This window comes from Sphingobacterium sp. InxBP1 (assembly GCF_026191775.1).
Classification (GTDB): domain Bacteria; phylum Bacteroidota; class Bacteroidia; order Sphingobacteriales; family Sphingobacteriaceae; genus Sphingobacterium; species Sphingobacterium thalpophilum.
In genome coordinates this window covers 807,400-859,146 of the sequence record NZ_JAINDX010000049.1, presented here as the reverse complement: position 1 = coordinate 859,146, position 51,747 = coordinate 807,400, and the positions used below count along the sequence as shown (strand labels likewise).

Genomic DNA, 51,747 nt, shown 5'->3' with positions numbered 1-51,747 from the left:
ATTAACATTTTGGTGTAGGTTCTCCCGAATATCCTTCAAAATTTCACGAGCCTGATCCGTTTTCCGCTTAGTGAACGAAACTATACTATCGGCTCTAAATGTCATCGAACCATCAGGATCGATTTTTAGATCTGTTCCTGGTGTTGGATAGACCTTCACTTTATCCTCTCCTTCTGAGGTCGTGTTTGTCGTTTCCTTAGTCTTGTCCACCTTACCGGCAGATGTTTCCGTAGACACCTTAACATCACTGGACACAGACACAGCATCCAATTGCTTGTTGATCTTAGTCGTCTTTCGGAATAGTCCGCACCCTGAGAAGAGGATGCAGACAGTAGTTATTAAAAATAATCTCATATTTATTGCATTTTGTTTGATAGATCCGTTAGTTTCCCGGCTAAGCTATCTAGTTTCGGCACAAGTTCTTCAAGAGGTTTAGCGATGTTCGCCTTTACCTCAACCCTTGGCCTAGCATCTGAATAGGTAGCGCTAATCATTAGTATTAAAATGAACCATTTCATTTGACACCTCCTTTTTTATCTTTTTGCTGCTGGGCCACGCTGTCAACCTTAACTGCAGCACTATCCACCTTAGTTGCTGCTTGGTTTACTTTTTCAACAGCTGGCTCTACTCTATTTTTGACTTCCTCAAGCATTTGTTTGTATAACCGATCCTGTATTTCGATCATTTTGTCATTCTGCTTTTGATCCCTTTCTCTGGAATCTTTATTGACATCAATAATTAAGTAAAATACGGCCCAAAATACTGATACCACAATAAACAAAGCATACGTCACCGGATGCCGTACTATCTGCATAAATGTAGGCTGTTGCTGCTCTTTCTTTTCCTCTGCCATTATTTTAAATATTGATTAGATACCCATCCTTTTAACCCTCCTATCTCTACATTTGACCATGATCCGGAAACCGACAATACATTTGCACTGGTGCCTCTCGGCAAAACTTTCAATACGCCAAATTTGGTACCTGGACCTGACCTCAAATTCAGATCACTTGTAGTACTTTTCGTCACTATACCGAAAACTTCACGCCGAACTCGATCCATTGGAAATTTTGGCCCCGGATCATCTTTGCGCCCCGCAGGCGTTGCTACCTCCGAATGTGCAAGTATTTCCGTGATTGATGGATATGCAGCAACAAGAGCTTTACATACCTCAATGCATCGCTGGATCTGCAGTTCCGTCCACTCGCTTTGCGCATCCCTATTTTGCTGTTCGATACCGATGGCATACTTATTAAGTCCTGTAAGATCCCCCCAGCGGCTCGCGCCAACGTGCCAAGTGATCTGATTGAATTTAGCCATCTGAGTAACCTTTCCGGATTTGGAGATATGAAGATCACAGCTGACTCCTGAGCCTTTCTGAGTCAGCCAGTTTACTGCAGATGTCTCATTGGTTGCCCCGTCGTAATGCAGGACAATAAAACGGATATCTTTTTTACCTGCGCTCAAATTTTCTGTTGGACGGAACTCAACTTGAATCCCATCATTACTGTATAGTTGATTGTTTTTGACTAGCATGTTATTTTAAGAAATATATAGACTTTAAAAAGGCAGTTTCGTTATTAGCTTCTCTAATTGCTCCTAACGCATTCAAATGTGTTGAATCTTCATAGTACAATTCATGATTATATTTACTAAAACCCGAATTTCTATACCTATCTAAGCATGGTATATGATTCAATGCCGATGTTTCCTTAATAGCATCCACAACTTGGTATAATTTCAATCCAATAGCATTAGTGTAATCATCTACATCGATAGGCTCTTCTATTCCGGTTGTAGGATTTTTAAAATTAACATACCTAAAAAATGGAGTATTTGTATTAATATCGATTTGCGGAAACGCCGACGATATTTTATCGATGCTATAATTCAGAGCACCTACAATCGTATTATAGTTCATATTACTACGACTAATCTCACCGATAGGAATATTGGCCGTAAAATCATTTGTACCATAGGCCAATGTTAACTTTGTCAATTTTGAAAAGTCAGTATTGATATAATTATCTCTTGTTCTTTCTAGTTGTCTTTGTTTAGGTGCTGTAACAGTAGGTATGATAGCATTAATAGCATTTACCTGAGCCGTGAAATCACCTGAATGAATCGCATCAGCAATCCTATACAATGACAATTCGTTATACCTTGCATCTTCATGCACCGACATTCTTGACCCGCCAACACCGCAATTAAGAAACGGGATTCCAAGGTTTTTGCCGATCATTTCAGGAATATTAGTAAACTGATAAATAGAATCCCCTGCTCCTAATCCAATTTCCCCTGACGACGAAGCCGTTGTTAATTGTGAATACAGATATACAGTATCTAGCTCAACACCATTCAACAAGTCTTTTGTCGTATCTATACCTGGTCGAAGCTTAGTTGTGTCAATGACTATTTTAAATGACAATCCCGAACCTGAAAATTCTTTCGTTGTAACAATTAAAATTCCATTTTCGTCAGCGCCTATTGTTCCATTATAACTTGATACACTGATATTCCCATTACCTACACTACCTGATGCTGTGTTATATTTTGCCACCTGAACGATGGTAGTGGATACACTATCCAAATTGATGACTCTTATATAAGTAATAAAGAGACGTAACCATTTCCCACTTTCCTTTAGTTGAGCTTCTGTTGGGTTGCCGACTAACTGAACACTTTTAATGGCCCTTTGATCGAAACCTGCTTTGTTTATAGCTTTTAAGAATGGTTTGGTTTCTATTTTGGTGGCAGCTGCTGAAGCAATAACATCGACCTCCTTTAAAGTTTTTACAGCTTCACCTGTTGTATATCCGTGGTTAGCTTTTTTATATAAATCGTTTATGACCTTATTAAGGTCGACGTTTTTAAAGCCGTTGTAATATCCGCCTAAACTGGAAATTATAGCATCCATATCGGTGCTAGATGGTTCGTTTCCGGCTCCAAAAACGACAGTTAAATCTATTGCCATCACATTCTTGATAGCTATCTTCATGTCTAATTCAGCGCCAATACGAAGGCGAGAAGGTGCCGCTGCAAAATTCGCTGAAAATGACTGAAACAGATTTGTCGTATCAAAAGTCCGATATCCTCCGGAAGTTCCTCTACCCAAAAGTAACTTTGCACCGACGTCAGATTTTGCTTCCACTCGGATATAAACTATACCTGTACTGGGTAGTGATACAAGCTGCGATATTCTATTTCCGGAAACATCAATATTTCCTTTACCCGTAAATGTTAGAATGCCTGAGTTGACCGCTGCGTCTGTAATATTTGTGTCAACTGTCCAATTAGTAAGACCATTTGCAAAATCGCTATTAACTAGTAAATTAGTTAGGTCTTTATTCGTGCTTTTATAAACTAAATCGCCCGCCACTGCTCGATAATCGCCTTTTGCCACAAGACCTTCAGCTGGGTTAGATGGCAACGGCACACTACTCCCCAGACTCCAGGTGCCAGCTGTCCCATCCCACCAGTTAGTATTTTTAAAGCCAGCAGGCGCTTCCCAAGGTGTCCCAGTAGCGACAAGTGGATTACCTGTACCATTCACAAACCAGCCAGTAACATCTTCCATTTTCCTATTTTGCCCAGCAGGTCCGGGGGCTAAAATAGTCGGGGTTGCTGAGGACGCGCCGCCGGCAACTGCTTTGACTCCTTCGCCATTGATTACGATGACCTCATTAAGTTTCTCCTTAGGAATTTTCATGATGGGCTGTCCATCTTTCCCGACCATAAGGAAATCGAAGTCATCAGCCACATTTGCCCCTCCGGGCCACTCGATCGCTTTGTTTTCTTCTGCCATCTCTCTCTATTTTTAGTTGCTCATTGTTTTTATATTGCTGGACTGTACCCTCCAAATTCAATCCATTGAGACCCGCTATACCTGAATTTCCTTGAGTTATATCTAGGTATGTTAGTTTCAGCTACAGCTGTATTAAGTAGTGTATAAATTTGGCTGCCATTACCATTTACGGTTATCTCAAAAGCACTGTTATTTGTGTTACGGATTTCTACTACTCGACCAATCTCCAAATTCTCAACAGGCAAATAAATCTTCCCGGAGCCAGTCTTTGTTATTGCAAAATCATTTCCAGACATATAGTAATCACCTGTATCATTTACGACTTTAATAGGCTCGTATTTAGCTCCTAATAGTTTAATGGAACTAAACATTGCCCCATATCTACCCCAAGCACCTAAAAGCTGATCTAGCACATCCTGCGTAAGTTCTTGCCTTCGGATACCGAAAACACCAGCACGGACATCAGCCATGAATATTGGGCCTGTTGGTAAGTCTTCTGATGTTTCTCCAACTAAACTCGCTGAAAAATCAAGCCCGGTGGTAGCAGGAAGGAATGACATGCCGCTGTTCCTCGATAATACTCCCCAATCACTAAGTATTATTCCACTGGATTTACCAACTGGGGTTCCTCCGTCATTAATCACCTTTGATCGAAAACTTGTAGGTGTCAATTCAAATCCGCCGATTTCTCCGCTGATCGCCCGAACTGAGCCATCATTTAGCACATTGAATGGAGCCTTATGTTTATTGGTCTCATTATCTCCTGCCCAAAATCTAACAGACCGGTTAGGATCGTCTCCAATTACATTCCAGTTGTCATCATAAATTTTACCATCAGCCAATCCACTTATTCCGGCATTATTGTAACCGTCTACACCTACTGTCACCACCTGAGCAAACAGTCGATTAACATTGATCAGATAAGCAGTAATCACGTCTGTTTCAATCTGGCCCCCGCTGATAAGTGTGAATCCCTTTGTTGGATGAAACGACCGAGTGCCCTCGATTACCGTCGATAGGTAACCAAAATTGAAATGCCAATAGCCCGGCACGCCGTCGGTCGGGATCTGATCAGTGGATAACACCCACTCCCCAGTCAAAGCAGTCTTGCTACATTTGGCAGCCAAGTAATAGCCCTGTGTTGGAATAAGGCCCGATTGCGAGAATGCAGTCAAACTCCAAATATTACCCAAGCCTTCGATCTTGTACACCTTATGGATCAACCGTCCGGCTGTCATTTCGAAGCTGTTAGGATCACCCCCTGCATTTACCGTCATGGCCACATCGTCCAAATCATAATACATAGATTCAGTCCCGAACCAACCTGCTATTGCTTGCTGCATGGCGTTCTCCAAGTTGCCATCAGGATCAAATACCTTTGAACGGAATTCGGTCAATGCTTGGACATTCCGACGATCACGTTCCCACGACTGGCGGTTATATTGCGTAACAACCTCTTTTTGTTCCTTGATGTCGTTTTGCATCTTCTCAAGAAAGGTGTAGGTTACTTCATTACCGATTACAGCATCAAAGGACATCCCATTTTCGATAACATCGGGATAAACAGCGTCGTAGGAAATCTCAGTGATCCTTATTTCAGCATCTATTCCCTTATCAGAATCCACAAGACGTACAATATCACCAGCGTTCAGCTCAGTATTCCAGCGTCTCAATTGGATATAATCCACTTCAAGCTCATACACCACTCGCGGCACGCTATTGCTGTCCAAATACTCCTGACGTTTGGCAGTCAATTCAGCAGCGGCTGCGTCGATATATGACTGCGGCATACGAATACCTATCAGGGTATAAGTGTCGCCGACTTCCGCATGTACGCTTTCTGTGGGGAAAAGCATACCGTTGCCTTCATCGTTAGCCTTAAATCGGATGGTTTTCGTACCTGCATTGTATGAGGTTATCTCGAATTGATTACCTTCCAACAATCCTGACTTGAAAACTATGTATGCTGTTTCCCCGTCAATACGCTGGCCATTCAGGTCAAAGTCTATCGAGCTATCGGTAACCGTGAACAATTGTTTGTCGATCTGTGCAACGGCCGTTACGGTGCCGGTGCGATTTGGGTAGATTTCCTCGTCGATAAACTCACCCTCTCGAATGCCGTACAATGCTGTATTTTTTTCCACGTATCCAGGAATAGTGAAGTATCCAAATACACCCTCAGGGAGGTTCTTATCACCACCGCGAGCATATGCCCGGGTAACAATCTTTTTATCCTGCAAACTTTTCCGAGTTAGGCTGTACAGCCCTTTGCCTTTGCCGTACTCGAATGTTAACGAACGAGGGGTACCTACTGTTTTCTTCAACGAAATCACCTTGCCTTTTATCCCCCATTCGGCTTTCATTGCCTGAGCGACCATGGTAAGGCCGTCTAAGATGTACGTACTATCAAACTCTACGGTAACACGGCCAAGATCTTCAAATTCGCCTACGGACCAGCCGCTCGATTTGGAATTGGCACAATCAACAAATAAGTGCAGCCATTCTTCAGCGGTACCGGAAAAGGAGAACTTCCTTGAACCAAGATGATCCAAGAACAAATATGCCAATATATGCCGCGACCCCTCGAATACGAAATCGTAGGAAGAAACGAATCGACTCATCTTCTTGAAGTCTTCGACTTGGTTCAGTGTATACTCCTCGCCTTTGTATGTCAGAGTGTCACCAACCCTCAAGCCCAAAGCCGAAACATTCCCAATACTAAAAGAAAGCCCATGCTCCGCCATTACCTTATCGCTGAATTTTGCAGCATTCAAAGGCAGTTGCACTGTGTTTACTCCGTTTCTCTTTACTTGTACCAGCATTAGAATAGTTGTTTTTGTTGTTCGAACTGGATTGGTTGATCTGGATACGACAAGATCAAACCGTTGACATCGGCGAGGTAAAAGTCTACGCCCACTGGGGCGAAGTTGTTTTCCAAAACCAAAGTGAAATCGGTATACATATAGCCGCTTTTCTTTCGAGGATTGATCACATTCAAGTCCGGCGAACTGATGTATCTTAAGGAGAAGGACCTGCCCAGTGCGTCCACTCTGAGGTTGAATCCTTCCGGTTTAGCTAATATCTCAAGCAAAGCATCGCGTTGATTCTGAAGATCAGTGAGGCTGGTTGATTTCAAATAACAGCCAATGTTGTATTGGATGGACTGAAAGTAAGTTGGCGATGTTGTGTCATAGTCCTTCCCATGCTCGTCGGCCCAATCATGAAAAGCACGCTCTTTTGGAGTAGGCAGCTTAAGCAACTCACTCCAAGTTCCCCTTTGGAAGAATAACCCAAAGGCAGTACTAGCGACTTGATCTTCTAACTCGAAACTCATTTTTTAAACTCCCTCACTTTTGCGTTACCAAAAACTTCCTTAATCAACTGCCCTTCCTTAGTTTCCACTGTTACGAAGGCATTTTCAAGAGCAGTCAATTTTACTACACCACGTTTAGCATAGATCTGGCTAACGTCATATCCATTTACCTCCACATTTACCTGACCGCCCAGCACCAATACAAATCGTGGATTGATCACAGTGTGAACCCCATCAAAGTATATACCTTCGGATTCCAGCTCTTTCCGGTATTTCTGCAGCACTTTCAAAGTGAGGAAATCGGTGTCCATTGCGAACTCCACACCTTTTGGTGATTTAAGCGTACGTATCAGATCCGCCACTGATTGTGCTTCGGTCACCCTTTCCAATCCCCATCCACATCCCTTGTGCTTTTTAACCAGGTTATATATCTCTTCACTGTACATTAAAATCGTCCTCCTAAATTTTTATTGATAGATTGAAGTTCGCTGACTGCTGTATCCAATCGCTTGACAGTTTCGGCTGTATTCACCTGAATTGCATTCAATGCTGTCAGCTGGTCCATGGCCACCAAAAGCTGCTTGCTTATGGTGATCCCCTGTGATTTGCTTTCATCGAAGGCTTTCTTCTGCAACTCAAATGAAGCCCGATAAAGCCCTGTCAACTCACTTGCGGTAGATTCGGTTAGCTCCCTTTGAATCGATCCTTTCAGTCCGCCGCCGGAGGAGGTGCCGTCCTTACTCAATCCCAACTGTTTGTACGCCTCCTCCAATGTCTTGGTAAATTCTGTTCCAGCTCCGTCAATCTTATCTTTCCAAACGGAAAAGTTGAAACCGGTTAATGAGTTGTTGTTGGACTTCATGTAGTCGGCCAACTGATTCACCATATCATTCACAATTGGCTCGATCATTTTCAATTTCAGGGAGTTCACCAAAGCATTTTTGATGAACTTATCGAAGGTTTCATCCAATGAATCAACCGCACTTTCACCTGCTTCGAAGGCGGTAACCAAGGCGTCAGCCAGAGAAGCGGATAAATCTTTGAAAGTGGTTTGTACAAGGCTCTCAGTGATTGCTTTCTGAATATCCTCGATCTGTTTATTAATTGAATCGATTTCGTCATAATACCCCTTAACCTTTTCTTTGTCAGTCTTTTTCTTATCCTCTTCCGCACGAGCCATCTCCGCGAGGATGCGTTGCTGCTCCCTGAGGTTAGCGATTGCCTTATCACTGTCACTGTAATAGTTTTCACCAACACTATTGGAAATACGGCGCTGCAAAGTATCGTATGCTTTTCCTAGACCATCCAGCTGGTCACGGTAAGCATCAATCTGCTTTTGCAGCTTTTTGTCTTTGGTGTTGAAAAGGTCCAGAGCTGACGTAAGCGTTTTGATGGAACCGCTGATGATAGATATAGGATTCCCACTTGCTATACCAGCAGCCAGCTCGCCCATACCTCCAACAAGGTTGCCGATCTGATTTACTGTATTCTGTAGGCCGTCACCACCTATACCAAGCTGGGACAAGGAATCTCCGATCAATCCAACTATGTGCTGCGCCTTGGCAAGATCATCAGCCAAAGCTGTGAACATTTCGGATTGAGCCTGCTTCGCTTCAATGCTATCTTTGCCATATTTTTTTACAGTATCACGATAACGATCTAATGCACCGGTGGAAGCAACCCAAGATTTTGCTAGGTTGTTATTGGTTTTGGCGGTGCCAATTTCCCGCGACATCTCATCGTATTCCTGTTTGGTCAGCTTTCCAGCTTTATACTCGGCATCTACACGCTTCTGAATATCATCCAAAACGCTATCAGTAGCTTTTTTGCTCATGAACTGAAGAGTAGAGAAAGTTTTATCCCATTCGACTTTTTGGCGGAGACTAGCTGATACAATAGCGCTGGTTTCTTCCAACAGTCCCTTCTTCAATTGCGCTTTCCGTTCTTCGGTCGCATCATTCCCCAGGGCGATTAGGGCCTGTTGGTATTTTTTCTGAACTTCGATCAATTGTGCGTCGTAATCACTTGCTAATTTCAAAGCCTCAACAAACCGATTGTTCTCCCGTTCCCGCTCCTCTTTGTCCAGAGCATCCAGCAACTGGCGTAAAAATTTAGCACGTTCCTCTTGGGCCTGAGTTAATTTTACTGATGATCCAGTGAAACCTCCGAGGGCACTCGTTTTTTCAAGAGTAATCAAATCCATATACTCCTTTTGCAAGCGCTCCTTGTATCCCTTGAATGAAGTCAATTGCGCAGCATAACGCTTATCCGCCTCCTCCTTTGAGGTTCTTTCCGCATACGCATTATATTCGTCAAGAAGTTGCTTTTGAACTGTGAGAGACTCCGCAAGTTGCTTGGTTTCCTGTCTTGTTGTCGCTTCACTGACTTCGAAGTTTTCCGACCGTTGCAATCCACTCATATCCACGCGCAGGCCTTTATTTTTAGGATCAGCATAGAACTTGCGAACCTCCTCCCTGATTTTAGCATATTTATCCTTGACAGACGCTACCTCGGATTCATCTCGTGAAAGTTGGTTACGTGATGCCGCTTCATTGATCTTGTCGATTTCGAGTTGTAGAGCGCGTTGACGTTCGGTGGCTTGGCGGGATTTTTCGGCCACCCGTCCCGCAGATTTAGATGCTGCATTGTCTTTGCTAAGAGAATATTTATCGACGTTCTTTTGAGCATCAGCCAGCTTTTTAGAAAGGGAATTCCAAATATCAGAACCTTTTTGAGAGACTTCTAATGCATCTATTGCTTCCTGAGTATCACTAACGATCTTCTCCCAATATTCTTTGTTTTTCTTTACAACTTCTTCCTGGTTATTATTACCTGTTGTTTTTGAAGCCTCGCTAACAGTGAATTTTGCAAGGAATGCGGCATCTTCAGCCAATAAATTTCCACCTAAATCTTTGGTGCGCTGCATATTCGTCTTTAATTTATCAGTCAGAATAGCTATACGCTGAGTTCTATCTTCAATACCTTTTAATCGATCTGCTTCGGTTTGACCTAATCCAAATATTTTTGATATAAATGATGTGCCTTTTTGATTATTTAAACTGTTATTTTGAATACTAATTAATTGATCTCTTTGTCGCTTCAATTCTTGTCTTTCTTTACCTAAAGCATTCCTGGTAGATATATTCATATCTTTGACAAGCTGCTTTTGAGCATCATTGAACTGAGTTATTTTTGTTTTATTGATATCGATTATTTCTCCATATTTATTGAACTCTGTAATAGCAGAAGGAATAAGAGTCGCCACTTTTTGAATAATATCACGAAGTTCTGTATGCTCTTCTTTATTGAGATTAGTTTTAGATTTTAACTCGTCATATCTCTTTAATAATGGTCTTACAGCGTCCTCAGTATATTTTGTCTGATTCTCCAATTTCAAATAACTATCCACTAGTTTATCTGATGCCAATGAATTGGTTGACATTCCATCTATTACATCAGCAATAAAACCAATTACAGCAACACTGGCTTTTCCGATACGTCCTTGTCCATTTTCAATTCCTAAAACTAAGTTATCCCAGGCTATTCCAATACGTTGGGTTTGATTCACCAGCTTTTCCGCTGCGGTTCCAAATTCTGCATCCATTGAACCAGTAGCATCTTTAACCTGATCCATAGCATCAGCTAACACAGCATACCCTTTGGAAGCTAATGACCCAATCACATCTCTATCTCTTTGTGCTGTGATACCAACCGCTGAAAGATTTTTATTGAAATCCTCAGCTGCAGTTCCGGTTCTATTCAAACCAGATATGAAATCCATTAATACACCTGATGCATCCTGTCTGAATCTAGCAGATAATTCTGCTTGAGTTCCACCTACAAGTTTTAATACAGTTGACAATCCTTTTCCAGTCCTTATAGCACCCTCTAGGGTTCCAAGAGTTCTACCTAAAGATGAACCAACTAACTCAGCCTCTACACCGACAGATTTGGTAGCTGTCGCATAGGCAAGTATTTCTTGGCGACCGAGCTTATAGATACCAGTCGATTGAGCAATCCTAGTTGCATTGGCTAGAATTTCAGACTCTGTAGCAGGAAAGTTATTGCCTAACTTTACTATCTCATCACCAAAATCTTTAATATTCTGAACACCACCATCAGTAAGTTGAAGAAGCCTTGCAATTTGAGATGCCCCTTCTTCGCCTGAAATATCAGATGCAGTTTCAAGTTTGGCCAAAGCTTCAGTAAATGCAAGGATATTTCCAGTTCCCTTAACGCCAAGTTGGCCGGCAACAGATGCGTATTCAAGCAACTTGTCAGTGGAGACCGTTTTAAGAGATCGAGAAAGCTGAATAATGGCATCGGAAAAAGACTGTAAAGCAGCGCCTGTAAGTCCGGTAGTTTTACTTACATTGAGTAAACCATCATTGAAATCTATAACAGTTTGTTTGTTCTTTTGGAAGAGAAGAAAAAATCCCGTTAAAATAGAAATGGCTATTCCAATTGGGGAAATAAGAAACTTGCCTATAGCAGTCCCAAACTCGATTAGGGTTCCTCCAAGTTCAGCAAAAGCACTACCCCCTCCCTCAGCAAGCTCTTTAATTGAAGTACCAAGTAAATTTAAAGACGCATCAATGCTTGCGTAAATTGGAGATATATTACTGAATGCTTGACCATAATCACCAACATTACGTTGATGCAACCCCAATGTGGCATCGATTTTCTTTATCCCTCTATCAAGGATTTGGGTTTCTTTTACTAAATCTTTCGATTTATTCTCTAATGTTTCATATGCCGCACTTGTTTCTAGACCTTGTCGTTCGAGCTTAAACATTTCAGCTAAAACATCTTTAGCCTCTTTACGTACAGCGTTTAGAGCCTTATTTAATTGATAGTATTCACTATTCTCCTTTTCAAGTTCTTTACGCCTTTTTTCAGCAGCTTTCCGTTGTTTTTCAGCTTCACGTTCGGCGTCCTTACGGGCTTTCTCGGCTTCCTTTACCGCTTTTGTTGCTTCTCGTTCCGCTGCAGTTGCTTTACGGCGTTCCTCTGCTTGTTCCTTTAACTCCTTGTTATACGCTTGAAGTTCGATCTGCCCTTGCTTATATTGTATATTAAGCTCCTTCTCAGTCTGTGTAAGTGATTCAGTTGCCGCCTTCTTTTCTGCCAAAACAGTCTTCGCATCTTGCTCTAACTGCTTCAATATATTCAGTTCAGAAATTTCTTTGGAACGCTCCTCCCTAAGGCGACGCAATGACTCAATATTTTCAAGCTGGGCCTGCTTGAGTTTCTTTTGCTCATCGGTCAATTGGCGAACAGCAGTAGTTGATTTTTTAACGTCAGCCGATCCGTCTAGCCCACTGGCAGATACACCACTCCCCTTCAACAATTCGCTTATTTTGCGCTTTGCTTCATCGTCATCAACTACTACTTTGTATCTTAAGTCCGCCATTAAGCAAACTTAACAAAAACGTTATGTAGTGTTAAGCTACAACCCTTACCGTTGATAGCAACAGTAAGGTGATATTAGTCAGAATTCAGTCCGTTGAAAAGGTCGAACATATCAACAGGCTCGCCCTCAGCGGGACCGGTACCAATATTATCATCGCCAACTGGCGGCAACACAAGGCTGTAGAGCAGCAAATTTTGGTAACTGACTTTGTTCTTTAACTCTTCCTCAGTCATCCAGCCTTTGAATGCGATTGCTGTATTAGCGACTATTGACCAAGGGGTTCCCTGTCCTGGGTAAGATTTAGAACCAGGCTTCTTGCTAAAGTTAAAGATCCGAAAAAAGGCTCAAGGTCTAACCTCCCGTAGACCAACTTTAGCATTTCGTGAATCTGTCCGTTTGTAAATTGGTAAAGGATTGCTTTAGAAAGCTCCTCATATGGCTTGGTAGTATCATTTTGAATTCCCATAGCTATTGCATCGGTCAAAGCCTTGGTATTGTTTCCTAGTAGGGTTAGAATTTGATCAGATGACGGCAATCCTTCTATATCCTTCGCTCCCATCATTTCCATGAGCCTTAAAGCAATATCTCGGGAAACACCGGAGGAAATACCACGTAGCTGTAGCTTGATAGTACGTTTGCGACGGAATAGTTTACCTAGGAAATCGGTTCTAGGAAGTGCAACTTCTCCCAATTCGTCTGGGTGATCGTTAAATGTTTTCACAATAAGGCGTTGAACCTCAAGTGGAGTCAATTCTTGTTCTTGCATTTTGGAAAGGTAAATGGCAAAACGCCGTTAAAAAAATAACCCCTACTCGCCAACCTTTTCCACAAGAGTGGTTTTCGGGGTAAAGATCGTGTACTGTAGTTACGCAACTGCTACTTTTTCGTAGTACCATGGCGCCAAAGCATCACCATCTGCATCAGTTACAGCCTGTGCTTCAGCGGTAAAACCTAGTGCCAAGAAATCTGCTCCATCTTTCGTTAGAGCATTCTCCATACGAGCAATCACTGATCCATTTAAGATCACGAAAACCATCTTAAACCCAAGACGTGGCTTGCTTGTCAATCTAACTGCGAGATTGACTTCTGCAGTAGCATCAATAGGTGCCTCGAACTTAGTTGTTGCCGACGATGCGGCATCACCTTTGAACAAAAGGTCTGCGATCTTGGGATCCAGGCTAAGAGATTTACCTGTTAGGCTGGCTCCGTCTCCTTCTTCACCGATTACCGCCCAAATACCAGATTTGTCCTCAACCTTTACTTTTGTCAATGTTTTTTCAGGAATAGTGATGGATACCGAACCCATTTCGATATCGGTAAACTTTACCCATCCTGTTGTAGGTAACGTTCCGTCCGCACTCACCGGCGCAAACTCAATGCTTTCAACTCCTTTTACTGGAAACATAATTATTCTTTGTTAGAGATCAACGAGAAGCATTTTGCCCTACTGCTCGCCGATAGTTAATATTCTATTTTTTACTAGCTCGTGATATCTGTCCTAAGGAAATTGTAATATACCTGGATATTGTAAAGCCAATCTGTTCCGAACCCTTCCAGCTCCCCCGGATTACGCAGGTATAGAGAAAAGTCGTAGCCATGGTAATCATCAACTGCCGCGACAATAGCATCTCCGATAGTCCGCATCCGACTGACATCGGGTTGAGTATTGTCTTTAGCGGTAGGATTTTCAGCAGTTTGATTTTTCAGGTTAGGTACGTGAACATTGATGTTGAAAATACCGCCTTGCTTTTGTTCAGCATCGTATATCAACGAGTTGGTGACGATGTCCTCTTTGGTTGATCCTAAACGGCGCTGAGCTGTCCGAAGTTCACCTGTAATCATCGAGGGAATACCAGCGGCAATAAGAACGCCTTGAATATCATTCATTGCATCGAACACACTCTTTATCGTCTTCCTCATACACTAATCCGATTAAATGCTTCTTCCAATGATTTCTCAACCTCCGTAGCCGCCATTGTAAGTACTGTCAAACCTTTTGCTTCAACCCAACTCGCGTACTCCATGCCTGCAACAATTGTGATGCCCCAACCTCTTGATTCCCGGAGCTCAGCAAACGCCTTCTCTCGTCCTTCTTTCAAACCCGGTGCTTTGTCAGTTCCGTATGGACTAAGTTCAAAGTCCTCATACAACACTTTACCATCACGATAAATAATGCCCCCAGTTGATGAGCGCAATTGCCCAGTTTGATCGTCATACCCCCCATCCATTCGCATCTTGGCACGTTGGATTTTCAGAGCTTCAGCAAGAACCATCTTAAACTGCTCGAGCGTCTGCCTGTCGAGTTCCTCGTACATCTCCTTTTGGACTTGTGCGATTTCCGCAGGGGTCATATCTAAAACCAACTTAAACATATTACCAAGAGTTATACATACGCTACACAATGAAGCTGGCCCCTATGGAAGATCGCAACCGTCTCCTGCCAACAAATAACCTCACCATTTCGGTCATACCCAGTAACCACCTCGTCAACCAATAACATCGGAGAATCAACTGGAAGAGCTATAGTAAACTTTACATCTACTTCCACACCATCTTTCACTTTCTTCAAACCTGCGCTACGGTTGTTGGGATAGAACCGGCAAGATAACTCGCTTCCGTCTTCCCTTACCAACTTATCTGGATACTGCTCGATCATACTTAGTGAGTATTTGAAAGATCAACGAATCCTGAATCACTAGGCTGATCATCAATACCCCATTTCCACAACAACCTGCGGCGTAATGCTTCCAAAGCTGTAGCATCCTGCTGGGTAAGCTGATAATCCAATTCCTTGACAGATTTTGGCTGTGTTAAAAGGAAGTCAATCAACCCAACGCGGGAAAGGTCCAATGCTTTAGTCTGATCTTGATTTTGTGGCGCTCGTTCCGCTACAGGATCCAACCCATTTTCCACCAACACCATATCAACCGTTGCATCAGGGAACTTGTACCCCATCGACGACACTAAGACTTCCTTTACACTTGCCATAATACTATACCTTCTTTACCAATCCACGTTCAACGCACAAATCCAACCGATCCTGAGAGAAATGCGATACATCATCGCCTTCTTCCCATTTTTTGCTGAAATTATCTTTATCAGCAAATGGAGAAATGACGGTGTACTTTTTCTTTCCTGATTTGGCAGCATCCTTCTCTGCCTTAGCTTTTGCGGCTGCAGCATCCTTCTGCGCACGCTCGTCTGCTTTGGCTTTTGCATCTTCTGGAATCTCTACCTCATCACCAACTTTTACCCCCCGTTTCTCAAGGTCAGGATTGTGTTTGATATCAGATTCAGTGACGATATGCTTTACTAACTTCGGTCCACCTTGTGGGGAAGTTGAAGGAGCACCTGATTGTGCTCCTGTTTTATTTTCTTGATCTGCCATTATGCTTGTACAGTTTTAGTGTCCAACAAATAGATTTCGTCAATTGCCGTAATTACCGGAACAACACGGGCTTGAGCACGTGTTACCTCTTTCAATGAAGGAGTGGTTACACGGAATTTACTTACGAGAATGTACTCATTAGCCTTTTGGTACTCAACCCCTGCTTGTTTGTGGTTTTCTTCGGCTAGTTTTGCATAGACTAATTCGCCTACTTTTGTACTTGTCAGAAACACTAATGCGCCTTCTGCGTACGGTTTAATGGATGACCGTTTACCATCTCGTTCAACCTTTATACTTCGGTCTACTTTTAGAAAGGTAAATCCAAAACGCTTTTTCATAAGCGCATTGACCTGATCTTCGTCAAGCGGCGGAACTAACGATAAATCAGTAACGATTGTATTGTTTCCGGCCATGAAGAATGAACGAGCCTGATCACTATCTGCAATTTGGTTAAGAGTTTCGCTATCAATCATTACTGTAGTGATTGTATTTCCATCTTTTTTTGCCTTATCAATGACTCTTTTGATGTCAGTCAAAGGTTTTGCAGTAGCTGGATTATCCCATAAAACTGTAACTCCAAATTTGTGGTCGGTCTTGTATTTGTAATCACAACGCACCCCTACACCAACATTTTCAGGGTCATCTACCACTGTTAAACCAGTAGATATTCCTTGTAAGAAAATTGCTTCGTTACGTTCGTAAATACCGCCAATTGCCCTTGGAGTATCTGCAAATAATTTAGCGATCACCTGACCGTTTGTTGCACCATTGGCAATTAGCGTATCCAACTGCGTAAGCTCTGTTTCATTTAGAGCTAGTTCAATACCCTGCTTAGGAATATCACCTGAGGCTTGCGCCATTGAGTCCCTAGTTTTAAGTGGCAAACTTGAATCCATAGCCACAACATCGGCCGCCACTAGGCTAAAAGAAGCGCTTAAATTTTCCCATTTACCAGTGACAGAAAATACTGGTTTTAGCATCGACGTATGAAGATAGACCAAAGGGTTCTTTGTATCGTTCAACGTTTCGACAGTACGTACAATAATCCCAGGGAAGAATTTTTGTACCCATTGAATAAATAGTGATTTTTCCATTAGTCTGCTCTAAAATCAATTAAAGGCTTTAATGCTTCCTTTGCTTCCGTAGTTGGCTCAATGTAGCATGCCTTATGGTTTACCGTTCCCCTCACTAATAATCCAGCAGCGGGTTTTGCTGTTAAGATCGAATTGATCAAAATATGCGCATACTCATAACCTGCCGGCAACGCCTCATAGGCGGTTGCATCAGCATTCACAGGCATGGGCTTATAAATATTTCCTGTCGCTGTATCTTTGATGATAACATGCCCAGCATAAATGACCTTAGGCGCATAACCTGTCACATCTAGGGCACGTCCACCACGAACAGATTGGAAATTGTCAACGATAATCACGGTGTCCCGCGAGGTATCGATGATTTGTTCGTCGTTGTTTAAATTTACTGTTGTTCCCATTTGATTATCCTATAATCCAATTTCATTCATTACCGAGTCTAACTCTTCCTTAGTTGCCTCGGCTACCTTCCCATCCTTACCGATCCCTTTAAACGGCGCATCATTACCCAATTTACTTTCAGCAGTAGTTTGCACATGAGATGCGTAATCAGCTTCAACATCAGCAAGGTATTCCTCGAAGGCTGCGTCATCAGCAAATGACATACGACCGAAATCCCTTACAACCTTTGCACTATATGCCTCGTCTGCATCTTTGAGCTTGGCCTGAATGAGTGACTTCCGGTCGTTGACTACTTTTTGCCCTTCAAGAGCAGCAAGTTTTTCTGTCACCGCTCTGTTTCCTTCAATAATAGCTTTAGCCCATGCCGGCACATCCTCAGTCCCCGAACCTGCTCCTGCTCCGGCCGCTTCACCAGCACCACCTTCTACTTTCTCTTCAGATTTGCCAGCGCCTTTTTTAAGCTTCTCAAGTTCAGAATTAAGGCTTCGTTGCCTATCATCTTCTTTTGCTATGTCAGAGAATGGAAGTAGGTCATTGAGTACGGAAAGCTTTTCCTTCACCTGATCCTCATTTTCAACTTTTCCATCCAAACGTTTTGCCAACTCATCTACACGAGCTGCTGAAAGTTGCACGCCTCCAAAATCTGATTGAAGTAGTGCTCTAATTGCTTTTTTGATATCCATTTGTTCTTGTTTTTACCAGTGTCTACCCGCCTTGAATGGCCGTTCTAAACAGTTAGAACCCGATATAACAAAGTTACCCCGCAGGGTTGGTGGAGGGAAATAGTTGTCCTTACCGTTGGGGGCAACAGTAAGGTCGTAAATCAATATTTTTGCTATCTTTGGTTTGTATGAAGAAGTATTTGTTATTGCTGATCAGTTTATTGGTATATGGTGCATTGTCTGCTCAACGGTTGGACAGCGCTCAGGTCGTTGAAAAGGCCAAAGTTTATTTCAAAGACGTGTTCGTTGAAAAGCACTTCAAAGATCCTTATAGTTACGAGTTGCTTAAAGTGATCGCCGAGCCATATACTGCAAAGGATAAAGCAAAACTGGAGCTATCTGCCGCCGAGGCGCTTGATTTAGGAGGTGATCCTATTGGTGCGTATCGCGATCTTACCCTTGATTACAAAACGAAGTTGGATAAATTGAAAGGTAAGGATGGGAAGGTTTCCAAGAAGAACCAGGCTGAATATGATCGAGTTGAAAAATACTATCTACAGGCGCTGGCGGACTATGAAGTAGCTGTGAAAAGCGAGACGGGTAAGGCATCGAGATTGGATTCCCTACGATCCATAATAGATAGTCAGGACGCAAAAACCATCCGTATTAATGAATACCGGATCGAAATCCATTGTTATGCTGCAAACAGCCTAGGCAATAAGGTTCTCGGTAAATATGCTTTCTTTATAGATGTGTTTGGTAAACCGGTATCAGAACCGACTAAGATAAATTAAGCCCTCATGAGAGGGCTTTTTTATTTCAGTAGTTCGCCAGTTGATTTTTTGAATCTGTACTCTAATTTCTTTGATATTAACTTAATTGTCAAATTGTCTTTATCGTCCAAAATATCAATATCTTTGTCACTTAAATTACCATAATCTTTTATTATGTTCTGCCAAAGCGGCTCCTGGGATCCCTTATTAATATTTATAGGAAAACACTTAATTACAATATCCTTATTCTCGTTATACAAAACGATAAATTTGTTGTCTTCGAAATAATATGATGCTATACTCTTAGATAGGATTGCTTCATTTATCGGACTTTCTAAAAGCTTAGCTCCAGTATTCCTTTCAAAACTTAAAATCCTATTTCCATTATAGCAGTAAAATGTTTGGAACGTCAAGTTCATATTAGAAACAAACTTATATTCCAAATTTGAAACATCAATTCCAACATTGATCAACTTCCCGTTGTTTGGATATACAATAGAATAAAGTACCGGAATTGGGCTGCCTGTTGGGCCACTTGAATTTAATTTCTCCCAAAACATTAAAGAAGCAATATCACTTGGTTTTGTTCTATTGTCAACTGTAAAACCTAGTTGACCAAACTTGTCGATGAATTTAGAATCAATTTTAAATTTAGTTGTAGAAAATAGTTTACCTGACGCATCAATATATACTACTAAAACATCAGTTCCTCGTAAAGCTCCAATAGTTTTGTATTTCTGGTTCAGCGTACCTCCCTCTGCAAAATGCTGGTACCCCTTCAATTCAGGAATTAATGAAACATATTTGTCTCGAATATTTGTGCCAGTCTTAACTTCTTGAATCTGCTTTTCATCACCCGGCCCATCACTTTTACTACAGCCGGTAACAGCCAAGGATGCAGCTAATATAAATGGAAAAAATCTTTTCATAATGTGTGTATGTTAACACAAACTTAAGGAAAATTAAATTTGTTTAAAAATTCCATTTAACCTGACTACCTTTTAAAACACTTATTCATTATATTTGACTTTAACCTATTAAAAAAAGGAAATTTTAGGAACATTATGACTCAATATGAATGTATTACAACTGTTCTAGCAACAGGAACACTTTTAACCGGTATAGGGACTATTGCTTTAGCTATAATTACAAATCAAAATAATAAGAAGATAGCGGAGCGCCAGCGTCAGACCGACATAAACATAGCGAAAAGACAAGGGGTCATTGATTTGCATAACGCGTGGGCGGTTGTAAACGACATTAACCCCGCAACTTGTATTGTACCTGATGTGATTAAAGCAATAAACGCTTTAAGTTTAACAGCATCACTTTGGATACATGATGTTATAGAGAGAGATTTGCTTTATCAATCATATTGGCAAGCATATAAAGATCTATATGATAAATTAATAGGCATGAATGAAGTGCCAATAGGATTAAACTATACGCCAAGAAGTAAGATATCGCCCGATATAAAGAAAGCATATCACGAAATGAGCCAGAAAGAAATATCAAGTATTAACTCAACAAATATTTAATTATGACAGAATTTGAATTATACAACAAACTCCAAGAGGTATCTAAACTTTTAGATGATTATCAAAAGGGTAAGATTGAAAAGTCATCGCAGGATTGGAAAACTGAAATAGTTAAAGAATCCCAAGAAATTCTTAGAAAAAGTCACGTTCTTGGCGCTATGGGAAGCCCTTGTTCGTGCTGCGGGGGATCTGGACGATCGTAACAAAAAAATCCCCCAAACATCACACGGTGCTGGGGGATTTTATATAACTTCAATATCTATATCCAATTAACTGGCCTAGTTAATACTGTTCCGTCTTCCAACGTTAAAGAATCATCTAAAATACATTTTTTAAACCTATTCTCGTAGGACTTCAAATGGAGAATGGCATTACAACATTTTGTTAAAGTAACAGATGTTCTTTCGGGAGGCATATAACCAAATATCATATGTTTTGGGTTTAATTCCTTTGCTAGTTTAATTGCAGGGGAAAGATCACTATCAGCAGTTACAACAATAGATGAATCGCATTCATTCGTGAATACACACCTAAGCAAAGTAACAGCTATGTTAACATCGGTTTGTTTTTCTTCATAGGTACTATACTTCTTACCACCAAAAGTAACTTTCTTTTCCAAAAACTTTCCCAAAACCAATTGAAATTTTGGGTTTCTTTGATTAGCTTTAAAAAATACACCTTGTCTATTCTTCTGTCCTTGATTATGTGGTTTAGCTGAAAAATAGTATACCTTATTCAATTCTTGATTTGGTTTCATAAAAAGCTCAAAAAAAGAAACAATATCTAACCAATAAAATTTCTTCCACTTTATGTTCTTTAGACCATAATAGAAATTAAATCCATCTATATAAACATTAACTTTAATTTTTTTCTTCTCATCCATAAATTAGGTAAAAAAAAAGCTCCTTTAGGAGCTGGATCTAATGACGCAATGCATTAGAGGGGTAGTTATTAACTATACAAAGTTACTAATTATGTTGTAATCTAAAAATATTTTTTAAAAATTTTTTAAAAAAAACCGTGAGGTGTTTGGGAGACAACCCCACGGTACAACCAATTATAAACCTAAATTATGAAAAGTGCTAAAAAAGTGCCCGTCTTTCCGGGCTGTCAGGTGCTAACGTTCGGTATGGATTTACAGTCCAACCAATGTTTTTCCGATTTGCCACTCTTTGGCTAACTCATCGTTGCCGAGGTTATACCCGTCCGGTCATGTCCGTATCTCTATTACCTGTCCATGAAGTCAACCGTCTCCAGTTCTATGTCACCCAACACGGTTAGCACCATCTCTGCTATCTGTAAGGGTTGTGGAGCGTAAAGGATTCGAACCTTTATAGCGGTGTCTCGACTTCGATTGCTCTACACGTCGCTGTTTCCGCTCACCCAGTGCCACCGCCCCAGTTTCCCACGATCCAACCTCACAGCTGTAAGTGGGAATTAAAATACAATAATTTATTAGACACAGATAAAGTAGATCGTAATCCACTTATCAATGCGTTGAGGTGACTGGATTCGAACCAGTAATGTTACTATTTTATCCGGCAACTCGGTACTCCCGTAGGTTGCGTCTACCACGGCCGGCGAACCGCCAACCCCTTCCGCCACACCTCAATTTTAAAGCAAGAAAGTTTTGAAGACCTTCAAGACGTGCCTAGCTAGCAACACGCATCTTGCTTTATGTTTTCAAATTACAAGTCAACGCATTTTACGTTACAACTCCCTTTACAGAGGATACCTTTCATCATCAGACCAAGAAGCGCGATAATCTGCGTCTTTTACTAAGTAACTTATTAGGAGTTCCCGACATTATCTGACCTCGTATATCTTTAATTTTTTCAAAGAACAATCTTTCGCGGTCTATACGGGATTCGAACCCGTGATCTCTCGGCTGACAACCGAACACTCTAACCAACTGAGCCAATAGACCGTTTGCTAGTCTTTCCGAGCTGTCAAGCATACATAAATCAATACACATTCTTTTTCAGGTATGCCAGCCTATTATCGCCTGTGTCGCTGTAGGCCACCTCATAATCCAAGTAAACAACTGCCGCAGGTCTATTGGACATATGTGGTGCCCGACGGCGAAGCTTTATCGCCCCTTTTTGGTTTTTGATTACCTCACCCCGTAGGGAGCAGTTGTTAGTTGTACATTAGCCTCGCGCTGAAACAAATATACAACATATTTCAAACAAAACAAACATTTTGTAAACATTTTAAACATTTTATTATTATTCGGGAATAGTTGCGTTTTTGGTACGGTTGAGGTATATTTGGGTTTAACTTAATTTTATGGAAATATTTGAGCCAAAGAATTTCTTTGATTTTGCCGAATTGTTGACTAACGTATTCACAGGAGCTGTGGCTGTTGTAGGGTTGTTGATTGCCCTTAAAACTTATGAAGTCGCTACCAGAGCCTTAGGAGAATGGAAAAATGAAAAGAAGTTCGACATAGATATTGATGGATACGCTTATACGATTGAAACATTAAAGCTACTTGAAGACCTTAGAAAGGATCAATACAATCCAGACCTAGTTAAAAGTCATAGCAAAGAAATACTTACAGATATTTATGATACAGGTGAATTCGAAGTGTATAATTCTTATATAAAATTGTATTCGTACATGAAATACTATCAAGATTTAAAACCCGAATTATTTTCAGCTAGAAAAATAGCACTAACAATATTCAATCAATCCGATGATCAAGAACTGATTGATTTCTACAACAAATTTATGTCTTTCGAATCAACTATTTTCTCCGCACACCATAATTATCATACTTCTGTTATAAACAGATTCATTGATAAATATGAATACAAAAAAATTAATAAGGAAAACATTGCCCCAAATTTGATATTTAATGCTTTAAAACAAGAAAAACCAGAATCAGAAGATTTTGATTTACACGTATTTATATATGATAAATTATTTCTTCAAAAGTATGGAGATTGGCTTCAAGATTTAAGGGTAAAACAAACATCATTTTTCTATAAAAACTTTAAGAGAAATACATCCAATAAGTAAGGCGCCACTCAGGCGCCCTTCCATTAACCAGCGCCTTTTAACTTCACAACTGTCCCCTCGGCACCTGCCGCCGATCCCTCAGCCTTAATCTTCGCCATCTCGTCCTGGACGTTGGTAACCAGTCCAGATATACCCATGGCTGTCTCCAATGAGGTTAGCCCCGCTTCTTTAGCTTTAATCGCCAAATCAACATCTGCATCCAAATCATCCAGTTTGAACCGTGGTACCTCAACCGTGACAGCCAGCTCCTGCAAGGCAGCAGTAAGCCCAGTATCCATACTCGCCAATAACGCCTTCTCCAAATTCACGCTACGCTGCAACAACTCACCATATCCGCCATCAATCTCGTTACTAGCCGCCAAGTGAGCATCGATGAACACACGATCGAACGCGACGCCTGAAAGATCACCCAAAGCCTTCATTTCCTCAAAACTGATATTTGGAGTTTGGGTGAGGGAATAGATGAAATTGACTAGTGTGTCGATTTCCAGTTCTACTGCCTCAACAGACTGATCCCAGGTAACGTATTTAGCATCTGCATGATCACCTGTCAACAATACTGCCTTACCGCTCTCTCCTTTTTCCTGGGCTTCTGCTCCTGCCGCTCCCTTGAATACTAAAGTAGGCGAAGCGTGATAGTCATTCGTATCAGCAAAGTTTGAGATAACGGTTTCCAATCGTTCAATCAATGGCTGTACATTAGCCCATATCGGGGTGTCCTTGGAATAGTAGATGATTGGGAGCTTCTTGTATGGCAAGTCCACGGTAGCAACCAAGGTCCATCCACCCTCACCTCCACCGGAGCCGCCAGATCCTCCCTGCTCAAACTTCAATAACCGGTCCGCACTGTAGATGTCAAAGCATTTCACTGTCTTGTCGCCACCGCCTCCAGTATCACCTGCCAATTCCTCTAATGACTTCCGGCGATCGTATTGTCTACCGAAGTATGTCAAATCGCCATTGGCATCAAATACTGGAAGAAGCGTATCCCCTTTGCTTGGCGCTAGGATCTGCATTTTGAAATCCTTAGTAACAGTGCTGTAGCCCCCCCAGTGACTCGCATCCAACGCTTCTTTGGAATACCACAACTTCGCTACTTGCAGTTCCTTATTCAACAGCTTGGCGATCTCAGATTCCTTATATCCGACCTTGTTGTTCTCACGAAGGCGCTGTAAAAGATTGAAGGCCCGCTCCTGGTCATTGCCATCCGGTTCAGCATACAAACGTGCCTTACCTAAATTCATAAACGCCACCCTGCGAGTGACAATGATCTCCTGCAATGCTAAAGGAAGACGAGCGGGATCGACGTATATTGTGGTCAGTGTAGGCGTTTTCCCATCGGCCTGCATCACTGGTTTGCCATCCGATCCAATCACCTTCTTTTTAACCTCTTTACGCTTCCTAAGCTGCTCATCGTAGATATTGTGCTCCTTGATGTCAGTTTCCTTCTTCACATCATAGGCCGGAGTTGACTCCTTGCCTAACTCTTCAATTACCTTTGGATCAATGGCAGCTGATGCCACCTTAATTTCTTTTGCCATAACTTTATCTTTACCCAAACATTCCAATTATTGATTCGTCTATATTGCTTTCGTTAGTCTCTCCAAAATTCTCAACGACACCTGTTAAACAGTCAGCGCAATCGTCATGGGCATTCTTCCCTGACTTCAAATAAGCCTTGATATGCTTAGCGAAAACAGGCCACATTTTCTCCCATCCTACCGGCATATGGACCAATTGATTGACTTTATTTGAGTTGGAGAATATCCTTGCGGCTTTATTAGCACTTTGATGGAACCACTCAATTTTAGTATCGTAATGCTTCATCTTGGTTAGCTCAGTTTCAACGTTACGAGCAAAGCCCTTACCGCCGTTGTTGGACTCAATCTTTGCAAACTCAACTTTATTGAAAGCAAACTGCTGCGCTGTCAAAGGCTCCGTCAGTTCCATAGGATCCTGCGTATAAATCACATCGGTAACGTATATGGCTGTATCAGTCTCCTCGTATGCGATGCTACACAGGTAATCTTTACCTTCATCTGCGGTATCTGTGTATGACTTCCTCGTAACTGCCCTATTAGGCCTAACACTGTACAACTTGAACTCATTATACATCAAACCTTCCTTAGGCTGAGGATTCTGCATGTACTGCCGACCGAAGTTGATTGGATTGATGTCGTTCATTTTCAAAAGCTCATCCAACGTATGCTTGAACTCCCATAACGCACGTCCATCCTTCAATTCCTGTCCTTCCTCGACGATAATACACGGCAATGAAAGCACTGTCCATTCACCTGGATAATTCTCTAATACATGACCACATAAATCATTTTCGTGCAACCGCTGCATAATGATGATGATAGGTGTATTACGAGAGTTCACCCGGTTGATAATCGTGCTATCGAATCGGTTATTCACACGGCCGCGAACAACATCGCTATCCGCATCATCAGGTTTTATCGGGTCATCGATGATCAATGCACCGCCGAAAGTGGTGACGCCGGTATCAGCAGTAAGATCATCAAGGGCGGATTGGAACTCTTCCTCGTCTGCATCACCGCTGGAACCCGGTTCAATATCAACCTGCCCTGCACCAAAACCTGTAACCTGACCACCGGCTGCACGTGCATAAACCCCACCGCCCTGCGTGGTATACCATTTGTTTTTAGCCGTGGCGCCTTGTTTTAATTGCACATCTGGGAACAACTGTTGGTACGCTTCACTTTGCACCAAATCCTTTACAGCTTCCGAGTTATCCAAAGCAAGATCATCCGAATATGACAGGTGAATGAATTTCGAAGCAGGATTGATCGCAAGGCCGGCCGATATAAGGTTCTTTACGGCCAATTCAGTTTTACCATATCTGGGCGCTATATTGATAATCAAGCGCTTAAGACGGCCCATCAATACATCATCCAGTGCAGCAGCTATCTTAACATGATGCTCACCAACAACAAAACTCCTTCCGTATTGCTTTTGGAAGAAGTACTTGGTGTAGTTCATTATCGATGACTTGCACCAGAGGGCTATAATATCTCGTTTTGTGAATCCTTCTGTTGTCATTGCACTATAGTCCACATGCTGTGTTGTTTGATAACATCTAGGGTGTAACCTCTTCTCAAATGAGATAATATGCAATACATTTGATTCAAATTGAGCTTTTGAAAGTGTTCAGAGTCTTCATAAGTCACAGGATGGGCTATACACCTGAATGCATATGATAGATCCTCTTTAGCAATTTTATCAGCTCTTTCTTCTCTAGTATCTTTCAGGCTTTCCAATACGCGCGTATGCATATCTTTAAACAAACTTTTGAATTGACTTAATAATGTGCTCATGTTTACCCCTCCTCTATATTAAAATTTCCACCTGAAAGTTGTTTCAGCAAACGCTGTGCTTCCTCGGGCGATACCTTCTCGTTCATCGATTCTCCTTTGGTTGTGATATCTAATTTATCTTTAAACATGCCTCTAACTCGCATCAAACGATCCATTGCTGCATCGGCCGGATAAAGCTCAACCTCTAATCCATTCTTGCCATATTTGAATGATTTAATTATACCCCGCTCTTTATCTGCTAACAGTTTCGGCATGTCAACCTCGACTTGGGGAATTAATTCAGGCTCACCATCCACATATCGGTATGCATCTGGATTATGTTTCAATTCAATTGAATATTTTAGGATCTTATCCTGGATAGGCTCAACAACAGATTTTTGAAAATCATCATACTGTTCTTCAGTGTAACCTTTCTCAGCGCAAAACTCCTCTTGAAGTATCAGGTTGAATTCGAGTTCACTAATGATATCCCTAAGACCTTTCTTAACCCTTGGCCTATATTCAACCATGCGAGTGGTCATATAGTCTGCAAGGTTGCCTTTAGCAATATCAGCTGTTTTTTTGGTAAGTTCCTCAGCTGTAAGGGTAAGCTGATCAAGTCGAGTCTTTATTGCTTCTCGGATGTCAACATTTGTCAACAAACGTTGCCCTTGTGATCTAGCTGTATTTTCACTATATCCAGCACTTATTGCCGCTTGTGTTGCATTGTAACCATTAGAGCAATATTCCTCAACAAAACGCTGCTGATTGACTGTCAACTTCACTTCCTCACTCATCTCCCCTAACCTCCTCTAAAATTTCATGAACTGTATCTCTTACCCAAGATGTTTTTGAATAATAAAATCTACATTGGTCCATCTTTCCGCTAATTGCCTGAGATGTTACGCCTAATGCGTCGCTAAGCAGCTTTGACACCCCATTCTTGATTTTTATATCCGTAAGTATTGACTCAGGCGAACACAGAAGAAGGACTGAAATTATTGCCAATAATCTAACCTTCCAAGTTTCTTCACTATGCAGGTATGCCAGGTTTACAACACGCTCTACCAGCTCCGCTGAACATGGAATAGCTTTAAGCTTCTGCTCAGCTTCTTGAAATACATCTGGGTGATGCGAAGCAACGTACTTGGCAATATTTTGATTGATCTGTATAGGTTGACGGTTGCTCATGACGCTTTCTTAATTTCTGGTTGACCAAGGATTGATACTATAACGTCAAGGTATTCTTCAAGAGATCTTATAACCCACACGGGTGTTCCGTCCTCTGACCAAGTTTTGTGTACTTCTTTTTGAGCAGGAGAAACTGTGCCTTCCTCTGTTTTCAGTTCGAATCCAAATGCACGACCTGAATTGATAAGGATCATATCAGGAATACCCGGAACGATACCACTTGCACGTCTCCGTGACAAGAACATTCCAATACGTTTGCGAATTGACTCGCGTAGGATAGTAAACCATCGTTGAGATCCAACATGACGCTGTACCTGTGAAAGGACGTACTCAGCATCGTTGGGGAGTTCATTAGCAACATGGAAAAACTTCCTTCGTGTTGAAGGGTAATAATTCCACATATACTGGAAGATCTTTGCTTGTAATTGTTCCTCTGTCATTTTTGTTCATTTTAAAAATAGGAGCCTTCACCCTTGACCGCTCCGGCCCCTATCATAAACATACACAACTCAAAAATACAACATAACATTAGATAACGCAAATGTTATGTTCAGAAAAATGAAAATTGTACGGGAACCCGTAGAAATGGGCAGTTTCTTACAAAACGAGAAGGCCGTCTTACAGAATAAAGTAAGAGAAAAACAGCGATTCTGAGCAATAGAGCAGGATTTTATCAGTTCTTACAAAATAACCCCATAGTTTTGAATCTTTCCTATAATATATAATTTACATATACATCTTATTTTTATGCAAACGTTTGCGTGTTATAACATATATATACGTTTTTTTATAATATGTTTTTTTTAGTAAAAAAAGGGTATTATTTTGTAAGACAGGTAAAAATAGGCCTTAGTGAAGGTGTAAAGGCACTTTTTTCTTACATAATATTATGTAAGACACGTGTAAGATGGCGTAAGACGTCGTAATATTTTGTAATAAATAGCTAATTTCACTTTTTTTTGGTAGTGTCGAGAAAAAGTTGTAAAGTGATGGAAGGACAAAAGAAAAGCCCCAACTTTTCAGAAGGGGCTGTATTGGGGAGTTATGAAATGAAGATCGGTGCATTACAGATACCAATGAGGATGATCCTCGATGTACTTTAAATACCTCCTACCGGAAGCGTCTTGGGTGAATACATCCGGTTTAAATGACAATTTATTATTGTTAATATCAACATCTACTACCAATGCATACGCTGAGTCTTGTAAATCACCAGTCCATTCCTTAGGAAATATGACTTGAATCCAATTATCATATGTTTTACCTTGCACATATCCCGTACCGTATACTGGATGATAAACAATACAATGATGGTCGAATACTGTTTGAGTAAATGGCGTACCATCATCATCGTATTCTTCTCTAACTGTGTAGTTGGTACCACTATCATCTCCACGTGTGTGCATATTATCATGAAACTTACCTCCATAGTTATCCGCCCAATTTTGAGCTGCTTCACGATCTGTAAAGTGTAAATTATAATGCGCCATCAGTTCTCTATATTTAATTTATCTTCCAGATAACTAACGACTCCATTTTCGCTACCCCATGCCAACCCCTCTAATATCTGACCATCTTTACGATAGCACCAACTTTCTTCACCATATGCTTTAGCTGACAAATACACCTCGTATCCAAGTGATTTTAACTTAGACTTACGTTTTTGGAACTCTTTACACCATTGCTCAGATTGAGCTTTCCGGCGAGCGGTTCGATCTGCTGTTCTTCCCATTTTATTGTTTAACAAGGCGGCTTTTACACCGCCGTTTTGGTTAATTAATATTAATTAGCTAAATACTTCAAGGCTTCATCGTGTGCATCTTCCGATGAACTAAAGCACATTCCTGAATTATATTGATATGTATGATGTTCGTTTGTCCATACAATACGAAATCCATAATACACACCATTACCTATTACTTCTATTTCAGTATTCATATCTATTTTATTCAAAGCCCCCGAAGGGGCTGGGTTAACCTTTGATTTTCTTGTACAGAGAATTTATAGCCGTCCGGTTTGTCTCAGGCTCCCCTTTCTCAGCGGAAATCCAGTATGCTTCCTGGAGTATTTTAGTCAGCAACTCTGTCTCGATCTCATCAAAGAACAAAGGCGCCTTATTATCCATCAATGACACCTCATACGTGTATTTCTTCCTTTTGCTATGGACAACCGTGGCTTCTCCAGTCCCAAGTTGCTCAATTGTGATATTGGTAGGTTCCTTGGCTACGACAATAAACTCTTTGCCCCAAAGCTTGCCATCGAAAGTGAATTTTTGACCTATCTGTAATTCGTAAAATTTCATATTCAAGATTGTTTAAAAAAGGCTCTCCAAACAGAGAGCCAAACAGGTTTTTACATCCTTATCGCAAACTCGACAAATACCAGCCTGCGCAATTCCTCTATTGATCACGGTGCCCGAGGAAGACAAACAACCTTGCGGTTGTAAACCATATGAAGAGATCCGTCAAGGTGGATCAGTTCAATTCCGTATTGTTGCTGTAAAGTGTGTATGTTCATGTTTTTAGGAACGCCCCATTTTTTAATCCGGGAAATTAATACCTAGTAAAAATCCAACGATCATGCATAGTGCTATAAGCACTACACAAATTGCAACCATTGCCTTTTCAGAATGCAGGATCTTATCCCACCGGTTGCTGGCGACCTGTAAACGGAAAACCATCAGCCGCCAGTACGCTCGCACCCGACGCATCAGATATTCCATTCTTGTAGTTGGCTTAAACTTATTCTTCTGCCAAGCTTGTTGCAATTTGTGGTACTTTTCGATGGCGCTTGTCTGCTCAGTACGATCATTGCTTGCATCCCAAACACCGCCCAAAGTTGGAGGCTGGATCCGATCCAACCTGCCAGTGATATTTTCGTTGTTCATGCCGTAACCTTTAGCCAAGTTTCAAAATCAGGTTTTTCTAGGCAGCTTGCTGAAAGTTCCACCCTGCAGCAAGGACATTCGTTATGGGCTTCTGCCGGATCTTCCCAGCTGCCTTGTGAGTCGGTAACATACACCAATTGGTCATCACTAACCACCCATGAACAGAAAGGGCAAATTGTTGTATGATTGTCCAGTTGATATTCCGCGTGCATCTCGATTGCTTCGTCGAAACCTATATCACCGACTATTTCACGGGCGGAATTGTGAATTTTGATTAAATTTTCATTACTTTGCATCACGTTTAAATTCTTTGTTAGAGATTTTTTACTAGCGGTTAGATAGGAATGCCCTCCTTCTAACCGCGCTTTTTTTGCAGTACATCTAGGCGACTGCGTTCGCCTTTTGTCAATCTTAGGTACCGTTGTCCCTTTTGACTCTACAAACTTATTAAACATTTTAAACATTTCAAACAATTTAAACATTTTGTTTGTAAAATACTGTTTATCAGTAAGAAAAATTTCACCAAAATTCGGCATCAAAAAGGAAATCCGTCATCTTCGACTTCCGCTCCCTCATACACGCCTTCGAAAATATGCACTCGTTTAGTTCCCTGATTCGGTATGTACTTCGGTTGGGAATGTTCTAAAGATAGACCGTGACGTTCGCAAAACTCTTTCACTGCATTGGATAATGTTTTCTGAGATAGCTTATACTTCTCCTTCAATTCACCTGACACATACTCATCATATTGGCGTTGGAAGGCTCCGGCCTCCACAAAATCCATACGCAGCCAATGGCTGATATTGTCCTTCAGGAACTCCAATGTTTTCTCTCCATACTGGTTTGAGAACTTCTTGTCCCAACCAATATTGGATAGCTCAACCAGTTCAACCTTACCGCCTTGCTGCAGGTGGTATTGAATTGACGAGATAACGAAGTCGTCAAAACCTTTCCAGTCTTCCTTGGTAAATCCCGAAGGGAACATTTTATTGTGAACGGCATCAACACCACCATGCCGTGTATAGTAGTCAGTGAACTCAACAGGACGTATCCGCCGGCGGAGGCCACCGTCTGAATCTTCATAGGAGAAGTTGGTATTGATCAGAATCTTAGGCATATCCTCCGGACGGATCTCCTCCTCGTTTTTATAAAGCTTCTTCAATAATCCGAAACCGGTTGTCTGTTCCTTAAGGAATGACCAATCTATTTTTCTAGGGATGTCCGCAAGGAAAAACACACGCTGGCCGTTCCAAGCCTGTAAGAACTTTTCATTGAACTGCACCATTGCCCCTGGAACGGTGCAGACAGTAGTCATCTCTCGAAGGATATTACCAAATATATTCTTACCCGATCCGCCCCCCTTTTTTGGGTCAGAAACCATTTCCTGAAGGACAATGATATATCCAGCCGATTCAGATTTAAAGTCATGGGACAGGTATCCAATAACGTTTCTGATATAATCCTTCACTTGGCCCGCTTCTTCTCCGGTCGCGTTTTTAAGGTAGGTTTGGAACAATTGAGAAGGCTGCACATCATCGCCAAGGTAGTTACGTGATAACATTTTATCGGTCCAAATCAAGCCATCAATGTCTGCGTAGTCCATCTTGGTTATCGTGTCGGCAGTGATCCGGATGGCTACATTGTTATAGAACTTGTAACAGCAGTCGGCTGTGTCGTAAATGCAGTCGCTATCGTCGAACCGCTCGAGACGATTATCCATAATAAACTTGCCAGAAGACTGGATAAACTTCTCATAGGCATTGCAAATATCCTTGTATACATCCGCTTCCTCTTCCTGGATATAATCCTTCATATTATCGAAGAAGGTCATCACATCAATACGATCTACGAACTTACCATTGATCTGAATGGCGGCCTGTTTGTACGATCGAAAACCAAGGTTCTTAGCCACATGCAAAAAGTCCTCACGGCTAATCTGCATTTTATGGTTTTCGTCATACTTCCAGAATACGCCATACGGGTGCATCTGGGCAAACTGCTCCTGCAATCTTTGAAATTCCTCCTTTGCCTCCTCTGAAAAGTTCGGAGGAACGGCGGACTGTCCATTGATAACAGCTTTCTTTACCAATGACTGCTCGACATTACGCTTCACTTGACCGAAACCTCCTTGGACCAGTTCACGGAATGCTGCTTTCTTATCCCCATTGTGCGTAAACTCGGCAAATAGAGTAGCAGGGTTGTATCCTCTAGCCTCCTGCAAGTCCGTGGAACTTGTGAAAATGTAGAATACCCGTTTTTCTCTGTTGAAAGACGCAGACACACCGTCCTCCTTACCTGGCCTTGTAAACCAAATAAAACGCGTGTTCTCCCGAAGAAACTTCCACCCCTGAGACTCCATGAGTTGCACGGGATCACACTGGTTGTTAAAGTCCTCGAATGGGTTGGTGGTATAAATTGACTCCTGTGTTTGAGTGAGCTTAGGAGACGGGGCAACCTTGGTAATCTCGCAATAACTCTGACATAGGTTGATCAGTGAGCAACGCTCCTCCCAAGTGATAACAGGAATCGGATTGTTTTGATGTATGGTGTACCCCAATGATGGAGGGAAAAGAAAATATCCCCCTTCGCCACGGGTTTCCAAGAAGTTCACGGTTTTGGTTGGCTTCCGCTTACCGGATGAATAATCTGCCTGCAACTCCTCGTCCGTTTTCATCCGGCCCGCAAGCTTCAGGTTACCCTGAGGCGCACGGTCTGCGATTCGGTATATGATATGATAACCGCCAGAGGGGGTGCGGTGGATCCGCAGACGGGAAGCGAGATGTGGGTAGAACTTATTGATATCACTGAGAAGAATTGCGTCAATACCTGGATAATACTTGGAGTCAATATCAATACATTCAAGGTTACCAGATACAGCCCCGCACACTGCAGCAATCGCCGTCGTATTCTTTTGCTCCATGATAACCCACAGCTCCCCCTCATCGGCAACGCGCTGCTGGTACTCAGCCCATGAACCATATGGAGTTTTGGCGGGCCGGCCACACTCAGCTTCCTCACGCACTGGTATCAGCGAAATTCCGTCCTTAACAAGTTCGGAAATCATTGGCCATATTTTCCCTAATTCAACTCCCATCTTTAACGTAATTGTATATCTGTAAAATCAATTTTATTAGCTCCTATCATTCTGGACTGGATGTCCACCCAAGTCGGTTTGTAACCCATGGCCGCACCGAATGCCGAAAGAAATCCCTTTTGTACCTGCTCTTTTGCTTTGGCGACACGGGTAGCAAAAACCTGTTTCTTCTTCATCTTGGCGTAAATAGCAAGTTCTGCCGGCGTGAGCTCGCTTATCTTCCGGCCGACAAGATTAGTGTAGTGGCTGGTGACTTCCACCAATTCCCCTTGCTCCAATTCCTTTTCTGTCAGTGGTCTTTCGTGTCCGCAGAAAGGACAGATACGCTGAGTGGTTGATATGATGGATTCGCATTCAGGGCATAAGGCAACAGGAGCAACTCCTTCACCTTTTTTGGAACGCTTGGTTATCTCCCACATATTCTCCCAGTCCCTATCCTCAAAATAAAGTCCGTGACGTTCCCAGTTGCCACCGTAATCCAGTACACGGAAATGACTTTTTAGTGGTGTGCCATCCGCGGACCATACCGGACGGCTCCCGCGGCCTATCATTTGGAGATACAGAGGCAATGAGGTTGTTGCTCGGTTGAGAATAACCAAGTCAACAGCAGGGGCGTCGAAACCCTTTGTCAAGCTCGCTACCGATACGCAGATATTCGCCAAGCCAAGCTCGGTGAACTTGGCTAACTCATAGGATCCATTCTCAAGCTGGGAATGGTATTCCACGGATGCGAATCCCTCGTCAAGCAGGCGTTGGTTCATCTCACGAGCATGTTTGATAGAAGACACGAAAATCATACACTTATTGAATGATGCGGAACGTAGATCCTCGAAAATACCATCATACACTGCTGCCGTTGAAAATGCCGCGGTCTGGGATTGTTCAGTATATTCACCGTTACGCATTTCGAGAATGTCGGTATCGGCCTTGGTCCGTGCAAGATGTTGGTAAGAGCACAGGAAACCTTGTTGGATCAATTCGTCTACCTGACAACACACGACGCAGGTATTGTACAGCTCAGCCAAGTGCTTCGCTACTCTACCGTCCGGTGTTGCAGTGAAACCAAGGATATAAGGATTGCTCACCTCTATCAACCGGCGGATGATATTTGAGGGTGTTCCAATATGGGCTTCATCTACAATAATAAGTGGAGGAAAATCCAGCTGCGCAAGCTGTTCCAAGATTAATGGGCGCCGAGTAAGGGTCTGAGCCATGGCAATATAAAGTTGTCCTCCTTTGATATGCACATGCTTTTTACCGTTTGCAATTTCAATTCCACCTGCTTCACCAATAATCTGGTCGAAAATCTTGGTAGTCTCGCTGATGATAACTACGGCACGGCCATTGGCAATAGCTTTGTAGGCAATGTCAATGAACATCTTGGTTTTGCCCGATCCAGTCGGAGCGCAAGCTATAACCCGTCGGTGATCCCTCAGGGCAACAGCTAAGTTCTTTACAAATTCAGCTTGATATGGTCGTAATGTTGGAAGCGTAACTTTCATGCCGCTACCTCACTTTCCGGTAGCGCGCAAAAAATCAATACAGTATTGTACATGTTCAAATTCTTTTATGCCCTTGGGCTTTGTTAGAGATTTTTAAATGAAGCGGTGAAAGGGTTTGCCCTCCACAGTCACCGCTTTTTGTAACTTGTGGTTGCGACTAGAACGGTAGATCGTCGTCGTCACTTTCCAAGGAAATATCCACAGGTGCCGGCGGCATATCCGCATATCCTGCTGACGGTGGTGCTGATGTAGTAGTTCCAAGTTTCGTAACTCTCCATGCAACTAATGAGTTGAAATAGGTTGTTACACCGTCTTTGTTAGTCCATGGCCTACCTCGTAGATTGAAAGAAACTTCGACTTCTTGGCCTATAGCAAGATTATCAAAAATTGATGTTCGATCTTGTGTAGCTTCAAATCTGATATACTCCACAAACTGCGGGTTCTCCGCATAAGCAACGATCATATCGCGTTTTTTAAATGATTCTGTTACTTGTTCTGTTGTTCCAACTTCGTGTACTTTACCTCTAATTTCCATTGTTATACTGCTTTTTGTAATTTGATTTTTTCTAATTTTTGCTCCTCTTCCAGGTTATCCATAATATCCGAAATGGTTTCAGGTGCTAGTCTGGAAAAGAAGTCCATCGCTCGATATAGTTCCGCAGGCGCTTCGAATTGGACGGTATCATTGTCCTTCGGGCGGAAGTGTTTTCTAAACTCTTTGAGTAGGAACGATGAGCTTTCACGCGCCTTCCGCAGATGATTATTCATTAACGGATTCCAAAACTTAATCGGCTCGAAGAAACATTTATCAACGTTTTCAGCGCACTGCAAGAAAAGGTAATACGCATTGATCTGATAATACATTTCCTCGGCTTGTTTCTGGGTTAGGTGGACTTGGTTTTTCATTACGCCGCCCTCCGTTTGCCAGTAACACGTGCCACAGCCTTATATTTAGGCTCATACGACACGTCCTTATGCTCAACCATTTCACCAGTTGCTTTGGCCTGCTTCTCAGCAAACATGCGCATACTATCTAGTTTTACCTTTGCAAGATCTTCCGCAGGTGTACCGCTGTTGGTCAAGTAATACTCTATCACAGCGCGCCAACCATCCACACTACCCACCACAACCGAATACGATTCTACAGTCTTCGGAGCTTCCTCCTGCCTATTTGCCTGAGCAACCATGACAGTAACATTGGCCTGTTGTTTTGCTTTGGCGGCTTCATCTGCAGCGCGCTTCTCTGCGGAACTACGAGCTTCTTCAGCTTCTTGCTCCTGCTTTAGGCGGAGTTCTTCAGCAGCTTTATTATCAGCGATGCCTTGTTCTAATTCGGCAACGCGGGCAGGAAACATTTCCAAAATGTATTCTGCGTATTTGGTTACCTCGCTAGTAAAATGAGTAGATGACGCAGCAAATCTCTCAGCTGTACGCACCTCGCCGATCAAGTCCTCTGAGCCAACCAACGTAATAGTTTCCCAAGCTTCATTTGAAAGCTTTGCGTTGATGAAACTTGCGATCGCTGCCCTAGCATCCTCTGCATTTTCCAAATCGAAATTGCTGTAAACTTGTAGAATTGTGCGCTTAGTTTCTCCAAGCAATGCCGCATACCCATTCCTTAATTGCGTCTCCAAATTGGCAATGTCATCAATACGCTTTTGCTTCCGTTGAAGTTCCTCACGTTCTTTACGTGCAGCTTCAGCTGCCTCTTCCGCGTGTATGCGTGCGGAAGTGTCTCTCAAACGCTGGATAGGGTCGTACAAGTCTTTTCCCAACTCATTTTCGATCGCTGTGAATGCTTTGATGAACGCGTGAGCTTTTTCGGTGTAGACTGTACGAGTTTCATTCATGAACTTTACGGCTTTCTTAGCGGACACTTGCCAGTTCATCAATTCATCATCCATTTCTTTAGGTAACTTGTCGCCAAATTTCTTGGCCTTCTCAATTAGCGCAGCTTGCTTAGTAGCATATTTCACAAGCATATTGGATGACGTTGTATAAACAGCACCTGCACTTTGCAGGTCTGTTTGAGACAGGTGTATTGCTAGACCTGTGTTTTTTTGTTGAGATGTGTTGTTCATGATCTCGAATATTTTTTGCTTTCGTTCTGTTTTGCTTCTTCCACGCTGAACCATTTTCCTTTTTGGTACGCAACCAAACGTCTTCTTACTCCGTGGATAATCAATGTATCCGAATCAGATAAATACTCATAATTGATTATCATATATCCAAGCTTACTTGCTTTAAGAAGTAATTCTTCAATTTTATTTTGCTCTGCTTTCATATCTTAAAACGGTAATGGATCAGAAACTGGTTCGTTAATAACAGTAGACTTCTTTGGAAGAGGTTCGATATTCTGAGCAGCCTTATAAGCTTTTTCAACATAGTTTTGTGGCTTCTCCGCGGACTCCGCAACCCCAAACTTCCTTCCAACAGATTCACCAATACCCTCCCGACGGATGACAGAGGACAACCCCTGTTCACGATCTGCAATACTGAACACACCACCAATGGTTGTATATACCTTAGATTCTGCCTTACTTGCATAACGAATATCCGCAAGTGTCATAACTGCTTCAACCTCCGCAGTGGTAATCTCGCCTGTCCAATCTTTGAGGTTGTAAGTTGGGGTTTCACCTCGCCACTCTTTCGGTGACCAATTGTATACAGCATCCAATGGAAGATCCGGGAAATTTTCTTCCCACAACTGGCGCTCGGCTTCCAGTTGCAAACCATTGCTGCGGTAAAAGCCGTGACGACCTGACTTAAAGTTTATAATAGCACGGATCTGACGAGGAACTTTGCATTCGCGAGGCTCACCTTTACGCGGGCCGGACTTATATGGGTTTTCGTAATCCAGTCCATCAACTTGGATAGTCATATTGCAAACCAAGTCGATCAATGTGCCGTAACCCCGTTCCGAAAGCAATACATATTCAATACCCAACGGCACCACTTGGTAATCCAAATAGAACTGAATGAATGCGCATAGGTCATTGCGCAATTTTTCCGCCCACTCTTTAGTTTCCGGCTGGTAAAAGCTGTTTTCAGACAGGTAGTTCTCAACGACTGCATCCACTTCCTCAAAGTCGTAGTGTTGGTTAATTAGGAATTTGCCGATTTCGAGATGGAGAAGCGTGCCATATTCTTGAGCAATCTCCAATAGACGGCCAGCTTCTTTAGTACCATGTTTGCAATACCATTCCAATAATGGTTGCTCCATCGGCGAACATGCATTGATCGCCGTGGTTAAGCTAGTGTACAACCTCAATGGCGATTCGCAAGGTTTGCAGTCTTGGTTAAGACGGATATATGATCGGCCAGCGCCAAAATTAACTCTACCGACTTTGTAATCAGGTAGACGTAATGCGGTTTCGTTGAACCAGTCTGGTAATATAATTTCTACGTTCATAATGTGGTTATTTAGATTTGAGTTGATTTAGTAATTTGTTGATGCCTCTCCCATCGATGACAGATTTTCCAGTGAACCATCCTGAATAAGGGAATAATCTAACCAAGTCGCCATCGTGATAGAATTGGATCTCTTTTTTCGAAACTACATCTACAGTGTAACCAAGAGACTCCAATGTATTTTTTGCAAATTCTAACCTTTTAGGTTCCAGTTCTTTTTCACGTTCTTGATTAATTCTATTGCTCATTTGGAACCTCCTCCACTTCTTGAAACTCTTCATTACCACCAACTGCCGTCCCCGATCCCAATTGCAACAAACTGCCGCTGGTAATCATATTTGTGGTCAACCTAGAAAGATCCGCTCCACTTTCAACGTATGCCCTAACAGCTTCGATTGTTTCCTCAGTAAAGTTTGGTATCAATTGAACTATTGGGTAGTTCTTCGCCATTCCAGGGGTGTAAGACTGTACCTTTTTCACCATCAAGCTAAATGGGAATCCGATAATGCTGCCCGATCGAGCCATAACCATATCGAATGCCTGAACAATACTTGGGATTGTCGTCTCTTTGGCTTTCGTAGAGAAAGTCCAATAACCAAGTATTCCCTTCATCTCCAAAAGAACAAACCTGAGGGTGAGTGTACGTGCGAATAACTTACGAATCGCTTTCACGCGAGGATCGTTTGATGACAACCCATCGATGTACTTACCTGCCGTGCCATCCCACACAGTAAACACAGAGCCGTCACCCCATCCAAGGCGCTTACCTTTGTCCCATGCTTCGAATTGTTCGTTGCAAACCTCTTCGATATTATTGGAGACGAATGCCACCTTTAGTTCCGTAGGTTTAGCACCAAATAGGTTGTGGAACCTTGTTGCGAAATCTCCGCTGGCGCGGAAATAATCTAATGATGTAGGCAGACCTCGTTCGGTCTTCATTCCTACTTTAATTCTACCGATTTCGGGTAGCGTCCTGCCTTGCTGAACATTTCCCGTTGAAATACGTCCTTTCATTTTCTTTGTTAGATTTTTTGCGGGCTGCTCGCCCATTTTCTACTAGCGCTTTAGTTTGCCCTCTGTTGCGCTTTGTTAAGCTATTCCCGCTGCTTCTGCGTCCTGCCTAATTTGTGCTACCGTCTGCCCCAGATCATGAACCTCGGCAAGTAACCCTTTCAAAAGTTCGATTAATGATTCAGTTTCCATTGTTTGTTGCGATGTACTGTACTAAATTCTGTGATGCTGCCACTGAGGCAAGTTCCTTACGGCATAACCGGACCTTACTGTTAGGGAAGTCCTGATGTTCTTTGACCACACCTTGTGTAATCCAGTTGTCAACTGCCGTACGTCCGTACCTTCGGTAAGCTTCAGCCTTTGACAAATATGGTTTCAATTGACCAACCTCTGTCAACGCAACAATACCTCCTAATTCAGCGGCCCCTTTAAGTAGCTGAGCCAGTCTAAAATCTAATGTCAATCCGTTCATTATTTTATCCTCCAACATCTAAAATTGTTCAAGTCCCGTGGATCTCGTTTCGTTTTGAAACGCTTTTCAGAAACCGGAAGTCCATCGTCACCTTTCTTATGGAATAAATCCCACGCGATGTAACGCACCTCCCTCTCTTCTCCATTGGGGACAGTAAATGAATGTCCTACATCCATTGTCTTCATTACAGCCCGATACTTGGTAACGTTCTCGGGGATTGCAACTTGATCTGTTATTTCAACCATCCTTAAAAAAGTTTAATTTGTTTACATTGTTTGTTTTTTCACTTTTTGGCACACACGTTGATGTTTTTTGCTAAATTTGTTTAACTTGATTACTTGACAAAACAAAAATACTAAACATTTTAAACATTTTAAACTTTATACAAACATTTTAAACAAAACAAACATTATTTAGCTGATTTTCAGCGAAATAATTTTTTATCAACATATACATACGATATCAACATACACACACGATGAATAAATTATTTTCTAAGGGGAACTACATCAAGCGCTTGATGAAGCGCAAAGGTGTAACCCAGGAGGCCTTGACAGATATTAACAGTGAAGATTATATCGGCTATGGGAGGTCAACCCTTATTAACCTCCTGAAAAAAAACGAATTTGAAGACGGTCTGGAAACAGAGCGCGTACGAATACTTTTAAGCCGCCTTGATCCTACCCCAGAGGACATGGATTACATCTTCCCGTCAAAGAATAAAAGTAACGCTAGAGATTTAGGGGAACCCGACGAAGACTACGATGAACAGCTACAGCCGTTAGGGGATGGCCTTTATGCATTGACAGCTGAATTCGTACCAATTAAAGCAAGAGCAGGATACCTATTGGGGTATGCGGATCCTGAATATCTTGAAACCTTACCAAAATACACAGCCACAGTTGACCATATGCCAAAGGGAAAGTATCGTTATTTCGAAGCAGAAGGAGACAGCATGAACGACGGGACAATCGAACACGCTATTTTAGACGGAACAGTATTACAATGCAGAAGAGTTTTGCCGCACCATTGGGCCGGCAGGCTGCACACTCATAAATGGTCCAGCTTCGTTTTCGTTCACCGGACTGAAGGTATAATTGTCAAACAGGTTGCTGATCAGAACATTGAGACTGGCGACGTAGTGCTCCGTTCTTTGAACCCAGATAAAACCAAATATCCTGACTTCACAGTCAACCTTGACGATATTCGGGAGATATACAACGTAGTGAAAAGAATACTGTAACCATGTCAGGTGCATCCTTTAGGGAGATCGAACCGAAAAACGACACACAAGTCGTATGGGATGTGGTCAACTATATTCGCGAGTGGTTGGTACCGGCGCCTAAGCATGGAATATCTCCAAAATACAAACCTGCACCACGGCATTCTGATCGGATTGAGGTCAACTGTCTATATGAAGACGAACGTTGCGCGAAACTAAATATATGGTGTTATCCGCCTGATTGGCTGCCGTCAGTAATGCTGATTCTTGACAACGCATTACTTCCGGATGGAAGCTATATCGAGTATACTCCGAAAAACAGTGAGCTGAATGTGGGGCACATTAAGATAACCGTACACAAACATACACACAATGGAAAAGAATAATTTCGAGGAAGAAGGCAAACTTGTGAAAGCATTCCGGGAGCAGCTAGGCAAATCAGCTATTGATTTTGCTAAAATGCTGGATACCTCAGTCAATACGCTTTCAAAAATAGAGAATGGTAAACGCCGTCTCTCCGGGCATATAATCAAAGGCCTAATTAAGGCCGGCATGTCGATGGATGACATTACCTATATAAACAGGAACCAAGAGGAAGGTCAGTCATTTGCTCACCGACTGGCTGAGGTCGAAAATAGGATTGTGACGATAGAATCAACGTTGAAAAAGATCCTTGCTATAATTGAAAAGAGGTAGACTATGCTACCTCTTTTCTATACTTATCCAAAGCATCCTCGACAACCTTGATAACTGCAGCCTGTACCTTATGAACAACATCCCAGTCCGGTTCCACGTATACGTCTGTTACGTCAATGCCATATTTATGATTGAGGGCGAATGACACGTCGTCCTTACTGAATTTGCAGATTTTTCTAGCAATATTTCCGAAAGTGTGGCGGGCGTAATACATTGTTACCTTAAACCCGAGCCTTTCACTGATCTTACGCCACCCTTTGGATAATGCTTGATTTAGGCTAAGATTATTGGAGTATCTTTCCTGAATAAAACCACCATACTTTTTAATAATTTCAACGGCGGCAGCTGGAATTTTTACGTTAGTAACACCTCCGTCTGCACGATGGTCCTTAACCTTGCATCTGCCGTATTCAAGCTCCCCCCTAATTTCCGGATCTGTCAAATAAACATACATGTCTTTTGGATTGATCCCACACAGATAGAAAGATAACAAAAATAAATCCTTGGAAATATTTTCCCAGAATCCCGCCGGTTGATACAATATAATTTCAACGATCTTTTCTACATCAATATTTCTTTTCCTCCTTTTAGTAGCCTTTGGGATTTCATATTGACTAAATGGATCTGGAATTGGGAAATAGTCCGCCCTTGGGTTGTTATGCTTCCTTTGTAAGTGATTAATAAAACTACTCAGATAATTCATATAATTGATTATACCATTAGTCTTTACACCTTTAATTTTCCGAGGTCTACATAAACTTCCGGCTCTTGTTTGTCTAGTAATAACCTTGTCCTGACGAAGGTAGTCCTCAAAACTGTACAAAAATCCTGGCGTCAGCTTTTCAACGTTAAATTCCGTTTGTTGGGTAAAATCCTTCAGGTGATTAATAACGCTGGTGAACGTATACGATTGAGGGATTTTGTTCTCTGCACGTAACTCAGCTATATGGTTATCTAACTCATAAAAAAGGTCCACCCCTTTCTTTATATTTTCCAAGTTGACAAGATGGTCCCGAACATCGTCGACAGACATTGATTTTACTCTGTTGCCTAAATCAGTTATTGCCTCTCTATACGTTGTAAGAATTGGAGAGAAATGTTTGTCAATAAATGTTTTCTTGAGCTTGCCTTTTCCATCAAGATAACGCTTATCGACATATGATTCGGTCTTGATATACCTAGCTTTAGATTTATGGTTAACACAAATCTTGACGTTCCAGGTTCCGTCCTCTTTTCCGCCGTCTTTTAGTATAACAGCATTTACAGTTGCCATGTCCGTTGTAAATTATTTGTAAATCTTTTTTACCACTAACCGTCAAGTAATCGTGTTAAATTGCACAAGCATAAAGTGCCAAGAAGTTCAAATAACCAACATTTCAAGCATTTTAGAAGGGTTTCGAGTAATCCCGACTTTTTACATCATAGTTCATTTACAACTATGATCTTATATTGTTAAAAAAAGAAAACACAAAACAACATGTACAATTATGTTATTACACTTATGTTTTCAATAAATAAATTGTAACACAAATTTAGCAAAAATTCTGACAATAAGCAGCCCATTTATGATCTTTCGCTCTACTCGTTATAGTGGGCGATGCCTACTATAACGAGCAGCGGGCTGAAGAAATAAGGATGAGTAAGATTGGCGGGCGCAAGCATGATAATAACATTAAGATGACAGGAAATACAGTCAAAAGAACAGCTGGAATTGAGCTTATCAGTAATAATTGCTACCTTTGCAGACTCAAATTTGAACTATGTCGAATCAAGTACCTGAAGACGGAACACGATTGCCTTTGATGGAAGAGTTCTACACCATCCAAGGAGAAGGATACCACACCGGGACGGCCGCTTATTTCATACGGCTGGGCGGCTGTGACGTGGGTTGCCATTGGTGCGACGTAAAGGAAAGTTGGGATGCTTCTATTCATCCCCTAACAGCAGCAGATGCTATCATTGAAAATGCTAAAAAATATCCGGCGAAAACAGTGGTCATCACCGGTGGTGAACCACTTATCTATAATTTGGATTATTTAACCAAAGGATTGCATGCCGCCGGTATCAAAACGTTTATTGAGACATCCGGCGCATATCCATTAAGTGGAGAATGGGACTGGATATGTTTGTCTCCGAAAAAATTCAAAGCACCACGAAAGGATGTGCTCGACGCTGCCGGAGAACTAAAAGTCATTGTTTTCAACAAAAGTGATTTTGCCTGGGGTGAACAATATGCCCAGCTGGTCGGTCCCGACTGTAGACTATACCTGCAACCGGAATGGTCCAAGTCGAAAGAGATGACGCCGCTCATCATCGATTATGTCAAAGAAAACCCCAAGTGGGATATCTCTTTACAGACGCACAAGTACTTAAATATTCCATAATCACCAGCCATGATAAAAAAAGAAAAAGAGAGCATTTTATAAAACTGCTCTCTTTTTCTTTTTTTATCAGTGTACTTACTTGACATAGGCCTTGATAAAATCTTCCAGCTCCAACGTCTGTGTTTCGTCTTCTTCCTTGTCCTTCACCAACACCTTACCTTGTCCATCTACATCCAGAAATGCCAAGCTTGCGGGAATAATTATCTTTCCACTATCATCTAACAAGCCGACCTTACCATCTTCAGCAAAAATCAAATAATCGTTTAAAAATTTGCTGATATTCTCCTTTTTATCCAGCAGAACCTTGCCCTCACTATTCACCAGTCCAAAAGCACCATCTTTCTGGAAGATCGCCAGCCGTTCATTCGCGGGGGTAAGCCAGTCAAAGCCGGCCTTATTGATTTTATTTCCTTGCTTATCCAGTAACCAAAAATAATTATCTTTATCCGATACAATAGCTACCTGCTCATTGAAATACGCGAGCGAAAAAAGCGCGCAGGGCAGCACTTCTTTCCCAGACAGATCCTTTATCCCGTAATACTCGTCATTGGTTTCTTTATCTTTTAAAACCATCCATTGTAGCGACTTATCCAGCGGAAACGTATCTTCGAACAGGCTCACATCCTCGGTTCCTTCGGCTGGGAGGCCACCTGAAATATCCACTACCTTGGCATTCTGGGGTAATTGAAAACCTTTTGCCCCAGATACACTGGCGATCTTTGTCGTTTCGAACCCCAGGTCTTTTTGTTGTCCAAGCGACAGCTTGAGCACAGCACCGGGAAGGTCATTTACGAAAGAAAAAGCGGTCAGGTAATAGGTCGGTACAGCTTCAGAGTACCACACTGTTACTTCAGCCGAATCCGCCTGGTTTTTGATCAGCAACTTGGCTTTTTTACAGGTCACTCCAGCAACATCTTCAATCTCGCCCATATCCTGCAACAGCACATATGGTCCTGCCGGTTCTTTTAACTTGCTGCTGACCACTTGATAGGAAGGATGATAAGACTCTGCCGTCACGATATCGTCACCAACGGAAAACGAATAGGTCTTACCGAGTTTTCTGTTTAAAATAGCATGTTCTTTTTGATTAATGACAGCCGACGAATGTGCCGCATCCGCTAATACCTCCACATTCTTATAAGCTGTCTTGCCTTTTAAAAAGGGCTCATAAAATTCCTTTGCGAATTCGGGAATCTCAGATTCAAACTTCTCCGGCGAAATTTCACCTTTAAACACCAGTTCCATCTGCCATTGTTTGTCCTGTCCATACACAAGGGAAGTTGATAACCCAAACACCAAAATTACGCTGACTAAATTGTTCATATGCATGCTAAATATGAAGCTAAATAACAAAAGATAGACCAAAAAGCCTATCTTTCATCTATATTTTTTATTTAATTGATTTTTGTTTTCTAAATTTTTACCAAATCTGGGGCATCAGCTTTACCCGGCATCAGCTGTAATGTTTACAGCACAACAGTCTGTTTTGTTTTTACGGCCTCATCGCAGGCTAAAGCAATGTGTAGACTGTTAATGGCATCTTCCATCGAAGAAGACAGATCCACATTCTCCAAGATCGCTTGCCGGAAAAAACGCTGTTCGCGATTGCATAGCTCCTGGTGATCCGGCTCGTCGGATAAGTTGATCCATTCGTCTTCCCGCACGAATTCATTGTTTCCATCTACCTCAGCATAATGTACGCGCAAACTCTCAGTCTGTGTATGTGCCGCTACCGAATCGGATTTACCTTCATCACTTGCCTTGTCCGCCACAATGGACACAGCACCTTTTGGTCCGAAAACATCTTTTACAAAGAAAGCGTTCTGACTGACCATGGGGCCCCATCCGGCCTCATACCAGCCGACCGAACCATCCTCAAAATGCAGTTGAAGCTGACCATAATTGTAGTTCCACGATGGAATATCTTCCGTCAGACGGGCGCCGATAGCCGAAACCCGCACGGGTTTGGCACCCACCATCTGGCACATCACGTCAATATAATGAACCCCGCAATCGACAATAGGACTTAGGCTGGACATCAGATTACGATGCACATCCCACATATAGCCATGGCTTTGCTGGTTTAAATTCATCCGCATAACCAGTGGCTTTCCGAGCGACCGCGAAAGCTGGATAAACTTGGTCCATGAAGGGTGATATCGAAGGATATAGCCTACCACAAGTTTTTTATTATGCTTCACTGCAGCGTCAACCACTTCACGGGCTCCGGCAACATCTTCCGCCAGCGGCTTCTCGATAAATACATGGGCTCCGGCTTCAAAAGCCTTGATCGCGTAGTCTTTATGAGTGTCCGGATAAGTGGCAATACAGACCGCATCCGGGCTTGTTTGTGCCAGCGCTTCCTCATACGCATCAAAAAGCGCATAGTCTGCTCCCAAATCCTGATTGAGCTTCTTTTTACTCGCTCCTCTTGCCACAAGACCTACGATCTCAAAGCCTTCCAGTTCGTGATACGCTCTGGCATGAGAAGCACCCATATTGCCGCAGCCGACCACTAATATTCTGATCAGTTTCATTGTTTAATTTTAAATTTATTTACATCTTATTTTTTCCTTAACCCGTCGAGCGCAAATGCCGATCCGCTGCCTAAAACAGCACCAGCCAGTACATCTGTCGGATAGTGCACACCAAGATACATTCTGGAATAACCCACACTGCCCGCCCAGAGGAGTGATGGCCCAACGACATACCATTTTGGATAGGCACGGGATAAGGCTGAGGCCGTGGCAAACGCGGACGAGGTATGACCGGACGGAAACGAATAGCCGCTGGCCGTACGGACGGAGATAAAATTTGGGTACTTTCTGAACGGCCGGCTCCGTTTGATCAAATGTTTTATCCCGACATTAACCAGAGCCGTCACAGCTGTACTGCTTGCCACATAAAGCGCATTCTGTCGCATCACTTTGTCATTATTGACTGCACCAGCGACCAGCAGGCCCACGGGCACCGCCACCTGTACATAGTTATTGATATCCGACAGCACCTTGAATGTCTGGGTTTGCGGTGGCGTCCGCGTTTCGGCAATGGATTCCAGAATCCGGATGTCCAGTGTGGATGCCGTCTGTGCTTGCGCCCAGAAGACCATATTCAGACTGCTCATCCAGCAGATTACAAAAAACACTATTTTTTTCATACCCATTAAACAATTTGGTTCATGCCTTGCTAAATTGAATTAACGGCCTGCTGTCAGCCGCTCAGCAGGCTATCTGCAATTTCTTGCTTTCAAACGTAATGCCGCCACGACTGAGGCCTTGAAACATGCGCACGTCGTATTTCAGATTTGAATTAACAATTCTTAAAAATAAACAATTTTCTAGCTTTGTCATTCCTTATTTCAACTTTCTTGCCTTCATCCCTTGACAATCCCATGCATCCACGATCGTTTCACTGTGTCCACGTAAATGAAGGAACTTGCATATTTTAACATACTATTGTTGCATTTCCCATTAATTTAGTATACATTTGCTTCCAGTTATTAATACAAACATGGTCTATACCTACGTACATCATTTTCATTTGCATCATCGCCATTGCGGCGATATGTTAATTTAATGTGTTCTTACGTAGAATACCTTCCCTTCTGTTTGATTTCTTATTATTAATAATTTACTGCTAACATTTATAAAGCGTTGAAAAATCTTAAAATTGCTATCCAAAAATCGGGTAGGTTAAACGAAAAATCTGTTCAATTACTGAAAAACTGTGGTTTGGATTTCGAGAACTACAAAAGCTCCCTCATTACCACTGTGGGGAATTTTCCGCTCGAAATTTTATTTCTGAGAGATGACGATATCCCCGGATATGTCGAACAGGGAATCGCAGACCTCGGCATCGTCGGTGAAAATATTATTGACGAAACAGAATCCAAAGTGGAGTACCTCAAACGGCTGGGATTTGGTAAATGTACGCTGAAACTCGCTATTCCCAAAGACAGCAGCATCGAAGATCTCCGGGATCTAAACGGCAAAGCCATCGCGACATCCTACCCAAATATTCTCAGAAACTTCCTGAATGCGTATAATATAGAGGCGGACATCCGGCTGATATCTGGCTCCGTTGAAATATCTCCCGGTCTGGGCCTCAGTGATGCCATATGTGATATCGTTTCGACCGGCGGAACATTGAAAAGCAACGGTCTTAAGCCTTTTGCTGATGTAAAAACTTCTGAAGCTATCCTAGTGGGCCGAAAAGGACTGGAAGGCAATGAGATTCTGACCGAACTGGTCCAGCGTATTGAATCCGTCCTCTTAGCAAAAGAAACAAAATACGTGGTGCTGAATGTCGAAAAGAAAAATTTACCGGCCATTACTTCCCTATTGCACGGCGTCAAAAGTCCGACGGTGGTGCCGCTTGCAGAAGAAGGCTGGGTAGCCGTACATACCGTGATTACAGAGGACGATTTCTGGGATAAGATCAATAAACTAAAGGCTGAGGGGGCTCAGGGTATCGTTGTGATGCCGATCGAAAAAATTATTTTATAATACTTGATGCGCAAACTATCATGTTAACAACATACGACTACGGATCCCTAGGACGAGAAGATCTACAGCGCTTGACTGCGCGAAACACAGATCCGAACAATACCATCCAAGAAGTGGTCCACGATATCATCCAGCAGGTGCAGAAACAAGGAGACTCTATTTTACGTGACTACGCGGCTAAATTTGACAAAGTTCAACTTGACAAGCTCTATCTGGACGAGCAGGATATTGACGAACTGGCATCTACCATCCACCGCGACCAACAGCGTGCCCTGGAAATCGCTTTCCAGAACATTCACCGTTTCCACAGTATACAATTAAAGCGCGAGCGCGCGGTAGAAACCATGCCCGGCGTAAAATGCTGGCGCGAAATACGCCCCATAGAAAAAGTAGGACTTTATATTCCTGGCGGCTCGGCAGTATTGCCCTCTACCCTACTGATGCTAGGCATACCAGCCAAAATCGCTGGCTGCAAAGAGATTGTAGTCTGCTCACCGCCTCAGGCTAACGGAAAAATTAACGGATTTGTAGCCTACTGCTTAAAGCTGCTCAAAATCAACCGGATTTATTTGGTCGGCGGAGCACAAGCTGTGGCAGCCATGGCTTTCGGCACGCAGACGATTCCAAAAGTTGACAAAATATTCGGTCCGGGCAACCAATTTGTCACCAAAGCCAAGTCCCTTATACAAGGATTGACCAACTGCAGCATAGATATGCCTGCTGGCCCCTCAGAAGTACTTGTTATCGCCGACGGATCCGCCACGCCTGCTTTTGTGGCTGCGGATCTACTGGCGCAGGCTGAGCATGGTGTTGACAGTCAAGCAGTATTAGTCGCTACCTCCTCTGAAATCGTGGATCGGATCAATGCAGAACTCGCCAGCCAACTGGAGGTCCTGCCGCGGAAAGCGCTTGCAGCGAAAGCAATGGAAAACTCCTATGCGGTGGTCGTAGCCAACCTTGAAGAAGCCATGCAGTTTTCCAATGAATACGCTCCTGAACATCTTATCTTGGAAACGGATCAATGGGAGTCTCTGACCCGGTACATCAGCAATGCCGGCTCTGTATTCTTAGGGCACCTGACGCCGGAAAGCGCTGGGGACTATGCTTCCGGAACCAATCATACCCTACCGACATCGGGCTATGCCCGCTCTTACTCAGGGGTGTCCGTGGATTCCTTTGTGAAGAAAATTACCTTTCAGCATATCAATGAAACGGGTCTCCAGCAGATCGGCTCCACGGTGGAAATTCTCGCTGAGCTAGAAGGCTTACAGGCACATAAAAATGCGATCAGTATCCGGAAAAGCGAGACTAACTGATGGATACTTCGCTAACGTAAAAAAGTCGGTTTCGTTATAAACCGACTTTTTTACATTGCCTAAGTGAGAGCCATCACAGCCTATCTTCCAAAGGTATCATAATTGTCAGTAGCATATTTCTCAAATCTGGTCAATAGTGCGATATTATCTTTTTCAAGCTGGCTTAGTGCCCCACTCACATCCTTAGAAACCGGCACGTACCAATCCACAGGGTCAAAAAACTGGCGGATACTGGGTTTCGTAAAAGCATAACCGTGCCTGGCGAAAATCGTATTGCGGATAATTTCTAAATCCAGTTTTTTGAGATTTTTCACATCCTTCTCCGTCAGCTTCTGTTTGGATGCATTAATACTGAATACCGCAGGAGAAGCCGACCGATAGTATTCCATGACGTAAGTATATGTTGAATCGCCATCCTGATCTGTTGCTTCTTCCCGTTTCGCATTGATCCAATCGACCAGCGTACCGTATTCATCGTCCTGCTTATTGAGCATGAGGTTAGGATTATAGGCAAACTGCTTTTTAAGCAGTTTAAAATGTCTCTTTTTGATTTTGACCTGTTGATCGTAAGCTACCCAATTGCCGATCAAGGTATCGCCTTTCCGTTTGATCTCAAACCGGCCATCCGATTTTTTATCCCCCGGCTCGTCGAGCAAGAGCTGTATCGCATTGTCTTCACCTTCAACTTTACCGGTCAGCGGCCGCAGGTTGCCTTTGACCACATTTTGTCCAAATACATTTCCTTTATCTGTAATTTTCTTGATCGTCAAGTTGATCTTTGGTGAATAATCTGTCGACGGGAGGTATTCCTCGTCTCCGAGGCTTTCTTCATCAACCAAAAAATCGCCTACCCAATTTCCGTAGAGGTCCTGATGAGCCTCCTGTTCCACAACAACGGTATCCTGCGCTTTCGGAGCGGACTCCATACTTTGTTGTTTTGCCCGGTCCTTACAGCCCATTGCGGCCGCAAGCAGCAGTAATAAATAGATATTCTTTTTCATGGCTATATAAATTGTCTAAAGCGAGTGGCGCTAGGCGGAGGAGTTACCGTTTCCAATGGGCGATCGCTCTGCCGGCCACGATTTCTAAAATAAATAATTAGTTCAACAAGCAGTAAATTTGGTACCCAGCCCAACCAGGCAATAATCTGATACACATCCATAGGATTGGGCTGAAAGAAGTAGACCAATATCACTTTCCAGAAGCGCAAAGTAAGGGCTGAGCAGGTCAGTGCGAAACTGCGCAACATAAAATCACGATGCGCATTGAAGTTTTTCCGAAAGGCCGAACGAGTTGCCTGCCAAGTAAAATAAAACCAGCCCACCGCCAG

Annotated in this window: 57 protein-coding genes and 1 tRNA gene (1 of these 58 only partly in view); 10 read left to right on the top strand and 48 right to left on the bottom strand. The window is 42.4% G+C overall.

The window, feature by feature from the left end; translation table 11 throughout:
- The 19 genes from K7A41_RS23615 to K7A41_RS23525 all read right to left on the bottom strand — a co-directional run.
- A partial coding sequence (locus tag K7A41_RS23615) for a hypothetical protein (RefSeq protein ID WP_265715833.1) occupies positions 1-354 on the bottom strand: 354 nt, incomplete at its 3' end.
- Positions 355-514: 160 nt separating this feature from the next.
- Complete coding sequence (locus tag K7A41_RS23610; RefSeq protein WP_265715832.1) at positions 515-853, bottom strand: hypothetical protein; 339 nt, start codon at positions 851-853, stop codon at positions 515-517.
- The gene (locus K7A41_RS23605) at positions 853-1,536 is read right to left on the bottom strand and encodes an N-acetylmuramoyl-L-alanine amidase (RefSeq protein WP_265715831.1); all 684 of its coding nucleotides are present in this window, start codon (positions 1,534-1,536) and stop codon (positions 853-855) included. The genes K7A41_RS23610 and K7A41_RS23605 overlap by 1 nt, the downstream gene beginning before the upstream one ends.
- A 1-nt stretch (position 1,537) precedes the next feature.
- Positions 1,538-3,805: a hypothetical protein gene (locus K7A41_RS23600; protein WP_265715830.1), complete on the bottom strand. Its 2,268-nt coding sequence runs from the start codon at positions 3,803-3,805 to the stop codon at positions 1,538-1,540.
- A 29-nt stretch (positions 3,806-3,834) separates the two neighbouring features.
- Positions 3,835-6,627, bottom strand: a complete 2,793-nt coding sequence (locus K7A41_RS23595; RefSeq protein WP_265715829.1) for a hypothetical protein — start codon at positions 6,625-6,627, stop codon at positions 3,835-3,837.
- Complete coding sequence (locus tag K7A41_RS23590) at positions 6,627-7,139, bottom strand: hypothetical protein (RefSeq protein ID WP_265715828.1); 513 nt, start codon at positions 7,137-7,139, stop codon at positions 6,627-6,629. The genes K7A41_RS23595 and K7A41_RS23590 overlap by 1 nt, the downstream gene beginning before the upstream one ends.
- A complete protein-coding gene (locus K7A41_RS23585) occupies positions 7,136-7,564 on the bottom strand; it encodes a hypothetical protein (protein WP_265715827.1) in 429 nt (142 codons plus the stop codon). The genes K7A41_RS23590 and K7A41_RS23585 overlap by 4 nt, the downstream gene beginning before the upstream one ends.
- On the bottom strand, positions 7,564-12,531 hold the full coding sequence (locus tag K7A41_RS23580) for a phage tail tape measure protein (RefSeq protein WP_265715826.1): 4,968 nt from the start codon (positions 12,529-12,531) through the stop codon (positions 7,564-7,566). Before K7A41_RS23580 ends, K7A41_RS23585 begins: the two co-directional genes overlap by 1 nt.
- Before the next feature lie 74 nt (positions 12,532-12,605).
- Positions 12,606-12,764: a hypothetical protein gene (locus K7A41_RS23575; protein ID WP_265715825.1), complete on the bottom strand. Its 159-nt coding sequence runs from the start codon at positions 12,762-12,764 to the stop codon at positions 12,606-12,608.
- Positions 12,765-12,796: 32 nt separating this feature from the next.
- Positions 12,797-13,297 (bottom strand): hypothetical protein, encoded by a 501-nt coding sequence (locus tag K7A41_RS23570; protein WP_265715824.1) that lies wholly within the window; start codon positions 13,295-13,297, stop codon positions 12,797-12,799.
- A 99-nt stretch (positions 13,298-13,396) separates the two neighbouring features.
- Positions 13,397-13,936, bottom strand: a complete 540-nt coding sequence (locus tag K7A41_RS23565; protein ID WP_265715823.1) for a hypothetical protein — start codon at positions 13,934-13,936, stop codon at positions 13,397-13,399.
- 74 nt (positions 13,937-14,010) lie between these two features.
- The gene (locus K7A41_RS23560; protein WP_265715822.1) at positions 14,011-14,451 is read right to left on the bottom strand and encodes a hypothetical protein; all 441 of its coding nucleotides are present in this window, start codon (positions 14,449-14,451) and stop codon (positions 14,011-14,013) included.
- A complete protein-coding gene (locus K7A41_RS23555; RefSeq protein WP_265715821.1) occupies positions 14,448-14,882 on the bottom strand; it encodes a hypothetical protein in 435 nt (144 codons plus the stop codon). Before K7A41_RS23555 ends, K7A41_RS23560 begins: the two co-directional genes overlap by 4 nt.
- A gap of 32 nt (positions 14,883-14,914) precedes the next feature.
- Positions 14,915-15,187, bottom strand: a complete 273-nt coding sequence (locus tag K7A41_RS23550) for a hypothetical protein (RefSeq protein WP_265715820.1) — start codon at positions 15,185-15,187, stop codon at positions 14,915-14,917.
- 2 nt (positions 15,188-15,189) lie between these two features.
- Positions 15,190-15,519: a DUF6706 family protein gene (locus K7A41_RS23545; RefSeq protein ID WP_265715819.1), complete on the bottom strand. Its 330-nt coding sequence runs from the start codon at positions 15,517-15,519 to the stop codon at positions 15,190-15,192.
- A 4-nt stretch (positions 15,520-15,523) separates the two neighbouring features.
- Positions 15,524-15,919: a hypothetical protein gene (locus tag K7A41_RS23540; protein ID WP_265715818.1), complete on the bottom strand. Its 396-nt coding sequence runs from the start codon at positions 15,917-15,919 to the stop codon at positions 15,524-15,526.
- Positions 15,919-17,013 carry a hypothetical protein gene (locus tag K7A41_RS23535; protein ID WP_265715817.1) on the bottom strand — a complete coding sequence of 365 codons (1,095 nt, stop codon included), beginning with the start codon at positions 17,011-17,013 and terminating at the stop codon, positions 15,919-15,921. The genes K7A41_RS23540 and K7A41_RS23535 overlap by 1 nt, the downstream gene beginning before the upstream one ends.
- Positions 17,013-17,411, bottom strand: coding sequence for a hypothetical protein (locus tag K7A41_RS23530; protein ID WP_265715816.1), 399 nt, complete (start codon positions 17,409-17,411; stop codon positions 17,013-17,015). The genes K7A41_RS23535 and K7A41_RS23530 overlap by 1 nt, the downstream gene beginning before the upstream one ends.
- Positions 17,412-17,420: 9 nt before the next feature.
- A complete protein-coding gene (locus tag K7A41_RS23525; protein ID WP_265715815.1) occupies positions 17,421-18,095 on the bottom strand; it encodes a hypothetical protein in 675 nt (224 codons plus the stop codon).
- A gap of 167 nt (positions 18,096-18,262) precedes the next feature.
- On the opposite strand from K7A41_RS23525, the gene K7A41_RS23520 reads away from it, so the two are divergent.
- Entirely contained in the window at positions 18,263-18,868 is a 606-nt protein-coding gene (locus K7A41_RS23520; protein ID WP_265715814.1) for a hypothetical protein, read from the top strand.
- A 20-nt stretch (positions 18,869-18,888) separates the two neighbouring features.
- Here the strand turns inward: K7A41_RS23520 and K7A41_RS23515 are convergent, their stop codons facing one another.
- Complete coding sequence (locus tag K7A41_RS23515; protein WP_265715813.1) at positions 18,889-19,776, bottom strand: hypothetical protein; 888 nt, start codon at positions 19,774-19,776, stop codon at positions 18,889-18,891.
- 135 nt (positions 19,777-19,911) lie between these two features.
- On the opposite strand from K7A41_RS23515, the gene K7A41_RS23510 reads away from it, so the two are divergent.
- Positions 19,912-20,385 (top strand): hypothetical protein, encoded by a 474-nt coding sequence (locus tag K7A41_RS23510; protein ID WP_265715812.1) that lies wholly within the window; start codon positions 19,912-19,914, stop codon positions 20,383-20,385.
- A gap of 2 nt (positions 20,386-20,387) precedes the next feature.
- Positions 20,388-20,588, top strand: a complete 201-nt coding sequence (locus K7A41_RS23505) for a hypothetical protein (protein WP_265715811.1) — start codon at positions 20,388-20,390, stop codon at positions 20,586-20,588.
- Between the two features lie 56 nt (positions 20,589-20,644).
- Here K7A41_RS23505 and K7A41_RS23500 read toward each other — a convergent pair whose 3' ends face one another.
- Positions 20,645-21,268, bottom strand: coding sequence for an NYN domain-containing protein (locus K7A41_RS23500; RefSeq protein ID WP_265715810.1), 624 nt, complete (start codon positions 21,266-21,268; stop codon positions 20,645-20,647).
- Between the two features lie 970 nt (positions 21,269-22,238).
- Positions 22,239-22,312: transfer RNA gene (locus tag K7A41_RS23495), tRNA-Asp, on the bottom strand.
- A gap of 362 nt (positions 22,313-22,674) precedes the next feature.
- On the opposite strand from K7A41_RS23495, the gene K7A41_RS23490 reads away from it, so the two are divergent.
- On the top strand, positions 22,675-23,409 hold the full coding sequence (locus tag K7A41_RS23490) for a hypothetical protein (protein WP_265715809.1): 735 nt from the start codon (positions 22,675-22,677) through the stop codon (positions 23,407-23,409).
- Positions 23,410-23,432: 23 nt separating this feature from the next.
- Here the strand turns inward: K7A41_RS23490 and K7A41_RS23485 are convergent, their stop codons facing one another.
- From K7A41_RS23485 to K7A41_RS23390, 20 genes are all read right to left on the bottom strand, one after another.
- A complete protein-coding gene (locus K7A41_RS23485; RefSeq protein ID WP_265715808.1) occupies positions 23,433-24,950 on the bottom strand; it encodes a phage portal protein in 1,518 nt (505 codons plus the stop codon).
- A 10-nt stretch (positions 24,951-24,960) separates the two neighbouring features.
- Complete coding sequence (gene terL / locus K7A41_RS23480) at positions 24,961-26,412, bottom strand: phage terminase large subunit (protein WP_265715807.1); 1,452 nt, start codon at positions 26,410-26,412, stop codon at positions 24,961-24,963.
- Positions 26,413-26,749: 337 nt separating this feature from the next.
- Positions 26,750-27,523, bottom strand: coding sequence for a terminase small subunit (locus K7A41_RS23475; protein ID WP_265715806.1), 774 nt, complete (start codon positions 27,521-27,523; stop codon positions 26,750-26,752).
- Positions 27,516-27,917: a hypothetical protein gene (locus K7A41_RS23470; protein ID WP_265715805.1), complete on the bottom strand. Its 402-nt coding sequence runs from the start codon at positions 27,915-27,917 to the stop codon at positions 27,516-27,518. Before K7A41_RS23470 ends, K7A41_RS23475 begins: the two co-directional genes overlap by 8 nt.
- Positions 27,914-28,357, bottom strand: coding sequence for a VRR-NUC domain-containing protein (locus tag K7A41_RS23465; protein ID WP_265715804.1), 444 nt, complete (start codon positions 28,355-28,357; stop codon positions 27,914-27,916). Before K7A41_RS23465 ends, K7A41_RS23470 begins: the two co-directional genes overlap by 4 nt.
- Positions 28,358-28,981: 624 nt before the next feature.
- Entirely contained in the window at positions 28,982-29,407 is a 426-nt protein-coding gene (locus tag K7A41_RS23460) for a hypothetical protein (RefSeq protein ID WP_265715803.1), read from the bottom strand.
- Complete coding sequence (locus K7A41_RS23455) at positions 29,407-29,649, bottom strand: hypothetical protein (protein ID WP_265715802.1); 243 nt, start codon at positions 29,647-29,649, stop codon at positions 29,407-29,409. The genes K7A41_RS23460 and K7A41_RS23455 overlap by 1 nt, the downstream gene beginning before the upstream one ends.
- Before the next feature lie 240 nt (positions 29,650-29,889).
- Entirely contained in the window at positions 29,890-30,219 is a 330-nt protein-coding gene (locus K7A41_RS23450; protein WP_265715801.1) for a hypothetical protein, read from the bottom strand.
- A gap of 237 nt (positions 30,220-30,456) precedes the next feature.
- Positions 30,457-30,804, bottom strand: a complete 348-nt coding sequence (locus K7A41_RS23445) for a hypothetical protein (RefSeq protein ID WP_265715800.1) — start codon at positions 30,802-30,804, stop codon at positions 30,457-30,459.
- Positions 30,801-31,340 carry a hypothetical protein gene (locus K7A41_RS23440; RefSeq protein WP_265715799.1) on the bottom strand — a complete coding sequence of 180 codons (540 nt, stop codon included), beginning with the start codon at positions 31,338-31,340 and terminating at the stop codon, positions 30,801-30,803. The genes K7A41_RS23445 and K7A41_RS23440 overlap by 4 nt, the downstream gene beginning before the upstream one ends.
- Complete coding sequence (locus tag K7A41_RS23435; protein ID WP_265715798.1) at positions 31,340-33,898, bottom strand: bifunctional DNA primase/polymerase; 2,559 nt, start codon at positions 33,896-33,898, stop codon at positions 31,340-31,342. The genes K7A41_RS23440 and K7A41_RS23435 overlap by 1 nt, the downstream gene beginning before the upstream one ends.
- A gap of 2 nt (positions 33,899-33,900) precedes the next feature.
- Positions 33,901-35,400, bottom strand: a complete 1,500-nt coding sequence (locus K7A41_RS23430) for a DEAD/DEAH box helicase (protein WP_265715797.1) — start codon at positions 35,398-35,400, stop codon at positions 33,901-33,903.
- 157 nt (positions 35,401-35,557) lie between these two features.
- Positions 35,558-35,935 carry a DUF3127 domain-containing protein gene (locus tag K7A41_RS23425; protein WP_265715796.1) on the bottom strand — a complete coding sequence of 126 codons (378 nt, stop codon included), beginning with the start codon at positions 35,933-35,935 and terminating at the stop codon, positions 35,558-35,560.
- Positions 35,936-35,937: 2 nt separating this feature from the next.
- Positions 35,938-36,306: a hypothetical protein gene (locus K7A41_RS23420; RefSeq protein ID WP_265715795.1), complete on the bottom strand. Its 369-nt coding sequence runs from the start codon at positions 36,304-36,306 to the stop codon at positions 35,938-35,940.
- Positions 36,306-37,481, bottom strand: a complete 1,176-nt coding sequence (locus tag K7A41_RS23415) for a hypothetical protein (protein WP_265715794.1) — start codon at positions 37,479-37,481, stop codon at positions 36,306-36,308. Before K7A41_RS23415 ends, K7A41_RS23420 begins: the two co-directional genes overlap by 1 nt.
- On the bottom strand, positions 37,478-37,684 hold the full coding sequence (locus K7A41_RS23410) for a hypothetical protein (protein WP_265715793.1): 207 nt from the start codon (positions 37,682-37,684) through the stop codon (positions 37,478-37,480). The genes K7A41_RS23415 and K7A41_RS23410 overlap by 4 nt, the downstream gene beginning before the upstream one ends.
- Before the next feature lie 3 nt (positions 37,685-37,687).
- Complete coding sequence (locus tag K7A41_RS23405) at positions 37,688-38,812, bottom strand: hypothetical protein (RefSeq protein ID WP_265715792.1); 1,125 nt, start codon at positions 38,810-38,812, stop codon at positions 37,688-37,690.
- Positions 38,813-39,048: 236 nt separating this feature from the next.
- Positions 39,049-39,825 carry a hypothetical protein gene (locus K7A41_RS23400; protein WP_265715791.1) on the bottom strand — a complete coding sequence of 259 codons (777 nt, stop codon included), beginning with the start codon at positions 39,823-39,825 and terminating at the stop codon, positions 39,049-39,051.
- A 178-nt stretch (positions 39,826-40,003) separates the two neighbouring features.
- The gene (locus K7A41_RS23395; RefSeq protein WP_265715790.1) at positions 40,004-40,294 is read right to left on the bottom strand and encodes a hypothetical protein; all 291 of its coding nucleotides are present in this window, start codon (positions 40,292-40,294) and stop codon (positions 40,004-40,006) included.
- Positions 40,294-40,539 carry a hypothetical protein gene (locus K7A41_RS23390; protein ID WP_265715789.1) on the bottom strand — a complete coding sequence of 82 codons (246 nt, stop codon included), beginning with the start codon at positions 40,537-40,539 and terminating at the stop codon, positions 40,294-40,296. The genes K7A41_RS23395 and K7A41_RS23390 overlap by 1 nt, the downstream gene beginning before the upstream one ends.
- A 233-nt stretch (positions 40,540-40,772) precedes the next feature.
- On the opposite strand from K7A41_RS23390, the gene K7A41_RS23385 reads away from it, so the two are divergent.
- Genes K7A41_RS23385 through K7A41_RS23375 form a run of 3 tightly spaced genes read left to right on the top strand, consistent with a single transcriptional unit; the run spans position 40,773 to position 42,212 of the window.
- On the top strand, positions 40,773-41,537 hold the full coding sequence (locus K7A41_RS23385; protein ID WP_265715788.1) for a S24 family peptidase: 765 nt from the start codon (positions 40,773-40,775) through the stop codon (positions 41,535-41,537).
- A 2-nt stretch (positions 41,538-41,539) separates the two neighbouring features.
- Positions 41,540-41,902: a hypothetical protein gene (locus K7A41_RS23380; protein WP_265715787.1), complete on the top strand. Its 363-nt coding sequence runs from the start codon at positions 41,540-41,542 to the stop codon at positions 41,900-41,902.
- A complete protein-coding gene (locus K7A41_RS23375; RefSeq protein WP_265715786.1) occupies positions 41,889-42,212 on the top strand; it encodes a helix-turn-helix domain-containing protein in 324 nt (107 codons plus the stop codon). The genes K7A41_RS23380 and K7A41_RS23375 overlap by 14 nt, the downstream gene beginning before the upstream one ends.
- A gap of 1 nt (position 42,213) precedes the next feature.
- Here the strand turns inward: K7A41_RS23375 and K7A41_RS23370 are convergent, their stop codons facing one another.
- Entirely contained in the window at positions 42,214-43,485 is a 1,272-nt protein-coding gene (locus K7A41_RS23370; RefSeq protein ID WP_265715785.1) for a phage integrase SAM-like domain-containing protein, read from the bottom strand.
- 487 nt (positions 43,486-43,972) lie between these two features.
- On the opposite strand from K7A41_RS23370, the gene K7A41_RS23365 reads away from it, so the two are divergent.
- A complete protein-coding gene (locus K7A41_RS23365) occupies positions 43,973-44,596 on the top strand; it encodes a 7-carboxy-7-deazaguanine synthase QueE (protein ID WP_265715784.1) in 624 nt (207 codons plus the stop codon).
- 75 nt (positions 44,597-44,671) lie between these two features.
- Here K7A41_RS23365 and K7A41_RS23360 read toward each other — a convergent pair whose 3' ends face one another.
- From K7A41_RS23360 to K7A41_RS23350, 3 genes are all read right to left on the bottom strand, one after another.
- On the bottom strand, positions 44,672-45,919 hold the full coding sequence (locus K7A41_RS23360) for a WG repeat-containing protein (RefSeq protein ID WP_265715783.1): 1,248 nt from the start codon (positions 45,917-45,919) through the stop codon (positions 44,672-44,674).
- A gap of 143 nt (positions 45,920-46,062) precedes the next feature.
- Positions 46,063-47,133, bottom strand: a complete 1,071-nt coding sequence (locus K7A41_RS23355) for a Gfo/Idh/MocA family protein (RefSeq protein ID WP_265715782.1) — start codon at positions 47,131-47,133, stop codon at positions 46,063-46,065.
- 26 nt (positions 47,134-47,159) lie between these two features.
- On the bottom strand, positions 47,160-47,753 hold the full coding sequence (locus tag K7A41_RS23350; RefSeq protein WP_028068489.1) for a phosphatase PAP2 family protein: 594 nt from the start codon (positions 47,751-47,753) through the stop codon (positions 47,160-47,162).
- A 496-nt stretch (positions 47,754-48,249) separates the two neighbouring features.
- On the opposite strand from K7A41_RS23350, the gene hisG reads away from it, so the two are divergent.
- Together hisG and hisD are read left to right on the top strand one after the other, a co-directional pair.
- Positions 48,250-49,101, top strand: a complete 852-nt coding sequence (gene hisG, locus K7A41_RS23345; RefSeq protein ID WP_265715781.1) for an ATP phosphoribosyltransferase — start codon at positions 48,250-48,252, stop codon at positions 49,099-49,101.
- Between the two features lie 20 nt (positions 49,102-49,121).
- A complete protein-coding gene (gene hisD / locus K7A41_RS23340; RefSeq protein ID WP_265715780.1) occupies positions 49,122-50,417 on the top strand; it encodes a histidinol dehydrogenase in 1,296 nt (431 codons plus the stop codon).
- Between the two features lie 80 nt (positions 50,418-50,497).
- Here the strand turns inward: hisD and K7A41_RS23335 are convergent, their stop codons facing one another.
- Both K7A41_RS23335 and K7A41_RS23330 read right to left on the bottom strand, forming a co-directional pair.
- Complete coding sequence (locus K7A41_RS23335; protein ID WP_265715779.1) at positions 50,498-51,418, bottom strand: YARHG domain-containing protein; 921 nt, start codon at positions 51,416-51,418, stop codon at positions 50,498-50,500.
- Positions 51,419-51,420: 2 nt separating this feature from the next.
- Positions 51,421-51,747, bottom strand: the final stretch of a protein-coding gene (locus K7A41_RS23330; RefSeq protein WP_265715778.1) for a DUF2306 domain-containing protein. 381 nt of this gene lie beyond the right edge of the window; the window shows 327 of its 708 coding nt (coding positions 382-708); the start codon falls outside the window, past its right edge; it ends in the stop codon at positions 51,421-51,423.

Coding starts and splice junctions, on each gene's coding strand:
- K7A41_RS23600 (WP_265715830.1), bottom strand. CDS start 3,805: ATGGCAGAAGAAAACAAAGCGATCGAGTGGCCCGGAGGGGCAAATGTG.
- K7A41_RS23590 (WP_265715828.1), bottom strand. CDS start 7,139: ATGAGTTTCGAGTTAGAAGATCAAGTCGCTAGTACTGCCTTTGGGTTA.
- K7A41_RS23370 (WP_265715785.1), bottom strand. CDS start 43,485: ATGGCAACTGTAAATGCTGTTATACTAAAAGACGGCGGAAAAGAGGAC.
- hisD (WP_265715780.1), top strand. CDS start 49,122: ATGTTAACAACATACGACTACGGATCCCTAGGACGAGAAGATCTACAG.
- K7A41_RS23535 (WP_265715817.1), bottom strand. CDS start 17,013: ATGGAAAAATCACTATTTATTCAATGGGTACAAAAATTCTTCCCTGGG.
- K7A41_RS23430 (WP_265715797.1), bottom strand. CDS start 35,400: ATGAAAGTTACGCTTCCAACATTACGACCATATCAAGCTGAATTTGTA.
- K7A41_RS23540 (WP_265715818.1), bottom strand. CDS start 15,919: ATGGCAGATCAAGAAAATAAAACAGGAGCACAATCAGGTGCTCCTTCA.
- K7A41_RS23365 (WP_265715784.1), top strand. CDS start 43,973: ATGTCGAATCAAGTACCTGAAGACGGAACACGATTGCCTTTGATGGAA.
- K7A41_RS23605 (WP_265715831.1), bottom strand. CDS start 1,536: ATGCTAGTCAAAAACAATCAACTATACAGTAATGATGGGATTCAAGTT.
- K7A41_RS23350 (WP_028068489.1), bottom strand. CDS start 47,753: ATGAAAAAAATAGTGTTTTTTGTAATCTGCTGGATGAGCAGTCTGAAT.
- K7A41_RS23390 (WP_265715789.1), bottom strand. CDS start 40,539: ATGGTTGAAATAACAGATCAAGTTGCAATCCCCGAGAACGTTACCAAG.
- K7A41_RS23610 (WP_265715832.1), bottom strand. CDS start 853: ATGGCAGAGGAAAAGAAAGAGCAGCAACAGCCTACATTTATGCAGATA.
- K7A41_RS23355 (WP_265715782.1), bottom strand. CDS start 47,133: ATGAAACTGATCAGAATATTAGTGGTCGGCTGCGGCAATATGGGTGCT.
- K7A41_RS23485 (WP_265715808.1), bottom strand. CDS start 24,950: ATGGCAAAAGAAATTAAGGTGGCATCAGCTGCCATTGATCCAAAGGTA.
- K7A41_RS23520 (WP_265715814.1), top strand. CDS start 18,263: ATGAAGAAGTATTTGTTATTGCTGATCAGTTTATTGGTATATGGTGCA.
- K7A41_RS23565 (WP_265715823.1), bottom strand. CDS start 13,936: ATGTTTCCAGTAAAAGGAGTTGAAAGCATTGAGTTTGCGCCGGTGAGT.
- K7A41_RS23560 (WP_265715822.1), bottom strand. CDS start 14,451: ATGAGGAAGACGATAAAGAGTGTGTTCGATGCAATGAATGATATTCAA.
- K7A41_RS23375 (WP_265715786.1), top strand. CDS start 41,889: ATGGAAAAGAATAATTTCGAGGAAGAAGGCAAACTTGTGAAAGCATTC.
- K7A41_RS23470 (WP_265715805.1), bottom strand. CDS start 27,917: ATGAGCAACCGTCAACCTATACAGATCAATCAAAATATTGCCAAGTAC.
- K7A41_RS23440 (WP_265715799.1), bottom strand. CDS start 31,340: ATGCCGAATTTTGGTGAAATTTTTCTTACTGATAAACAGTATTTTACA.
- K7A41_RS23380 (WP_265715787.1), top strand. CDS start 41,540: ATGTCAGGTGCATCCTTTAGGGAGATCGAACCGAAAAACGACACACAA.
- K7A41_RS23570 (WP_265715824.1), bottom strand. CDS start 13,297: ATGCAAGAACAAGAATTGACTCCACTTGAGGTTCAACGCCTTATTGTG.
- K7A41_RS23465 (WP_265715804.1), bottom strand. CDS start 28,357: ATGACAGAGGAACAATTACAAGCAAAGATCTTCCAGTATATGTGGAAT.
- K7A41_RS23445 (WP_265715800.1), bottom strand. CDS start 30,804: ATGAACAACGAAAATATCACTGGCAGGTTGGATCGGATCCAGCCTCCA.
- K7A41_RS23530 (WP_265715816.1), bottom strand. CDS start 17,411: ATGGGAACAACAGTAAATTTAAACAACGACGAACAAATCATCGATACC.
- K7A41_RS23385 (WP_265715788.1), top strand. CDS start 40,773: ATGAATAAATTATTTTCTAAGGGGAACTACATCAAGCGCTTGATGAAG.
- K7A41_RS23435 (WP_265715798.1), bottom strand. CDS start 33,898: ATGGGAGTTGAATTAGGGAAAATATGGCCAATGATTTCCGAACTTGTT.
- K7A41_RS23335 (WP_265715779.1), bottom strand. CDS start 51,418: ATGAAAAAGAATATCTATTTATTACTGCTGCTTGCGGCCGCAATGGGC.
- K7A41_RS23420 (WP_265715795.1), bottom strand. CDS start 36,306: ATGAAAAACCAAGTCCACCTAACCCAGAAACAAGCCGAGGAAATGTAT.
- K7A41_RS23525 (WP_265715815.1), bottom strand. CDS start 18,095: ATGGATATCAAAAAAGCAATTAGAGCACTACTTCAATCAGATTTTGGA.
- K7A41_RS23585 (WP_265715827.1), bottom strand. CDS start 7,564: ATGTACAGTGAAGAGATATATAACCTGGTTAAAAAGCACAAGGGATGT.
- K7A41_RS23500 (WP_265715810.1), bottom strand. CDS start 21,268: ATGGATGAGAAGAAAAAAATTAAAGTTAATGTTTATATAGATGGATTT.
- K7A41_RS23505 (WP_265715811.1), top strand. CDS start 20,388: ATGACAGAATTTGAATTATACAACAAACTCCAAGAGGTATCTAAACTT.
- K7A41_RS23455 (WP_265715802.1), bottom strand. CDS start 29,649: ATGGGAAGAACAGCAGATCGAACCGCTCGCCGGAAAGCTCAATCTGAG.
- K7A41_RS23360 (WP_265715783.1), bottom strand. CDS start 45,919: ATGAACAATTTAGTCAGCGTAATTTTGGTGTTTGGGTTATCAACTTCC.
- K7A41_RS23450 (WP_265715801.1), bottom strand. CDS start 30,219: ATGAAATTTTACGAATTACAGATAGGTCAAAAATTCACTTTCGATGGC.
- K7A41_RS23515 (WP_265715813.1), bottom strand. CDS start 19,776: ATGAAAAGATTTTTTCCATTTATATTAGCTGCATCCTTGGCTGTTACC.
- K7A41_RS23490 (WP_265715809.1), top strand. CDS start 22,675: ATGGAAATATTTGAGCCAAAGAATTTCTTTGATTTTGCCGAATTGTTG.
- K7A41_RS23595 (WP_265715829.1), bottom strand. CDS start 6,627: ATGCTGGTACAAGTAAAGAGAAACGGAGTAAACACAGTGCAACTGCCT.
- K7A41_RS23415 (WP_265715794.1), bottom strand. CDS start 37,481: ATGAACAACACATCTCAACAAAAAAACACAGGTCTAGCAATACACCTG.
- K7A41_RS23545 (WP_265715819.1), bottom strand. CDS start 15,519: ATGGCAAGTGTAAAGGAAGTCTTAGTGTCGTCGATGGGGTACAAGTTC.
- K7A41_RS23405 (WP_265715792.1), bottom strand. CDS start 38,812: ATGAACGTAGAAATTATATTACCAGACTGGTTCAACGAAACCGCATTA.
- K7A41_RS23400 (WP_265715791.1), bottom strand. CDS start 39,825: ATGAAAGGACGTATTTCAACGGGAAATGTTCAGCAAGGCAGGACGCTA.
- terL (WP_265715807.1), bottom strand. CDS start 26,412: ATGAACTACACCAAGTACTTCTTCCAAAAGCAATACGGAAGGAGTTTT.
- K7A41_RS23550 (WP_265715820.1), bottom strand. CDS start 15,187: ATGATCGAGCAGTATCCAGATAAGTTGGTAAGGGAAGACGGAAGCGAG.
- K7A41_RS23460 (WP_265715803.1), bottom strand. CDS start 29,407: ATGGCGCATTATAATTTACACTTTACAGATCGTGAAGCAGCTCAAAAT.
- K7A41_RS23555 (WP_265715821.1), bottom strand. CDS start 14,882: ATGACCCCTGCGGAAATCGCACAAGTCCAAAAGGAGATGTACGAGGAA.
- K7A41_RS23575 (WP_265715825.1), bottom strand. CDS start 12,764: ATGACTGAGGAAGAGTTAAAGAACAAAGTCAGTTACCAAAATTTGCTG.
- K7A41_RS23580 (WP_265715826.1), bottom strand. CDS start 12,531: ATGGCGGACTTAAGATACAAAGTAGTAGTTGATGACGATGAAGCAAAG.
- K7A41_RS23510 (WP_265715812.1), top strand. CDS start 19,912: ATGACTCAATATGAATGTATTACAACTGTTCTAGCAACAGGAACACTT.
- K7A41_RS23395 (WP_265715790.1), bottom strand. CDS start 40,294: ATGAACGGATTGACATTAGATTTTAGACTGGCTCAGCTACTTAAAGGG.
- K7A41_RS23425 (WP_265715796.1), bottom strand. CDS start 35,935: ATGGAAATTAGAGGTAAAGTACACGAAGTTGGAACAACAGAACAAGTA.
- K7A41_RS23475 (WP_265715806.1), bottom strand. CDS start 27,523: ATGAGTGAGGAAGTGAAGTTGACAGTCAATCAGCAGCGTTTTGTTGAG.
- K7A41_RS23410 (WP_265715793.1), bottom strand. CDS start 37,684: ATGAAAGCAGAGCAAAATAAAATTGAAGAATTACTTCTTAAAGCAAGT.